Here is a 57,671-nt window from a genome sequence, read left to right as displayed (position 1 = left end):
TTACCAGACCAACCAGATGCTAGAGCTTCGCCATTAATTACATGTAATTGTGTTGTTTTCTTTAAACCCTCAGCAATTGCGATCGCAGTTTTTCCCGTTTCGTCGGTACTATTGTCATCCACCAGAAAAATCTCGAATTTGCCAGGATAATCCTGTGATAACAATGAAGTCAATGTGGCAGGTAATAAATCAGCTTCGTTTCTTGCGGGAATTATGGCGATTATTTTGGGGAGGTAAGGTAAGTCTGTTTTTTCTTCCTCTGTTTCCAATACGGGTTCTATTTGCCAAAATCCACCTCTGGCTACTAGCAATATTACCCAAATAATGATGGAAAGGGATGTTAAAACCAATTCAATAAGTGTCATAGATATGTGGTCATCCGGTACGGTAACATAGGAAAATACTTTTTCTCTTTAACTAAGAAATAAGAGTAATCAACCGCCAAGACGCGGAGAACGCCAAGAAGAGAGAAGAAGGGAAGTTGAGGAGTATTTTATGCAAACTCAAGACAGGGTAATTTCATCAAAAGTTGAATGCGCGATCGCAGCTAGTCAGAACTATCTTCTTTCAATTCAATATCCTGATGGTTATTGGTGGGCTGAATTGGAATCAAATGTAACGATAACTGCGGAAACTGTTCTCCTCCATAAAATTTGGGGAACTGATGCCACTCGTTCTCTCCACAAAGCCGAAAAGTATTTGCGCTCTCAACAACGTGAACATGGTGGTTGGGAGCTTTTTTATGGTGATGGTGGAGAATTGAGTACTTCTGTTGAAGCTTATATGGCTTTGAAGTTACTTGGTGTCTCAGAATCCGATCCGGCGATGGTAAAAGGGCGAGATTTCATTTTAAAACATGGCGGTATCAGCAAAACCCGGATTTTTACCAAGTTTCACCTTGCTTTAATTGGCTGTTATGGCTGGCAAGGTATTCCTTCCTTACCTCCTTGGGTAATGCTGCTGCCGGAAAATTTCTTTTTTAATATCTATGAATTATCGAGTTGGGCGCGTTCTAGTACTGTACCGTTACTGGTTGTGTTTGACAAAAAACCTGTTTATGTCACCAATCCCGACATTTCTCTAAATGAACTGTATGCAGAAGAAGTGGAAAATGTCAAGTATGAATTACCACGGAATCACGATTGGACTGATATTTTCCTGACATTAGATGAAGCTTTTAAATTTGCGGAAACTTTCAACTTAATTCCCTTCCGCTCTGAGGGAATCCAAGCTGCCCAAAAGTGGATTTTGGAACGACAGGAAGCAAGTGGAGATTGGGGGGGAATTATTCCAGCAATGCTCAATTCCATGTTAGCTTTGCGATCGCTCGACTATGACGTGAATGACCCTATAGTAATACGGGGACTCCAAGCAATCGATAATTTTGCCATTGAAACAGAGGATACATACTGCGTTCAACCTTGTGTTTCCCCGGTTTGGGATACCGCTTGGGTAATGCGATCGCTGATTGAATCGGGGATTGCACCAAACCATCCAGCTATTGTACAGGGTGGTGAATGGTTACTACAAAAGCAAATTCTCGATTATGGTGACTGGAATGTCAAAAATAAACGCGGCAAACCTGGTGCTTGGGCTTTTGAATTTGAGAATCGCTTTTATCCTGATGTTGACGATACTGCTGTGGTGGTGATGACTCTGGCACTTACGAAGCTCCCCAACGAAGAACTCAAACAAGCGGCAATGACAAGGGCAATCGATTGGGTTGCCACAATGCAATGTCAAGGTGGTGGTTGGGCAGCTTTTGACCTAGATAATGACCAAGATTGGCTGAATCTGCTTCCCTATAGTGACCTGAAAGCGATGATTGACCCAAATACGGCAGATGTAACATCCCGTGTTCTGGAAATGTTGGGTTGTTGTCATACCTCCATCAATCAAGATGATTTTGACCGTGCTTTGGATTATCTCCTCCAGGAACAAGAACCCACAGGTTGCTGGTTTGGACGTTGGGGTGTCAATTATATTTATGGTACTAGTGGTGCTTTATCTGCCCTAGCTTTAATGGCTCCACAACAACGGCAAAGCATAGCATCTGGTGCAAATTGGTTAATATCTTGTCAAAATGCCGATGGTGGTTGGGGTGAAACCTGTCAAAGTTACAAAGAACCTAGTTTAAAGGGTAAAGGTGTCAGTACTGCATCGCAAACAGCTTGGGCATTAATTGGTTTACTCGCTACGGGGGAAGCGACGGAAGATTTTGCTTCAGACGCAATCGAACGGGGGATTAATTACTTAGTCGCAACCCAACGAACAGATGGAACCTGGAACGAAGACGAATTTACCGGAACTGGTTTCCCCTGCCACTTCTACTTGAAATACCACCTCTACCAACAATACTTTCCTCTGCTGGCAATTGGTCGCTATCAAAAACTATTTACCTAATCTTTGTATTAATTGCTGCTAGTATTTTGTCTAAATATTTGTGGAAACAGATTTGAACATTGCGATCGCAATCACAAGCAATATACCTGTTCTAGTTAGTTATAAGTTTACAGCTTGTCAAAAATATCCATTTCCACAAAATTACTCAACCTAATTGCGATGTAACAAAAGTTACTATTTAGTTGGAAAATGAAATAAATAATGTAAATATTTGATGAAGTAAAAATAGTAGTTTCACCAGTTTATTCATAGGATAAACCTACGGTTAGCTAGCGCGATTATGCTTAAATAAAATATCAAAATTGACACACTAAAATCATCCGAAAGTATGATATGCTCTGGGAAACTTTTGTAAAAATATGGCGGTCTATGCAGGGAGTGAATTTGATTATTTGAGTTGAAATTTGGATCGAAATTTGGATCGACATTTAAATATACAGAAGCCGTAATCGCTTGCGAATTGAGAGCATAACTCTAAATCACTATACAATCTTCGCTCTTTCACAAATGAACCCCCAGAACTCCATTGTTCCTGCTTTAATTACGATTTCAGCCATCAACACAACTTTTTAACTTATTCTTAAAGTCATGGCAATATTTAATAAGTGGGAATCAATAAACGTTAAAAATACTTTCGTTCCGACTCGACACAAATGGTAAATTCATATATTCAGTTTCGAGGAAATTTTACATTATCTGAAAATTTAGCTTTTAGTTGCATTTAGTGACTTTAATATCGCTTTCACAGGATAGAGATAATCATCCCAATATTCATCACTCATGTACTTAATAATACCGAATAAAACTGTAAGTAAAAAACAATGTTTAACTTTTATTTAGATATATGTAGAGAATAGCTAGAAAGTTAGAAACTGCAATTGGGGGAACATAACCAGAGGAGTGTAATAAATGGATTTACGCAGAGATGCTTTAGAATTATTAAAAGAAACTAGCCGGACTTTTTATATCCCGATAGTACGTTTGCCGAGAGGATTGCAAGAGGCAGTTGCGTCAGCGTATTTGTGTATGCGTGCAATTGACGAAATCGAAGACCACCCAGAACTAGATAACCTGACCAAAGCGAAATTGTTGGAATCCGTCAGCCTAACCTTACAAGCAGGAGTAGACGGTTTCGTTGCCGATGCCTTTACAGATGGGTTTCTGGGATACGAAAATATATTACCAGAAGTGACATTAAGGATTCGTGAATGGTCCATCCTCGCACCAGAAACCATTGCACCTCGGATTTGGGATGCGACTGCGGCAATGTCCGACAGAATGGCATATTGGGCAAAAAGAAACTGGAAAATCGATGGTGAGTTAGACTTAGACCGCTATACATTTGGGGTAGCAGGTGCAGTTGGTTTATTGCTTTCCGACCTTTGGGGTTGGTATGATGGAACCCAGACAAATCGCACCCATGCAATTGGATTTGGACGTGGTTTGCAAGCAGTGAACATACTTCGTAATCACAGCGAAGATGGGACACGTGGAGTCAGTTTTTTTCCTCCAGATTGGACTACAGAGGACATGCAAACTTACGCAAGGCGAAATTTAGCCCTTGCAGATGCTTATAATGATTCCTTAAAGAATAGTCCTGCCTTAGACTTTTGCCAGATTCCCTTGACTTTAGCTTACGGGACATTGGATGCGATCGCACATGGTAAAGAAAAACTTAGTCGTAGCGATGTCGTTGCACTTTTGGAAGGGGTAATCGGTTTTAATCCAGGTTAAAGAAATCGGGTTTCAAGAGAAACCCGGTTTCTAGCCAATGCCAAATCCACGCAAAAACTCCAAATAATCGAAAATTTATTAACTGCGATCGCAACTTTGCTCCCGGTTAAATTTATACTGCCCACGGGTAAAAACTGAACTTTTGTCATGCTGACTTATGTTGCATCTTTAAGGTTTTTATGCAATCTAAAAGTATAGTTGTAACCCGTTTTTAGTATATGTAGGTAGCAGTAACCAAGACAATACAATTTTTAGTTATTACAATTAAGGTTTTATATAAATGTATAAATTATGCTAGCTAGGGTTTGGAGTGCTTCGATAGTTGGGATTGATGCGGTAAAAGTGGGTGTGGAAGTCGATGTATCTGGTGGTTTGCCGGGAATCGTCATTTTGGGTTTACCGGATGCGGCAATTCAAGAATCAAAAGAACGGGTGAGGGCAACTTTGAAAAATGCCGGGTTTGCCTTCCCGATGAAAAAAATTGTAATTAATCTCACTCCTGCTGATTTGCGGAAGGAGGGACCCTGTTTTGATTTACCCATCAGTATTGGCATTTTGGCAGCAACAGAACAGGTTAATGCCGATTTATTAGGTGATTATTTATTCTTGGGTGAAGTTAGTTTAGATGGTAGTTTGCGTCCAGTTGCGGGGGTATTACCCATTGCCGCTTCTGCTCAACAAATGGGAATTACTGGTTTGGTTGTGCCGATTGATAATGCTCAGGAAGCTGCGGTGGTGGAAGGGTTGGAGGTTTATGGTTTCAATAATTTGTTGGAAGTGACCGATTTTCTCAGTAATCCGGTGCGCTATAAGCCTGTGGAATTGAGTCAGGAAAGTCCTGATGTCCAAAATCATCTATTGACCAATGGCATGGATTTAAAGGAGGTAAAAGGACAAGTTCATGCCCGTAGAGCCTTGGAAATTGCTGCTGCGGGGGGACATAACTTGATTTTTGTTGGTCCTCCTGGAAGTGGAAAAACCATGCTGGCTAGACGTTTACCGGGGATTTTACCACCCCTTGCCTTTGCTGAAGCTTTGGAGGTGACACGGATTCATTCGGTGGCTGGTTTGTTGAAAAATCGGGGTACATTGGTGCGCGATCGCCCTTATCGAAGTCCCCATCATTCGGCTTCTGGTCCATCTTTGGTTGGTGGTGGTAGTATACCTCGTCCTGGTGAAATTTCCTTATCACATCATGGGATTCTTTTTTTGGATGAACTGACTGAGTTTAAGCGGGATGTTTTGGAATTTTTGCGACAACCTTTGGAAGATGGGTATGTGACGATATCTCGTACTAAGCAGTCTGTGACGTTTCCGGCACAGTTTACTTTGGTTGCCAGTACAAATCCTTGTCCTTGTGGTTATTATGGTGATACGATTCAGGCTTGCAGTTGTTCACCTAGACAAAGGGAACAATATTGGGCGAAGCTTTCGGGTCCGTTGATGGATAGAATTGATTTACAAGTGGCTGTAAATAGGTTGAAACCGGAGGAAATTACCCAGCAAGCAAAGGGAGAAACTTCGGAAAATGTGCGGGAAAGGGTAATTAAAGCGCGGGGAATGGCTACAAAGAGATTTGAACGAGAAAAAAATGTCGGTTGTAATGCTCAAATGCAAAGTCGTCATTTAAGTACGTGGTGCAAGTTAGATGATACCAGCAAGAAGTTATTAGAAACTGCCATTAATAAATTAGGTTTATCAGCAAGAGCGAGCGATCGCATTCTCAAGGTAGCCAGAACAATTGCTGATTTGGCTGGAGATGACGACTTAAAACCCCATCATGTCGCAGAAGCAATTCAATACCGTACTATCGATAGAATGCAATAAATTTGAGGTTTTGAAAGGATTCATGAAATCATTTTTTGCAATGTCCCATGTAAATCTTCCGTCAGGTTATTTACTGCCTGTCTTGCTGATTTTTTGTCTTTTTCATATTCACACCAACGTTTGGTTACAGAAATTGGTTCCCCGACTGTAACTGTGGATTGCCGTAAACCCAGACGAGGACGACCAGGAAGGGTGTTATTCTGAAGTCGTGCGGTAACATCGAAGATTAATAATGCGGTTTCAGCCAAGCGTTCGACAACGGGTTTATCTGTGATATAGTTTGCCGTGACTGCAACAAAACTCTCCACCAAACGCATGTGTTGCATTCGTAAGTCAGCTTCCGATGCGACCCAATCGGCAAGTCCGCGTTTTAAAGGTGGTAAACTATCTAAATCTAAATCTTCGCGATAAATGTAACTCCAACCAGCTTCTTCCAAACGACGACATCGATCGATAAATGTCCCTTGGGATTCAACCCCAAAGTATTGTTCGGCAACCTGTAATCCGATATCTTGCAAGCGGTGCAAACGAGCAAGTATGATTTGACTCGGACTGGCAGATACATCAACGCTAATTTCCGCCAATTTTTGATGGTAAAAGCGTTGATAAAATTCTTCCATCTGTGAAAGTAAATTTTCGGCAATACAAAGTAAGCGACTATAGTATATTTCTACATTTTCTTCCAAATTTAAGTCTTTAATTACATTTGACTTTACAGGTAAACCGCTATCCGCTTCCAACTTACCCAATAACCAATCAATTTTCTGCCAAGGTGGTTTGAGGTAACTGTACTGAATCGTTATAGGTATAATAAATACCTCCTCTCCACGGTTAGCTTTGTGTAAATCTTCCACACACCAAAAAGCCAACTGAGCCACACCAGGTTCCAATGGACTAACTGTACCACTATGACCATTAGTTGCACCTTCAGGTGCGATCGCAACGGGCATTTTCCCATTCAAAAGCATTTCCCTGGCAGTTTGTAAACCCCGTCTATCGATTCTTTTACCACGACGAATCGGGAATCCACCCAAACGGGAAAACAACCATCCTACCCAATCACCTGCCCAAATTGTCATTCCGCGATCGTAAACAAAATAACTGTGAATCGGCTTTTTAAGGTCAATTCCGGTTTTAGGTACGGCGCGAGAAAGCAGGTAAAATACCGATAATGGGTCATCTACTTCTGGATGACGAAATGCGATTAAGAAACGAATTTTACCAGATTGGAATTGCTGGTACATTTTCCCTAGGGTTTCGACATTTTTTGTTTCCACACGAGCAATACCTGCTGGCAACCAAGGTCTGAGTCGAAAGCGCAGTAAAATAGGTAAACACCACTGCGCTAACCTTAGAAAGACGGGATTGAAGTGGGGGGGGATAAATTTAAGCGGTGGTTGAGCGTGACGAATTTTTTCAGGCAATGTGATTCTCCATGCTTGTTCAAAAGCAAGTTATAGGTTTGAGATGCCACTACATCCACCAACGAAAAAGCGAATCAGACTTAGCGACTCTAACAAATTAAAATGTTGTGGGGCTAGGTTGAATACTTACAATTTTAAAATTTTGCCTGAATCTGTCGAGAAATTGTGGAAAAAGCAACATTTTGCAAAATAAACCTGTAAATGCGGTGAATATTGCGATCGCGTATAACGAATATTTATTAGTAGATACAGAATTAGTGAAACTTGTTTATTTGCAAGGAAGTTTTGATCTGATTTCACAACGTCTTTCGCAACGAGAAAATCATTTTATGTCTGGAAAACTTCTGCAAAGTCAATTTGATGCACTTGAAGAACCTGTTGATGCAATTAAAGTAGATATTTCGGGTTTAACAGCAGAAATTGTCGCAGAAATATTGCAGCAATTAAGAAAAGATAAAAAACCGCAGATAGACGCAGATAAACGCGGATAAATGCGGATAGAAACTGTAATTTACAATTGATGTTTATGGAGAAATAATTCGACTTCTGCTGGAGTGGGTTGAGATGCGATCGCACCTGGTTGTAATGTGGTTAAAGCTCCCACAGCACTAGCATAAGCGACAATTTGTTTTGCAGTTTCGCGATTGCTTAAACTCTGAGTTCCATGTATCAAAACTTGAGTAATAAACCCTGCTAAAAAACTATCTCCCGCACCAGTTGTATCCACCACAGGAACAGAAAAAGCTGGTAACTTACCCTCATTCTCATCGAAACAATAGGCACAACCATTCTCCCCATCAGTAACTAAAACACCCTCAACCGAGTCAAGACGGTACTTAATTGCCCCGGCATCGCTGGTATCAAATAACCACTCAGCCTCTTCCTTGGCAAGCTTGATAAAATCAACTTGCTTGCAGATTTCCTTAATGATTCCCGGTGCAATATCGGGATTTTGCCAAAAAACTGGTCTCCAGTTGACATCAAGAATAATCTTCATATCGAACTTTTCAGCCAAATTTAAAGCCTGACGAACAGCCTCAGCACTCTCCGAATAGGCTAATTCTAGAGTTCCCAAAACCAAAAAATCTGCCGATGCAAATAAAGATTGCGGTAGCTTTTTCCCATTCAGATAGGTATCGGCAAACTCACTAGTATCGTATTTACCAAAACCAGCAAAACTGCGATCGCCATCCAAACTTCTGACCACATAAACCTGTCGGGTTGGTGCAGTCGAATGACGCTGCACTCCAGTAGTATTAACTCCAACATCATTTAAAAGCTTTATCAGTGAATTTCCGGGTTCATCTTCACCGACACAACCAACAAAACCCGCAGGTATTCCCAACTTTACCAAACCACAGGCAACATTGGCAGGGGCACCACCAGGATAAGGAGTCCACGACTCAACCTCTTCGAGTTTTAACCCCAATTGGTCAGCTAGACAGTCAAACAAAACTTCACCTAAACACAAAACACGAGGATTATTCATCTCATTTTTTAATTTCCGATTTTGGAGAAAATTCTTCTAACTTAAAATCTACAATAATTTATTTTCCTTTGTCGGCATTTGTTCACACAAATCTGTAGCATCTTTTGCTACCAAAAAACCATATTTCAGCTAAATTTAACATCAAGATATTTCAATAATAACTAGATGATATTTGCCAAAATCAGTATTAATAAAAATATTAATGGTCAAAATTGTGACAGAGGGAAGTGAAGTTATAAAAAAATATCGAGAATCGTATTACCGCTAACACTTGAAACACCTACCAGCCAAAGAATCTTCTAAAATGAGAAAGAGCATATAAGTACATATACCAAGAGAGGAAGGTAGTCATGGCTGGTGGCGAGTCACAGACCCCTGTTAATCTGTCAGACAGAGAAGTGCAAATCATCGACTTAGTAGCTGCTGGCTTAACCAACCAAGAGATTGCAGGTAAGTTGGAAATCAGCAAACGTACAGTCGATAACCATATCAGCAACATTCTCACCAAAACGGGAACCGATAATCGAGTCGCTCTTGTCCGTTGGGCATTGCGATGGGGCAAAGTTTGCTTAAATGATGTCAACTGCTGTACTTTGCCAACAAAACAAGATGATTAAACATTCGGGGAATAATAACGCTGATTTGACTGGTTGATGTTTCTTCTCCTCACGCCGTAGTTTGAATCCCAACCAGTCAGGTAACACAGGCAAAATCTCTTCTTATTTATGGGTATTTGATTCTGTCTCCGCAAGAAAAGTTGAACTAGTCCAGGAAAGCAACTTCTTGCTACTATCTGGTAGATGCCCTAGCATCAAGCTGCTCCAGAAAGAAAGCACAAACCAAAATCCTGAAGGTTAAACCCATCTACTAGCTTTCGGTTTTCAGTGGGAATCTTGCCAGGGGGATTATCCAATCAGGCAAAGTTGCCTCCGTTACCCGTTGCTTAAAATTTCGTCAAATATTCTCTCGTAGACTGGAGTTTTACAACTTCGGTCTAATTTTATCTAAGTTTGTGTCGGGAGTAATCCTAATTCGTAATAATCCATAAAAATTAGTATTAATTTTTTGGTACAAGCGTTACATTAAAAAAATAAAAAATCCATATTTCTCTGTTTGATTGAGCGGCGTAATTATGAATACCTCTGCTTTGAATAACGGTAGTTCTAACCCCCTGGGTATATTTAATTTTGATTTTGTTGCCCCCCAACCAACTCAAGATACAGAACTGCTTCGACAATTGGCTTTTATACCTGGGTTGAAAGAAATTCTGACACTACGGCAGGTTCACGCATTGGAACATGCTACAGTTTGGGTTCTCAGTGAAGCACGAAATCCCCATCTTCCTAGAGGGGTTGCGGGTAATTTTCAGGTGGATAATGAATTGCTTGGAGGTTTGTCTACAGACCTTGGTTTTTATCTTTATGGTGAAGTTAATATCAGCGATTTAAGAAGGGCTGTTACAGTTGCTCTCCAACGTCTTACCAGTGGAGAATGGGATTTGGCTGTTCATCCCCGTTGTGGCACTAATATGTCAGTGGCGATGCTATTAACGGCAGGATTGGCTGTCGGAATACATTTAGTCTTACCACGGGGACCGATTGAACAGTTATTTGGGTTAGGTTTTGCTGCTACCACTGCTGCGGAACTTGCTCCCAATGTTGGTGCTTTAGCCCAGCGTTATTTGACTACATCCATACCTTTTAATTTGGGGATTGAGAATATCACCATGACTCGCGATGTTTGGGGACGGGAAGCTCATTTTGTTAAAGTTAATTGGAAAGAGTGAGGAATCGGCAGATAGAAGGCGATTAGAGATGCTTTGATGGAGTGTCTCTAATCGGGTTTGGATGGCTAAATTATGATTTTTCTATGAGATATCGTTTGGCGTTATTAATTAGTATTATTTTTATTGTTCCTTTTGGTTATGTGGTCAGGTTTTCCCCAGGGTTTAGTTTGCCTTGGTTGCAGGATTTATTGGGTAGTGTTGCTTATGAAATTTTTTGGATTTTGTTGGTTGGGTTTCTGTATCCAAAAGCTGCTGCATCAAAGGTGGCGATCGCAATATTCATAGCTACTTGCGGGGTGGAATTTTTGCAACTTTGGCAACCTCCATTTTTACAAGCTGCCCGATCGACTTTGGTTGGTAGGTTAGTTTTGGGGAATACTTTTGCTTGGTCGGATTTTATTGCTTATTTTGTTGGTAGTTTTGCCGGATGGTTGTGGTTGCGAGGTTTAATTCACTTCAACCGTAAATTTAGTTAAATGTTTGTTTTCCACATCACCCCGATTTTCCTGGTTGGGTTGTACAATCTGTCGAAATCTAAAAATCCAAAATCCAAAATGTAAAGACACGATATATCGCGTCTCTACAAATCCAAAATCCAAAATCCAAAATTTTATATGCGATCGCTTTATTTTTTGCTTCCTGGTACTGATGCGAAGTTTGCCTGTGGTGGTTTGTTTGCTGAACTGAAAACCATGAATATTGCCCAGCAGATTTGTGATGCTGAGGTTGTCACTTATCGTCAGCGTGAGGATGGCAAGTTATTTTTAGATGATATTCTCAAACAACCTGATGTAGATTTAACTCAGATTATTTTTGTGATGAGTTGGGGTTTTGATGTGGCGAAGTTAGCAGCAAAACTCAAGGCATATAATACTGTTTATCATGCCCATAGTGCTGGTTATGGATTTAAGTTACCGAATAGTGTTCCCATTATTACAGTTAGTCGTAATACAATGGGGTATTGGGGACAATTATCACCGCATTCTTTAATTTATTATTTGCCCAATGAAATAAGTAATCAATTTGTTAATTTGAACTCGCAAAACTTTACTGGAGGATGCATCTCCTCGCAGGATTTTGCCGCTTATCGTGATATTGATGTTTTGGTTCATACTCGCAAATCTTCCCAATATTTAATGGAAGAATTAATTCCTACGCTACAACAAAAATGTAATGTATTTGTCATAGATTCATTTATTGATGATTTAACAGCTTTATTTAACCGTGCAAAAGTTTATTTATATGATTCGGCTGAGTATTGGACTTTGCAAGGGGTTACTGAAGGTTTTGGATTGCAACCAATGGAAGCATTAGCTTGTGGTTGTCAGGTTTTTTCGAGTGTTAATCATGGTCTTTCTGATTATTTGGACCCAGGTTTTAATTGTTATAAAATTGCTGGATATGCAAAGGAATATGATATTCAACGTATTTTGAAAGTAGTTTCATCTTTTGAGAGTGTGGGTTTAAGTGAGGATGTTTTGGCTAATCATCGCATTCCGAATATTACGAAGAGATTGGCAGTAATTTTAAATGAGTTGAATGAGTTTTTTGATTATAAGCAACAGCATCAAGGAGATATTCAAGATTTAGATACAGTTCATCTGCTGAAGTTAAATATACATATGATTGTTGGGAAAGTTAAGCAAAAATATTTTAAGTAAATATACATATGATTGTTGGGAAAGTTAAGCAAAAATATTTTAAGTAAATATACATATATAGATATACTACCGCCAAGTACGCCAAGTACGCCAAGGGAAGAGGGAAGAGAAGAAGTTCATGAATTGTTTATGATTGCTATATCATAATTAATAAAAATTAATTTTGAACATTTTTCTACCATCTTCTGTATATTCTCGCTAACATAGGATTATTGTCACTCTCTGCGTACAATCGTCAGCCGTCAGCAAGGGTAAGATGCTGGAAATAGAACAGATTTTACAAAATCGCTACCAATTAGAGCGTTTACTTGGTAACAATGGGATTCGTCAAACTTGGTTAGCTCAAGATTTACAAGCACCATCGGATATGGATGATTCACGAGTTGTTGTGAAACTACTTGCATTTGGTGGTTCTGTCCAGTGGGACGATTTGAAGCTATTTGAACGGGAAGCACAAATACTCAAACAGCTAGAACATCCTCGCATTCCCCAGTACATCGATTATTTTTGCATTGACGATCGCAGTTTATGGTTTGCACTAGTTGAGGAATATATCCCTGGAGAATCTCTTAAGGAAAAGTTAGCTGATAATCGACGTTTCACGGAGAAGCAAACGCGAAAAATTGCCAGTGATGTTTTAAAAATATTAATTTATCTACACGAATTAAACCCTTTAGTACTGCATCGTGACGTAAAACCTAGCAATTTAATGTTAGGTGATGATAATCGCATCCATTTAATTGATTTTGGTGCAGTTCAAGATAAAGCAGTCAAAGAAGGTGTGACTTTTACCGTAGTTGGAACCTATGGTTACGCACCAATGGAACAATTTGGAGGCAAAGCTGTTCCCGCATCGGATTTATATGCATTAGGTGCGACTTTAATTCACTTGTTGACTGGTATTTCTCCTGCCGAATTACCACAGCGTGATTTAAGGATTCAATTCGCTAACTTGGTAAATCTAAGTCCACATTTTGTCGCTTGGTTAGAGAAATTAACCGAACCTGCACCGGAAAACCGTTTTGCAACTGCACATGCAGCTTTAGAATCGCTGAAATCTGGTTCAGGGTTGCAGTTGGTCAAAGCAAATCAATCATCTCCACACAAAGAAGTCTTTAATAATTCCGGATGTGGGATTCAAAATACTAACGAAACCGTACCCGAAGAGATATTAGGGTGGAATTGGGGTGCTTTTCTCATGCCTTGGGGTTGGTTATGGACAAATCAAGTTTGGATTGGTTTATTGTGTTTCTTCCCCTCAATTGGACTTTTGATGTCGATCGCACTTGGTGCAAAAGGTAATGAATGGGCTTGGAAAAGTAGACGTTGGCGAAATATCGAACACTTCAAACAACATCAACGGGGTTGGGCGATCGCAGGTCTTTTTATCGGCGCACCTGCTAGTCTGATGTTATGGGCTGCCGCAATTGCGATCGTTAAGGCTTTTTAGCTGATTGTTCAAATCGAGAATCCCGTAGGGGCAAACGGTTGTTTGCCCTGATTTATTTACCCTGATTTATCTTACTTAAATCACGACTACTTCTTGATCAATCCCACAGGACAAGCAACATTTGTCCCACCTAAACCACAGTAACCACCGGGATTTTTCGCTAAATACTGCTGGTGATAGTCTTCAGCATAATAAAATGTCGGCGCAACCAAAATTTCTGTGGTGATTTTACCGTAACTCGACTTACTCAAGGCTTCTTGGTACATATCTCGTGAAGCCTTTGCTAGTAGGTGTTGCTCATCAGAATATGTATAAATCCCCGAACGATATTGTGTACCCGCATCATTCCCTTGACGCATCCCTTGAGTAGGGTTGTGACTTTCCCAAAATGTCTTGAGAATATCCCCGTAACTAATCACCTTTGGGTCAAACACCACCAATACGACTTCATTGTGACCAGTCATTCCCGAACATACTTCTTTATATGTGGGGTTGGGAGTATAACCAGCAGCATAACCAACTGCCGTACTAAAAACCCCCTTCAATTCCCAAAATTTACGTTCTGCACCCCAAAAACATCCCATACCAAACATGGCAGTTTCCATCCCTTCCGGAAAAGGAGGTTTGAGAGGGTTTTTATTCACAAAGTGATTTGCGGGTACTGGCATTGTTTGAGTACGTCCTGGTAATGCTTCCTCTGGTTTCGGCAAGCCGTTTTTTTTCCCAAATCCAAACATCTTAACTCCCTGGTAATTTGAGTATCTTGAATTTTCTGTTGTTTACGTTACTTAATATTATTGTAGAGATTTTTTAGAGATGAATGTGAGGTTGGATTAATAGCTGGCTAAGAATATGCTGAGAACTTTAATTATGGGAAAAATATTGGAAAAACTGCCAATTTGGCATTACAAATGGAAAAAACCTGTTCTAAATTAACTGTTAGTAGGTCGCAACAGTTTTTTTATGTATCATAGTGTCACAGAATTAGCTGAAAAATTGGGTGTTTCCACAAGTCGAATTCGATTCTTAATTAACACGGGAAGAATTAAGGGTGCCTTTAAAGTCGGAGAAATATGGGTTATTCCTGTCGTTGATAGCAAACCCCAAGTGACAAAAGGTAGTCGGGGACCAGAATTGAGTTGGAAGAAGTGTCGTCCCGATTTTATTTCCAGGATTCACGTTAATCAGCAAGAAATTCAAAGAAATAAGGAAACAGGAGCTAGAGAGCCGGTAATTTCGGTAAAAAACTACAAAGGCAACAATTACGGGCACGAAGTCATAATCCACGGTTGTTGTCGAGTTGTTTATCAACCCGATAATCCTTTGGATTGTGGAGCAAAGGTCTGGATTGAAACCTATTCCAGGGTGGACCATATCAATAGGAATGAGAATTCCCAAAAAGCTGTTGTTTGAAATGCCGTGCTTTTAGAGATACTTAAACTTAATTAAGTATTATTCTTAACTTTGTACAGGTTCAGTAACAACAGAAATACAAGCGTGAACCAAAGGTAGTAACGGTCCCAATTGTTCTTGTCCGTTTACTGCTAATTCGCTGTGACATAAATATAATCTTTCCGAAACTCGACCTAATAAATCGGCTAAAATTCGCTTCACCCGTTGATGTTCAGCCAGGGTTTCATCTTCTGCTGTCCAAGGTTGACCCATGCGATCGCGTAAAAAGATATTCGCACCAAATAAGGTTGCTGCACCACCTTTAGACCACAATGGGGAACCAGTATCTAGCCAAAAGTGCCATTTGTGGGATTTTCGGCTGGAACGGTATTGGAAGATGGTTGCCAAGGTGACTGCGTTTGCTGCTGGACCAACTGGACGTACTGGGTAAGGGTTGGCGGAAACTGTTCCCCGTCGTAGTAATTGGATAAATTCGGCGATGGTTGAGTGGGGATTGGGGAAAATATTCCCTATTTTCTGGTTTCCAAGTCTGGTGTCAATTTCCCAATAGTGTTGTGCTGTTTCCAGGAATTCCCGTAATACCGCTAATTGGTCGTAGGGAAGAATAGTACCATTGAGGAAAAACTTTTCAATCGCTGCATATAACAGAGAAATGGGGCTAGGAATAAAGCGCTGTTCTAAACGACTGCGCTCTGTTTCCATCCATTGCAATATGTCTTGGTAAGCGGTGGTTGCTGCAAAACCTAACCTATCCCAACGGTCGAATGCGGTTTCTGGTAGTAAATTCGGGTGTTCGGGATGGGGTACAAAGCAGTAATCGGCTATTAAACCAGCACGTACAGGGTCGATGTGAGAATAGTTGTTGGAATGGTTATTGAAGATTGTTTGTGTCACTTCATGATTTATTCCCCCCCTCTCACCTTCTCCCCTACTCAAGACAACCAACATTTCTGCGACAGTATCCCGTTCTACTAAGCGTCCTAAACCGGGATAAATTAGTGCTATCAGGGTTAATAAAGCGCGAACAATTGGAGATGCTATTAATGGTCTTTGGTCATTGAGTGAATGGAGGGAGATATTTTGCTTGCCGAGGATTTCCACAAGACTATATCGTGCGATCGCATCTAAACCGGGGGCAATAATGACGATATCTTTGGGTTCTATTTGTTTTTCTCTAACTGAAGAAATGATTATCTCGGCTGTTTGACGCAATAATAATGCCCGTGACATTGTTTGAATTGATTGTACTGTGGAGGGCAAACTCAATAATGATATCTGTTCGTTGACAAGTTCCACCATCGGAGCCACTAAAATCTCTGCCAGGCTATTTAAAGGTGGTGTCAACATCTCAACATCGCACTTTGCCGCTAATCCAGCTAAATAACTAGGGTCAGCACCCAATCCCAACCGTACTATCCCATCAGGATTGTAACTAAATGCAGAACAAGCACCTTTATTTAGTAATACCTCGAACAAATCCCGTGCGATCGCAGGATAATCACCAACATCATCTGCTAATATCGCCTGATATCGCTGTGCTAATCGCTTTTGGTAACTTGGATTCGGTAATAAATGCTGGCTGTAAAGTTCTGTAATAATTCCGTAGCTTAAAAATCCCCGTTCTAAGCACCAATTACGCCATTCTAAAAGCAATTCCTCAAAAAATTCTGGTTCGAGATGGGAGGAACTTTCTTGCTGCAATGCTGTTGCTAGGACATTCCCAATTTCCCCACAGCTTTTCCCACTCAAAGCTGCTAACTGCAACAAGTCAAGAATTCGACGCACCAAACGATACTCATTTAACCCTGCACGTTTTAATATTTCTTCGGTAAGATGATTTTTCCACAACTTTGTCGCTAATTCTTGCTCGGTTTCGGGACGCAAACGCACCGGAAATTGCGCTTTTAAGTTTAATAATTCGACTAATAGGGGAAAATATAAAATTATTTCATCTTGAAAAAAACCTAAGGGAGTTTTAACTCTGACTGGGTATTTACCCTGAGTTGCTGTAATTATTTTATCGGCTAAATCCCGTTGATTATCACTATTAGCAGCAAAGACCAAAACCCCTGGGTCATGGGGATGGAGAAACACACGACGCGGTATAAACTGACTACTGTTCCCCCGGTAGTTATTAGTATAAAATAAATCCTGGCTGAGATTTCTTCCTTGTACCCAGATACAAAACTGTTCTACCAAGCGAGTCGTTTTTCCACAGCGACTTGGACCAACAATCCAAAGCGAATCTAAAATCACACACGGTCTCCTTGCCAATTTGTTAGTATAACTCTTACATTCTCTTTAGGTTATTAGATAACCAAAATAATGCTGGATGATTGCCTGCGATGAATAATCTTAGTCTCACTCAAAAAATCTACTTGTATTTAGTATCACTTTATAAGTGGTATTTAAAAACACCACAACGTTCTTTAGATGAAGCCTACGCAGCAGCATTACACATTAAACAAATCGAAGATGAACATTTTAATGGTAATAAAATCAGCTTTGATTTGACAACATCTAGTGGTGTGAATATTTTTTTTGAATCTGATTTAAGAAAACAATTAAAAGTTGTCAGAATGCGGTTGACGGAATTTAATTCGAGTCGTTTATTTTTGAATGAGGCAAATCAAAAAGGTGCTATAAAGTACGGAGTAGAGTTAATTGAACCTACAGAAGTCTTAGAAAAATTAAAAATAATTGATGAAATTACAGTTAAATATCAGGAATCTGATTTTGATGGGGTAGAAAATTTTTCACAATCAAATTTCCCATTGCTATCAGGGAATAATTCAGTTATTAAGCCATCTAGTAATTCAAATAATAATTCACAAATTATACAATCTAATGGTGCAGTTCCACCACAAGAATATAGTAAGGTAAATAATGGACAGCGTAGTAAGGCAAATACAACAGGAGTATTGCCTCGTTCCATTTTGAGTACAATTAGCCGCTTGCAAGTTGAATTAGACCCAAATGCAGAGCAAGATGTTGTCCAAAAGTTCCGCAAAGCTCAACGTCGAACCATCATTTCCGTTCGATTTATCCTCTTACTCATAATTGTCCCAATTCTCACCCATCAACTTGCAAAAGCATTTGTAGTTGGACCAATAGTTGACCATGTTCGCAATCAAGAAACGGTAAAGATTTTTATCAACTATGAGATGGAAGAAGAAGCATTAGTTGAGTTACAAAGATTTGAGGAACGAATCAAATTTCAAAACTTAATTGGTTTAAGTTCTCCCCTCTCTGCGGAAGCAATGGAAGTACAACTAAAGGATAAAGCAAGGGAGATTGCCCAAGAGTATCGAGGTGAAAGTGCGAGTGCAATTAAAAATGTTTTTGCTGATATTATTTCTGTAATAGCATTTAGTATTTTATTAATGGTTAGTAAACGTGAAATAGCAGTTCTCAAAGATTTCTTCGACCATGTTGTTTATGGTTTGAGTGACAGTGCTAAAGCATTTATTATCATTTTGTTCACTGATATTTTTGTTGGGTTTCACTCACCTCACGGTTGGGAGGTAATTCTGGAAGGAATATCTCGACATTGGGGATTACCAGGAAATCATAGTTTTATTTTCTTATTTATTGCAACTTTTCCAGTGATTTTGGACACGATTTTTAAATATTGGATATTCCGTTATTTAAATCGTGTTTCCCCTTCCGCAGTGGCAACTTACCATAATATGAATGAATAGGGGATTAGGCATAGGGCATAGGGCTGTTTCATTTTACAGAGATAATTAAGTTTACCAACGATATTATCAGGATGGGGAGACCCCTACGACTAACCCAAATTGAAACGAAAAAATAAGACTTTCAGATTTTTCTATAAAGAATGAAACAGCCCTGGAATTGGCATTGGATATTTGTAGGACATAGGGCTGTTTTATTTTACAGAGATAATTAAGTTTACCAACGATATTATCAGGGTGGGGAGACTCTACCCCTACGACTAACCTAAATTGAAACGAAAAAATAAGACTTTCAGATTTTTCTATAAAGAATGAAACAGCCCTGGAATTGGCATTGGATATTTGTAGGACATAGGGCTGTTTTATTTTACAGAGATAATTAAGTTTACCAACGATATTATCAGGGTGGGGAGACTCTACCCCTACGACTAACCTAAATTGAAACGAAAAAATAAGACTTTCAGATTTTTCTATAAAGAATGAAACAGCCCTGGAATTGGCATTGGATATTTGTAGGACATAACTCATAACCCCTTCCCCGTTTGCCCATTTCCCCATACATTAATTAGATAGTCTTTAATAAATGGCTAATTCAGGCTTGATTTTGTAAAACAAAGGTTTGGAAGATGTTTACTGCGTCAGAGACTCCTGTAGTTGCGATCGTCGTGATTATCGCTGTTGGTATTTTGGGTTGGGGCTTTTACCGCGCCAGACCTTTTGGTAAACTAGGAATCTTAGCCTGGTTGCAGTCCCTTGTATTAATGGCTCCCTGGCTGTTATTCTTTGGCTTGTTCGCAGCTGGGATTTATGTAAATATTGTTGCTATTCTCTTTTTCTTAGTTGCTTCCACAGGACTTTATGTTTATTTAGGAAGACGACTGCGTGCGGCTGGTATTGATAATATTTTACGCCAAAAAGCTGCTGAAAGGTTGTCACAGAAGGATATATCGACAAATACGACAAACAATGGCGGGGAAAATAGTGATTCATCTGCGTTAGCACCAAATGCAGTTGAATTTATTCCCATTCCCGATGAAGATTTGAGCGTAATCAAGGGTATTTTCGGTATTGATAGCTTTTTCGCAACAGAAACTATTCCCTACCAGGAAGGTGCTATTTTCAAAGGTAATCTCAGGGGGGAAGGGGAAGCTGTCCATAACCGTTTAACTGAGGGTTTACAAAAACGCTTGGGTGATAAATATCGTTTGTTTTTGGTTGAGGGTAGTGAGGAAAAACCCGTAGTTGTCGTTCTACCGAGTCGGAATGACCCTTTGACGACAACCCTACTACAAAAGGTATTTGCTCTGATTTTGCTAATTGCGACAATTGCCACATCTCTGGAAACTGGGGGTTTGTTACTAGGTTTTGATTTTTTTGCAGAACCTTCACGCTACCAACAAGCTTTACCGATCGCATCTGGTTTACTTGCTGTGTTAATTGCCCATGAAATCGGTCATTGGTTAACTGCTCGTCGTTACCAAGTTCGCTTGAGTTTTCCTTTTTTACTTCCTGCTGTCCAAATTGGTTCGTTCGGTGCAATTACTAGGTTTGAGTCGTTAGTACCTAGCCGTAGGGTTCTATTTGATATTGCTGCTTCTGGACCAGCAGCAGGTGGAATTCTCTCTTTAGTTATGTTGGTGGTGGGGTTACTACTGTCCCAACCAAATTCGTTGTTTCAGTTACCTAGTCAATTTTTCCAAGGTTCGATTTTAGTTGGAAGTTTGGCAAAGGTTATTCTGGGTTCGGCTATCCAAGCACCTGTGGTGGGAATTCATCCTCTGGTGGCAATTGGATGGTTGGGTTTAGTGGTGACTGCGCTCAATTTGATGCCAGCTGGACAATTGGATGGGGGTCGCATCGTTCAAGCTATTTATGGACGTAAAATTGCCAATAGAACCACGTTTGCGACTTTATTGGTGTTGGTGATAGTGTCTTTGGGTAATCCCCTAGCTATGTATTGGGCGATCGCAATTTTCTTTTTACAACGGGATTTGGAGCGTCCTAGTTTGAATGAAATCACTGAACCTGATGATGCCCGTGCTGCTTTGGGTTTGCTGGCTTTATTTCTGATGGTGGCAACGCTTATTCCTTTGACTCCTGCTTTGGCTGGGAGGTTGGGGATAGGTTAGGAATTTGGAATTGAGAATTGGGGATTGGGAATTGGGGAGAAATTTTGCGATTTCCCATCCCCTAGTGGTTACTTTTGGGTTATGACTGGGTGGTCGAAATGTTCGTATACCATTCGTGAGACTCGACGCACAAATTCTCTCCCACGTTCGTCGTCATGGGGTCTACGAACGAAGAATCCTGCTAGGTAACGGTGTCCGTTGGGCATTTCGATAATACCAGCATCTCCGACTACAAAACCAATATCTCCGGTTTTGTGAGCTATTTTTCCTCCTTTACCTACTCCTGCTGCTAGGAGTTTGGCATTGTGACAATTACGCATAATTTCTATTACTTGGAGGTGACTGGTGTCGGAAATTAATTTATGATTTTCAATTAATGCTGATAAGCGGACTAAATCTTTGGCACTGGTTGTATTTGTGCCTTTAAAATCCCCTAGTCGGTTACGAATTACTGTGCTTTGCAATCCCCAATTCTGAAATCTTTGGTTTAATTTTTCTTTGCCTCCCAAGCGGTCGATAATCATGTTGGTTGCTGTATTATCGCTGATGGAAATCATTTTGTTTACAGTCTCGGCAACGCTTAAATGGATTCCCGATGCTTGATACTGTAATGTTCCTGAACCTGCGGCTTTTTGGCTACTCCGTAGTACTAGGGTTTCGTCAAGTTTAATTTTTCCTGCGTCTACTTGTTCAAATAATGCAATTAAGACTGGATATTTAATTGTACTAGCTGCGGGGAAAACTTTATCACCATTAATATCTAAGTAGTCACCGCTTTCTAAATCTAGAAAGAACATTCCCGGTGCTAAAAATTTGTAATTCTTTGCCATTAATGTCTGAACTTGAGTTTTTAGCTGTGACATTTCTTTCCCAAGGGGAACTACTCCCGCAAATAGGGATTTGTTTTTATCGACACTATTATTTATAGTACTACTATTCGGTTTACTTTCTGGAATTGGTATAATAAATTTAATTCCGGGTATCGCTAGATTTTGTGGTTGTGGGGTTAAATCAGCGATGTAGTTTTGTTTGGATGTCTGTTGTACTTTTGGATGAACCTGGGGATTGGTGGCAGTTGCAGGTAGGGATAAGGAGATGAGAGTGATAAAACTTGGTAAAAGCCAGTGGAATTTCATTATGGAGTGTATAGATTGAGGTTTATGGGTTGAACTAGCAAACTGTTTCTGTGATTTGTTGATTAGTCCGGATGGTTTGGAAAAGGAGAAGAATTAGACAAGTTCTGTTGAAATCTCTCTAAGAGGGTGTTTATAAAATAATTATTAAGCGCCAAAAACTGTGATTTGTCATGCTGTTGGCGAAGCCTTCCCGTAGGGTACGGAGCGCTAGCGCAGTGAAGCATCCCTAGACTACGGCACAAACCCTAGATTCTACCCTGCGGGAACGCTAAAAGCGTAGCTTGCTTCTCCGTTTTGGAGTACGTTCCGTAAAACTCCACTCAGAATGACAAATTATACCTTCCCAAACTTTTCAAACATGCTCTAAGACCTTAACTTCACAAAGTACTATAAGAGTGAGATTCCTAATTCTTTAATCTCCGCTTCTAAAAATCTAGGTAAACCTAGTAAAGTCCACGGTGTAACTTTAAGCAATCTTTTCTAGTGTCTTGCGACTTCCTCTGTCGAGAGGTTGGCTAGAAAACTCCAGTTAGAAATGGCATAATAATCGTGTCTGCGATTAATACCAGATTGCTTGATCTTTTTATTTAATTGGTTCCACTGACTCCATACGTGCTTTTCTGAGTTCACCTCAAAATAGGCGGTTATGGAGTCAGGAATCGATTCTAGAAGCTTCATTCCACGTCTGGCAATCGCTATTGCGGCTGCGGTGTCCGAGGATAAGCCATACATTCTCATGTATTTGACGAGTCCGATAATGCTTGTGTAAGCAGCATTTACCGTCTTTAATTCGATACCTCTATTGGAAGTGATAGAAGACAACTGCTTGAAAAACTCACTGTAAGCCCAACTTGACAGCATTCTTGAGTATTTTCTGCCATGCTCCCCTAGTTTTTCTTTCTTTGCCGTAAAATCTAGCTCTTCACAAACGATGGGACACTCGAACGTAACAGCAAGGGTAACTAATTGAAGACAAGCTTCTACGATTTGGGACTGTTGCGCTCCAGCAGGTAATCCCATTTGTAAGGGAATTTTACCATGATACTTTAGGTTGCCTTCAGGATCTACATAGCTCCATCCAATAGAGCCGGGGTTCATGTCAATCCCTAAACAACCGTATTCAATAGGTCTAGACTGTTGAAAAACTGCTGAAGGGGTAAATTGAACCGCTGCTACCCATTTTTCATCCTTGCGATAAAAGTGCCAAGTTTTTGCGCCGTCTAATGGCAGTCGATTGATTTTACGATCAAAATTCCCTAACTCAGTGCTTACTTTTTGCCCAAATTCTAATTCTAAACATTTGGGAACTCGAAAAGTAATGGTTTGTCCATTCCACTGACAAACTTGATTTCCATAAGTCTCATCTTTTGAGCCAACAACAAAAACATTACTATCAGGTACGCTAACTCGAATGGGTTTGGCTTTAAGATGCTCTAATTTAGTTTGAAAACAATGAAGTTTGCGCTTTTTGCTGTGAAGCTGAAACTTTAAGTTTTGCCAATTACTGCCCCTAAATTTGAGACTACAAGACAAAGGGAAATTACAACCTGTTTTAGAATGTTGCCAGTTCTTTTTAGTATAGAATTTTTTAGCTAAACTAAGTTTTCTTTCAGTCTTCTTGATCCATAATTTCAGGCTATTGATTTTACCTTCTAAAGTTTTTAAGTGGAGAGAACGATGCTCATTAGCTCCGTCCAGTCTGCCTTTAGCCGAACTAATAACCCCGCTAGCGTGACGTTTGTTGATTTGAAAAATTGTCTGTAAATGTGTATTCCATTGAGACTTATTGAAGCTTGACTCAGACTGAAGATGATCAATAGTTAGAATTTCAGCTTGTTTAAACACTTTTGAATAAGCATTCAAAAACATCTCAAACTCGGTGAACCCTAGTGAATTCATCTCAACTTTGGGAGTTGGCAATCCTTTGCAATAGGTGATAGTAGTCATTATATCCAATCCTCGTGGACACACTCAATAAAATCATATTCAGGGAATACGATCTTGTTTGTTTTCAACTTCCTTTGTAAGCGTTTGTTCTCACTCCATAAACTATCTTCAATAGTTCCCTAACTTGTAATTATCCAAACGAAAGCACCATCAATCCAAAATCTAAAATTAAGGTGTTGGTGTTGGTGTAGCTGTCGCAGTAGGAACTGGAGTTGGTGTTTCGATTGCAGCTTTATTAATTTCGTCCCTGTAGCGTGCAGGAGCAAGTACAGCAGCATTAGCAAATAAGGGTTTAGCCTCGTCAATTTTGCCTTGTTCTTTGAGAACTAGAGCTTTTGCCAAAATCGGACGGAAATCTTTCGGGTCGGTCTTGCTGGCTTTCTCATACATCTCAAAAGCCTTTCCATAACGTTTTTGATTAGCATGGATATTGCCCAATAAAACTTGAACATCAATAGTATCAACGCTATTGGGTTCGATTTTATTTGCCTGGGGAGCTTTAGCCAAGGTTTCTTCAAGCAAACCGATCGCAGCTTCCGGACGCTTTTGATTCATCAGCAACGATACCATTGCTTGGATGGCTTTTGTGTCCCCAGGTCGAGTTTCTAAAACAGCGCGTAAATTTTGTGCTGCCCCTTCGCGATCGCCAATCGATTCTTTTAGCTGCGCGAGTAAAACAGTTTGTTCCGTATCTTGGGGATTGAGCTTAACAAGACGCTCAAGTGGCTCAATCACAGGTTTAAAATCATCAGATACAAGTGTTCCCTGACCTTTTTTCAAAGCAAGTAAATTCAACCTTGCCTTAACTAAGCCTTTGAGTATAGTTTGATTATCGGAGTCTTTCTGCAAAACCTGTTCGTAACCCCGTACTTCGTCTTCCAGTTTCGCCTTGATATCATCGGGATTCGACGAATTGCGTCCACTAGGGCTGTTGGGGTTATTGGTTTGAGAACGAGCGTCCTTATTATTTAATGCCTCGATAATCATAGGAGCGACAGAGACTCCCGCAAGCAAAAGAGCAGCCAGCACTAATACGACTCTTACAATCCAGCGATTTCCCGATTCAGACACAAGACCTTCCTTTAGTATTAATGAAACTATGTTGACAAAAAATCGAAAAAATTAAAAATTTAGAAAACTTTGCGGAATGCTACAAAATACCCGTGAACTTTATAACAAATAGGAATATGTTATGTAAAAACGAGTGACAACTTTAGGAGGAACCGTCAGAATTGTAACTGTGGTATGCTTCCGAAACTAGTATAAAGGCGCTAAATTACACAGAAGAGTGTAAGTGCGCGAAATTTAAGCCAGTATCCCACATGGGTCAACCCAATTTAAGATACTTATATCGCGTCTTCAGTATCACATGGGGTACGCTGGAACGGTAGTTGGGAAAGAAATATACTTTCACCAGCCACACAAACGCTCTTTCCAGTTTCCTTTTTTATTTAAGTCCCACAATGGGATATGTCTCCGCCGCAAGGAGTTGTTATGAATTCCGACCTGATGCCGTCGCCTGAACCATCTAAACCAAGTAAAACAAACAAAGACCAAACTAGTATCGAAACTCCCAAGGAAGAAGTTCTTACCCAAGAACAAACTCCCCAGGAGGAAAATTCGCTTGTAATCAACAGTGACAACGCTGAAGATGACAAATTCGCGAATCGACACCAGCCGATTCCCCCGCCAAGCGAACCGATGCAGTACCGAGCCATAGGCTTGGTTCGAGGTCGTTATGTAGCCAGTGAAGAACAATTTACCCAAGGTTCCTTGATTTCCGTAGATGGTATCGAACTCAGTTCCGTTCTCCTTGGAAGGATTATGAGTTTGGTTAAAAATCATCTCGATTTGGAACAAGACCATTTGTGGGTCGTTTATCCGCGTACTCGCCAAGAGGACGACGAATTACACCTGCAAATTGTTGGCGTTTGGGAACCAGAAAAACTCGCCAAAGACCCAATTTCTGAAGAGGAAGGGGAAAAGGAAGAGAAGGAGGAAGAAAAACCAACAGAATCAGAAACTTCACCTTCAGAAGCCCTGACACCTTCGTCCGATATCCCAGATGGAGGCTTCTCTATCCGTGGTGAGGTTGTTTATCAAACCCCAGATTGCAACAGCTTAGTTATAAAAATTAAACAAGCTCCTCGCAAAAAAGACGATAAACCCAAATATTTCAAGCTCAAAATAAAAGGCAAGCTGGATGCACGGGCTGTTGGCAAGTTTTGGGATTTGCAAGTCAAACGCGAAGGGGATTCGCTGATGATTGAAAAGGGCGAAGCTATTGCCGATCTACCCAAAAAACGCCGACCTCCGTTTAAAGCGGGTGCTGGTGGAGGGGGTAGAAGACCCTTCAATAGAGCCGGTGGTGGTGGTGGTATTGGGGTTGGCAGTAAAAAGCCATTCCGCAGACCTCCTGGGGGTGAAACTCCGCGTCCTGTCAAAAAAGATAGCGCTGACCCCAGTACGGTTTCAAGTGTGATTCCCAAACCAATGCCAAATCCTAGTCGTCCAACACCTAAACCTGTTAAACGAGCGAAACCGGAAGATGAGTAGGAGTTAGGCACAAACGACCCGGCGGGTCGTCTGTACAATAATTAGGAATAATTATTTTATTTCCCATGCCCCACACTCTAAAACTCCGTCCAACGGTCTTGTGGTAAAAACGATCGCTCCATTGGAATTGGGGAAACTGGTTCAGTTAGGGTAAATGTACCTGCCTCAATCCATTGTTTCAATTCTAAGGCTACTTGTCTGGAAAGGAACATACTCGCTAGTGGAGCGGTTCGTACGGTTTTTCCTTCGATGGCAATGCGTCCCGATTTTAATTGGGCATAACTGACTAAGCCAAATGTGGGACGCACGCGCCGGGGAATAGAAAAATCTACGATTGGTGCCACTAGTTCTTTATCTAGAACTGCACAACGGGCTATTACTTCTTCATTTAATACCGGGAAAGGTACGCCAACACCGAGCATCATTGATGGACCGTAGTTTTTAAAGTAACAACCACGTACCCAACGTGAGTCCATTTGTTTTGCATCTCCAATTAAGGCTAATGTAGCAGCAGGACCGATTGGGGTTCGATTAGGTAAACGTTTCTGGATAGGAAAATGCTGAGTTCCTTCCCAAGCGACGTAACCAATAGCACCACCCAAAAAGATGCGCGTACCGATGCCAACTAATTGTAAATCTGGGTCATTCAGAAGTGGGGAAATTGCGCCGGGATTTGAGTAGACGGCGTTTGCTAAACGAGGTTGTAGGGGACCAAGATAGGTAAATAGAGTTCTGTCACCCCCATTTACGCCTACTATAAAATTTTGATAAAGATTTCTGGGATTAAATAAATAAAACTGATTGATTGTCTCACGGGAAATTGTCGTTTCAAATGTGGCTCGTGGGTAACAATCGGTAACTTGTCCTTCTGCACGGAGATGTACTGCTTTCCCGGCAATTAAGTCTTCGATGACATGACCTCCACCACGTAAGATTTTGGGTGCTGCTTTACGAGAACGTGGTTCTTCACCATCTTTGGTTTCCACCGTACTGCTAGCGCCCAAGTATAAATCGACAGCGCCAAAGCCTGAATATACGGGTACACCATCTAGCCAAGCGCGGCGAATTTTGATTGGTGGATCGGTATGTCCTAAGTTAATCATTGCCCCGCTTGATTCCATTGGCTCAAAAGTGCCTGTGGTAATGACATCGACTTTTTTGGCAACTTCGGCAATGCCAAGTTCGGCAACTTGGGCTTTGACTTCATCAACTGTGAAGACAGTTGCTTTTTTTTGGAGAATTTTTTCATTGATTTCAGCAAGCGATCGCATAACTTTTTCTTTATCCGTAACCCTAATTTTATTAACGCACGAACTTTATGGAGACGAGATATGTTACAGCAAGTCTTATCCTGGGAAACCTAAATATATGATTCGTAACAGGAATTAACGAATCCTACGGGTTCAGTTATCAGGAAAGGTAGTAAAGCAGCTAGTTGTAAACCAATGAATATCTCTAATTCACAACAGGATTTATTGTCTTTAGTTTCTAGAATGGAACAAATGGAGCGTCAGCAAGCTGTTATAAAGAAACATTTATTAGGAATTAAACGGGAGTTAGATAATTTAGTTGATAAATTTGATAACCGCTCTGAAGTACAAATGGTTGAATCTTTGCAGTGGGAGATTGCAGATTTACAAAAGCTTTTTTTTAGTGCTAATGAATCTGTTGATTCAAGTATTTATCAATCTGGGGAAAATACAACTTTACTTTTACTCGAAACACTAGATATAATCGCAAATCCCAAAAAGGTAAAACAGAAAAAGTTTACTGATGAGGATTTTAATCATGCGAATCTCGAAAATGCTGACTTACATCAAACTAATTTATATAGTACAAATTTAGAAAAGGCTAATCTTAAAAAAGCAAATCTTAGTGGAGCAAAATTAACTCGAACAAAGCTAGATGGGGTAAATCTCAACAGTTCTGATTTGAGTGAGGCAAATCTGACGAATGCGAATTTCAAAGATGCAAAGATAAGCGGTGCTATTTTGGAAAAGGCTAATTTGAGTGGGGCAATTATGCCTGATGGGAAGATTTTTGAAAGTTCAGAATGCCCCACACCTTAAGGTTGACATTATTACGATAATAGGAAGTCTCAATCCATCAAGCATTACCAATTAACTAATATCAATTAACCATTCACAAGTTTCTACAATCGCACATTATTTAAACTGCTGCGGGGGTTATAGGAACGAATACCGCGAAGTTTTTCGTATAACTCCCGCTCTTGGGTTGTAATGTCCTTGGGAGTTGCGATCGCAATTTTCACGAGCAAATCTCCACGTCCACTATTCGCTAATACCCAACCTTTTCCCCGCAGTCGCAATGTTTGCCCAGAACGAATCCCTGGTGGAATATTCACTTTAGCTGTCGTATTCTCTGGTGTGGGTACATCTACCGCAGTACCCAATACCGCTTCGTCGGGACTAATTGGGATTTCACAAACCAAGTTATCCCCTTCTAATTGAAAAAATGGATGGGGTTTTAATTCTACTTTTAAATATAAATCGCCACGTTGCTGATTTTGGGAAATGGGTCCTTTTCCCCGTACCCGCAATCTACTACCTGTTTTTGCACCAGCAGGAATGCGAACTTTAATGATTTCATTCCCCAAACTTAGTTGCTTTTCGATTCCATGAAATGCTTCGGCAAAACCTAAGGAAATTATCGCTTCGCTATCTTGGGTTGCTGTTCCCCCAGCTGGATTTTGGAAACCATAATCGTTAAAGCCACTAGAAGCACCTGAAGAAGTTGATGTACGGTAGGAATAGTTTTGTGAACTACCACGGTTTCCACCAGCAGTAGCACCAGCATTACCACCAAACCGACCTAATAATTCATTGATAAAATCATCGAAACTGCCATATTGACCGAAATCAAACCCTCCCATATCAACACCAGTACCCCCACTTGCAGGATTGGGGAAACCTTGTCCGGCTTGTTTCCAATATTGACCGAATTGATCGTATTTTTGACGTTTTTCAGGGTCAGATAAAACTTCGTAAGCTTCGCTAACTTCTTTAAATTTTGCCTCAGCTTGCTTATTGTTGGGGTTGACATCGGGGTGAAATTTACGCGCTAGTTTACGAAATGCTTGTTTAATTTCGTCTTGAGTGGCAGTTTTGCTGACTCCTAAGACGGAATAATAATCTTTAAAATCAGTTCCAGCCATAACAAGTCTCCTATAAATATCACTAATATAGTTTTTGCGATTTATACAATTAATCTATTTACTATTTATTACTGGTTAAATTCCAGTCGCACAGTCTAATTTCCTGGCAGTTATCAAAAATACGACTCCCAGGAATAAGTACTCTGATTTTAAAATTAACAAAATTTAAATAAAGTTGAGTGTGGTTCTCGCTCAATGTCAAAGTGAAATTCCCGAACATTTCATAGATTATGGGCAAGAAACTATTCCCTATTCTTGTACAGACGACCCGGTGGGTCGTCTCTAAATTTTGATTTTGATTTTAATTTTGATTTAATATTAATTTAATATTAATTTAATTTTAATATTAATTTTAATATAGACGACCCATCGGGTCGTCTCTACCTAAATTATCATTCCATCCGGGATTACCGCATTCTTTAGGACAACTACGATACCACTACGAATGAAAAAACCCTGACTCTCGCGGTTTGCTTCTTGTACGTTGTCTTTGTTAATGATTTTCACATCGTGACCAATACGGGCGTTTTTATCGATAATGGCACGACGAATAATTGTGTCTGTACCAATACCAACGGGGGCACTATTGTGTTCTAAACTACATTGCCGTTCTGCAAAGGCTTCGTAATAATCAGCACCCATCAGCATCGTATCTTCAATAATACAACCCGATTCCACACGCGATCGCACTCCTAAAACCGAGTGTTCGATTCGACAATTTTTGAGAATACAACCTTCCCCAATTATCGATTGTGTAATCTGACAATCTAGTAATTTACTCGGAGGTAAATAACGAGGACGTGTATAAATTGGTGCTGCTTCATCGTAAAAGCTAAATGGAGGTAAAGGCTGTTGCGTTAGCGCCAAGTTAGCATTATAGAACGCTTCAATCGTCCCAATGTCTTCCCAGTAACCATCAAACAAGTAAGCTTGAACGTTGTAATCTTTAGCTGCATCTGGAATAATTTCTTTTCCAAAATCTGTTCTTTCTAAAGATTCATTCAACAACTGAATCAAAACTTCTTTTTTAAATACGTAAATCCCCATCGAGGCAATGTAAGGATTGATTTTAGCTTGCTCTGGGGTTAAACCAAGTACAGTTGTATCAACCTGCATTTGCCTTAAGACATCACCTTTCGGCTTCTCACTGAAATCAATCACCCTACCGGAATCATCAATTTTCATCAAACCGAAGTCGGAAGCACGTCTTTCATCCATTGGAACTACTGACAAAGTAATATCAGCGCCAGTTTGACGGTGACGTTCTACAAACAAACGATAGTCCATCCGATAAAGATGGTCTCCCGAAAGGATAACCAATTCATCAACCTTCCATTCTTCCAGCAACCACAGATATTTTCGGACTGCATCTGCCGTTCCTTGGAACCAACTCGGATTTTCCGGGGTTTGCTGTGCTGCCAAAACTTCAACAAATCCGTCGCTAAAGCCAGTAAAAGTGTATGTACGGGCAATATGGCGGTTTAAAGAGGCTGAGTTGAATTGCGTCAGGACGTAAATTTTAAAAATTTCCGAATTTATACAATTACTAACAGGAATATCTATTAAGCGGTATTTTCCTGCTACTGGTACGGCAGGTTTTGCGCGTAATTTTGTTAATGGGTAGAGCCGGGTTCCCGCTCCGCCGCCGAGAATGATTGCTAATACATTTTTCACTCTTATTTCTCCCGACTGCCGTTCTACTGTTCAACTCCTCCTTCAGTTTAGGATGGTCTGTAGCGCCTGGTAAGGGGTATTGATAATTGGATTAAGTTAAGTTTTCACTCTTTTTTATGTGATAAATACAACGTAGATACGATAACAAATTTATTTTTGTGTATTAAATATTTTTGACGTATCCGTGTTTTTACTTTTGAACTCCATGATTTTTTTTATCAAAAATGTAGATAATACAAGCGATTGCTAATAAAGAATGGGTTTAATTGCGGTAAAAATTGTGATTAAAAAAAATGGACACAATAAATATAACTACAATTACATCAGTATTATTACTAGCTAAAAATAAATCGAATTCTAAAAAAATGACCTTTAGAATTTTACCTTTTGATTAGTAGAAGTGGTTAAAATGCGGTGTTAAGATGCAAAAAAGCCATAGCTTTACAAAATGGGAAAACCCATATTTTAGTCAGCTATCGGTTAATGAGACGTAGTTTCTGTGAAAGTTTGAGATATTGCACCCAAGCTTGCTGAGATAATTCAGAAATTGCATTGACTGAAAGGGTTGCGGTGAAAATATCCTTTCCTTCTGTAACACCAGTAATGCCGGAAGATTCGAGAAATGCAATTTTGTCTGCATCAAGAGGAGAATTAGTGTGAACAAACACCACCAAACTAGGTTCGTTGGGATTTTCCACCTCATTGAGTGCGATCGCTAATGCAGAATCGAGCTTTTGATAGTTCATACAGTTATCCTCAATACAACCAAGCTAAGTTAAGTTGTTTACCTTTTACCAACCTACCAAATTTGTCGAGACTCCGTATCTCTCGAAAGCTTTAGAACCGCCATAATTTTCCAAAAGTTGGGTTTTGTTGCCAAAAAACAAAGATAAATGTGGTGAATATGGGCAAATAAGCTGAAAATCATGCGATCGCATAGTTTACGTGCTACTTATAATTGAGTAATATTTTTATCTCCACCAACTCTGAGAATGATGAAAAAAATTATCCTAACTACCATATTAACTAGCCTAGTTTCGCTCTCGTTTACAGCTAGCCCAAACCCAATTTTAGCCCAGCCTTCAGCAACAACAGAAGCTCAAAGCAATATAGTACCTCTTGCGAAAGTTGGACTTGGAAAAATTCGTCCTGGGATGACGGAACAACAAGTACGTAGTATTTTGGGAAGCCCCACCAGTACTAAAACCGAATTTAGTCGAGGAGTTGGTGAGAATATCCGAACTCTTAAATACCCAAGTATATCTTTATCTCTAGTTCCCCATTCAGATAAGCCAAAAAGCTTCTTTGTTTACCAATTTATCACTCGCAGCCGAAAATTTACAACTCCCACGGGTATTAAAGTTGGTTCTGCACAATCTGAAGTAATCAAGACTTACGGCAAACCCCCGATTTTTCTCAAAAGTTGGGGTTTTGTTGCGATCGCGAATCCTGCATCAAGTTTTTGATAATTCATGTGGCTATCCCCAATACAACAAAGCAAGTTAAGCTACCTCCCTTGTACCAACCTACCCAATTTATTACTGCTGTGTCCCTACCCTAATACAGAATTATCATTCAACAATAGGAGCTACTTTGATTTGAATTGATATAACCTAATAATTAGTCGGTAAAGGTATAACACCATGTTCCAAACAGACCCTCCTCTTCCCGCTAAAAAAACGTTACCCACAATGTATGATCTAAAAAGTGAAGACCCGGAGGAACCAGGTTTGCCCGATCAATTTCATAGCTGGCAACCCCGTATACTGGAAGATACTTTTCAACCACCAGATTTTCCCAAAGACGAGGTATTTATTGCCGCAGACCTAAATGTTTACTATGACACGCACCATCCCCTATGGTATAAACGTCCCGATTGGTTTGCGGTTTTGGGGGTTCCACGTTTGTATGAAGGTAAAGATTTACGCTTGAGTTATGTGATTTGGCAAGAAGGTGTAGACCCAACTGTCATGGTCGAATTGATTTCTCCCGGTACGGAAAAAGAAGACTTGGGGCAAACTTTACGAGAGGTGAATCAACCACCAACGAAATGGGAAGTATACGAACGCATTTTGCGAATTCCCTACTATATCATTTTTGACCGCTACAGCGACGAACTAAAAGTATTTCAAAATATTGCTGGACGCTATCAACCAATGGAAATAGCAGATAATCGGGTTTGGTTGCCAGAATTAGGATTAGGTATTGGGTTATGGCAGGGTAATTATCAGGATGTTGAGCGGTTGTGGTTGCGTTGGTACGATGCTGCGGGTAATTGGATATCTACACCTAGTGAAAAGGCAGAACGTTTAGCAGCAAAGTTGAAAGAATTGGGTATTAATCCAGAAGATTTGTAATGATGTTTTTACCAAGTAACCTAAAAATTATGTCTAAAATTATTCAAGCTCAAGATATAACTCTTGCCGATTTAAAGGAAAGATTTGACCATCGCGTTTCTGTTTTTTGTCAGGTTTGCATCGCGTGGAGCGTATCAGCTTGGTATACTTATTGTCTATGCACAAAAATAAAATCCCGACTTTTTCTCCATATAAATACGTAATTTAAATTATTTGAGTAAAAATAATTGCAGTGTAAGTGTTTCTTGTCAAATCTATGATTTATAAACATCACTTCTATTCTTGACTTTGACCACCGTAATTAATAACAGACCGTCTTGTATTTCGTAAATGATTCGATATTTACCCAATCTTACCCGATATAAATCATCAGAACCTGCTAATTTTTTCACCCCATCAGGACGAGGTTCAAAAGCAAGCTCTTCCAATTGCTCAACTACTTGCTTTTGGATATCATTTGGTAATTTCTTTATTTGTCTTCTAGCTGCTGGTGTAATTTCTACTTCGTAACTCACAAACCTAATTCCCTTTTGAGTTCACCCAAGGAAATCGTACCAACCTCTCGTGCTTCTTTTAATGCAGCTTGTGCATCTTCCAAATCTTCTTTATCTTCTTTGGCTTTCAAAAATAACAAAAAATCCAGAACCTCGCAGATGATTTCTTCTGGTACGTTCTCTATTTCTTCAATTATTTTTTGTTTGGCATTCATAGATTTTAACTTATATAGGCTAACTATAATATGATTTTGGGTTACGGCGGAATCGATTTTTTTGATTTGTACCAAATATTAATCATCCGTCTAACCAAACTTTGTATTTTAAGCGACAAGTATTTGGGTTATTTAGGGTTTTCGCGTTGGTTCCAGATTCCCGACTTCTAACGATGCCTGTCGTCAGATTTTAGACGAATCACAGAAGTCGGGAATCTGTGCAGGTTTGAGTTTTTGCAAAAATAGCAAAAAAAATTTTAGATCGCTCCACTCCGTTACGCTTTGAAAGGGTAAAGAGAAAGAAGTGCAAAGGGCGAAAGGGTAAGAGAGTAAAGGGGAAGGAAGTCCTCACGCAGGAACTACAACTACACGAAAACCAATATTGAGGTTACGATTCTCGCGCGCATTTAAGGAGCGGAAGGCACTACGACAGTTCACTGGTTTGATGAACCAAAAACCACCACGCAGCAGCTGGTGTTGATTATTATCTTTATCTATCCATGCACTACCATTATTCGGTGCGTTGTTGTAATTCCCATGCCAATGATCAAGACACCATTCCCAGACATTGCCGTGCATATCGTGTAAACCAAAAGCATTGGCTGGAAATTGTCCAACAGGAGTAGTTTGTTGTCGATATACTCCTTTTGCTTCTTCTGCAAAGGTATAACTAGCATCGTAATTGGCTAACTTGCTAGTAATGGTTTCGCCAAAATGGAAAGGTGTTGTGGTTCCAGCACGACAAGCGTATTCCCATTCCGCTTCGCTAGGGAGACGATATTGTCTACCTGTTTTCTTAGATAACCTGGCACAAAATTCCGCCGCATCGTACCAAAATACTCGTTCTACAGGTCGATTATCCCCTTTGAAGTTGGATGGGTTTGGTTCGAGTTTGCGGTTAATTTGGGGTAAAAAAGCGGCAACAGCTTTCCATTGTGCTTGGGTAATTGGGTGTTTACCCATGCAGAAAGCGGAAACATTGACTTGTTGTTGAGGACGTTCTGAGTCTGACCCTTCTGGTGGTTTTGAACCCATTATGAAACTACCAGCAGGAATATACACCATATCCAGAGCTACACCATTACCCAAATCTTCTTTTATAAACTTGACTGTTTTTGCTTCACGCTTAACTTCTTCTCCTTTATTATTCACAGTCACTGCTTCAAATTGAACAGTCCATACAGGTAATTCCAATATCTTTGGTGCATTCTTTATAGGAGATGTAATTTTGGGAGAAGCCGGAAAAAACTTACTCGCTATTACAGTTGTCACCAAACCCCCAGCACCAAAACCAGTCCATTTTAAAAACTGTCTGCGGTTAACTAACAACTGTTGTAGATTTTGCCATTGTTGCTCTCGTTGCTGTCTTCTCGTTTCCACTTCTTGTTGCTTTCTGCATCTATCGAGTTCCTGTCGCTGTTTTCTTTCTGCTTCCTGTTGCTGTTTCCTAATTTCCGCTTTTTGTAGTTCTCGTTGTTTCTGTGCTTCCTGTTCTCGTTGTCGCTTTTCTTCTAATTCTTTTTGCTGTTGTTTCTTCTCAGCTTCCTGTTGTTTGCGTCTTTCCGCTTCTTCCTTATTCTCCCTAAACAAATTTGATATGGGTTCCAGAGAAAATGTAGACCTTTTACCTGTTGACGAATTCGCACCACGAGAACTTGAATTTGAAGAAAATTGTTGCGGTTTTCGAGCAATCCGTTCAATTGCTGCGATCGCATCTAAATCTACACGGGAAATAGCCAAAACCCTAATCCAAAGTTGTTTGGCTAGTTGTAAATCACCTTTATTTTCAGCCAAAGCGGCTTGATATCTCAATGGTTCTACATCTTTGAGTGTGGCAGATTGCTCTAGTAAAATCGAGTAGACTTTATAGGGTGGTTCAGCTTTCAAGTATGGATTTTGGATTGGTTTGCGATAATTTGTATTGACTTGTGGGACGCGACGATTCAAATATTGGTTAAGACGCTCAACTGTAGCGCAATTAGCTTCTCCCTGTAACCGCAATCCTTCCAACAAGCTATAAGTAAACGCACCATGCTGTAATTCGTCAATTTCAAAGGATTGTTGATTCACATTACAGGAATAAAAGGTAATTACCCCTTGATGCTTCTCCTCCCCAAACCAAGTAGCCATGACCTCAGCATCACGCTGGGCATATTTGAGAGGTTGTAAATTATCGTAATTGTTAATGCCGATCGCGATCGCCCAATTTTTCCCCATCTCCTAAATACCCATAGCAAAATACTGATTATTTAGACATTTCCGAAAATTAATTATGCCTTACCTAGAACCTTTGTAGAGAAGTAGCATTGCTACGTCTCTACATCTTGTCTATTGACATTTTTATTTACGTTTAAACTTAAAAGTCATTGCACCTTTGCCCCCTGCTTTCCCACCACCAAATCCCAAAAGGCTAATTTGCCCTTCTCCATTGATTTCCACCAATAACTCAACCTCATTTAATTGCATTTTAGAATCAGGTTGTTCAGCTTCATCAAGAACTTCGCGCATCGCTTGTAAAAATCCCGACATTTCGTCTTTGAGTTTCGCAACCTCAAGCATCTTTCTTCTGGTAACAACAACTTCAGTCACTTCTGTAATTTCCGCACCAATTTTTCCTCCAATATCACGACTACTTCTGGAACCACTCGTAGTAGTGGATGTTTCGGCTGTTTCCTCGGTAATAATCCAAATTTTGTCATTCATATCATTGTAAAATTAGCAACCATTATGATTTAGATTACCGCAAATAACTCGAAAATTATCCACCGTTACCACATCAAAGATTGCGATCGCTCTTTAGGGGTTTAGCATCGCTAAACCCCTACGAAATATACGCTTTCTTAGACTTCATATTTTGTTTTTCCTGTCAATGCGTAAGTCCTAAGATGGTTGGGTTTAAATGCGAATGCGTTGCAAAAGTTTCCTTCACAACGCACTAGCTCACCCAATCTAAAAATACTTACTTAATTAATACCGAAATTATAAATTCTCGGCGTTAACCAAGCCAAAACCCCATTTTGGATCGAAAGTACCCTGAGGTTGTCCAGGAATCGTACTATTCTTCTTCAACAATTCCTTAACTTTATCAGGTGTCAAACTAGCGTCACGCTGCAATAAAAGTGCCACCAAACCAGTCACAAACGGACAAGCCATACTTGTACCAGCCATGACGACAAACTTAGAATTTTGTAGCATCGAGCGATCGAAACCAGCAGCCGATGACATCGCTGAAACAATCATCGCCCCAGGTGCGGCAACATCAGGCTTTTGCTCGCCATTTCGTAGGGGTCCTTCGCTGCTAAAGTCGGAAATATCATCCAACTTCAACCCGACTTCCCGCTCTTTACCATCGATATCTGTATATTTGGTTCTAGTTGTATAAGCTGCGACTGTCACCGCACTCTTCGACGCACCCGGAGAACCAATTTTCATTGAATCTTGGACGCTTGTACCAGTAAAGAACACCGAACCAGTATTATCAATAGTCCAAACATTAACGCAGGTTTCCTTCGCAGAGTTGTTCCGCAGACGTAACTGCCAAACACCACCTGTCACAGGAGATGGTCCGATTCCGCGAATTTGAACAAAGAAATTATAGTCACCGTTTGCACCATCTTTTCCTGGGGTGGCAATTTCAATCCTTGCATCGGATAGCGTGTAATTTTTGGAAGGGTTGCCATCGGTAATAACTTTTTGCCAAGGTGTGACAAAACCGCTTGGACTCCGCAACTGTACTTCTAATTCTGCACTGTTGGAATACCAGCCATTCAGCCAAACAATCCCAACTTGGGAGAGGGGAACACGGAACCGCATTGAGTGCATTGAACTAGCTGCGACTAAACCTTGTCCGTGGATATTATCGTTACCTTCATTCCCAGCAGCACAGCAAACAATTTTTCCTGGTCCTGTTTCCGCGTCGATAATTTTGGATAGGGAGTCGCTACCGTCGTGCGCGTCAGCATGTCCACCTAAACTCAAGTTAACGACTGCGGGTTTACCCAACTCACGGGCAATTCGGAAAACATAACGAATTCCATCGGCAATGTGAGCATCCTGTAAATCGCTTCTAACCACAACTAATTCCGCTTCGGGTGCGACACCTCCGTATGTAGCATCTGCACCCGAAGCGATACCAGATACGTGGGTACCATGCCCGTCTTCATCTTGGGAAATGGTTAATTGTTCCCCTTTAAATTCTGCACCGTATTTCCCTTCGGCGACACCTGGACCAGACATGGTTTGATCCCAAATGCTTAAAATTCGTCCCGCAAAGGCTGGGTGTTTGGCATCGATACCGCTATCTACAACCCCGATAACTACGCCTTTTCCAGTTAATCCGGTTTTGTTTTTGAACTCTGGTAATTTAACCTTTCCAGGCGCGACATCCATCGACAGTTTCATTTTCCGCGATGGTTTGATACGGACTACAGCACTTTCTTCGGAGAGTGCATCTAACCCCTCGATGGGTAAAAATGCGGTTCGTACACTGCCCGTATTTTGGTTCACTTGAATACCAGACACTTCTAAGTGGCTGAGGTCAGCTTGTTCGTCACAATAGATAAATACAACACTTTTGGTTGGTTTGACGTTACTTTTTGCTGAGACGATACCCAAAGAGCGTTTGTGGGGTATTAAAGCTTCTTCTCCTTCACGTTGGTAGTCTTCGTATGCCAGTAACAAACCAGCAGAAAGTTTTTCGTGTCTCATTTTTACCTCAAGTTAATTTTGTTTGCTGCAAGACATTAGCAGTATAATTCCTCTGCGCTCGAACTAGTGCTAAGTATTTTTTATTGCATTAATTACTAAGCGGCTTTATGGCTATATGTTGTTAGGGAAGGATTTGATAGAGATGCGATCGCATTGCGTCTTTACTTCTTCAATAGTGATTTTTCGTTGAATTGACTTTTAAAAATCGATACTTTAATAATTTAGAAAAGCTTGTATATTAAGCATTTCAAGTCAATTAACGTTTTTTAACCACTCAATCCCAATTGATTAATACATCTTTGTTTTCAGGATTTACAGAAAAATTATAGTATTCTTCAATGATAATCAGTATTACGTCATCCAAAAATTAATTTGTGTATAAATAATACAAGAGAGACGTTCCACCGGAACGTCTCTACGAATGGGGTTGAATTGGGGATGGGATTTTTGGGAATAAAAAAGGCAAAAGGATAAACGCTCTTTCTTTTGCCTTTCAAGCCATTTGCAATTAAAGATGACACTTTACAAACAAAGTGAATTCTCCAATTACACCTGATGCCTACTTCATATTAGCCTTAGCATCACGTACTGCGGCAAAAAAAGATAATACAGTCAGGGGAATACTCAAAGCCAGGATAATATAAGTAGTTTGCATCCCGAAATTGGGTTCACCAGAAGTAATTTCAAAAACAGAACCAACAACTGCGATCGCAGTGATGCAAGATATAGCCAGAAACAATCCGCTCTTTGGGGTTAAATACACTTTTACTAATCCATCCTTATACAACTGGTTTAACAGCTTGCTGAGAGAATCCATTTTTGGATAGTTCCTCCCCCAGAGCAAGGGAATTTTCCACACGGTCTACAAATACCACACCATTGAGGTGATCCATTTCGTGTAAAATACAACGTGCGAGTAAATCGTTCGCTTTGAGTGTTTTCGGACGACCAAATTCGTCTTTGTAAGAAATTTCCACCGACTCTGGACGTTTTACATCAAGGGAAACACCGGGAATGCTCAAACAACCTTCTTGAGCAACGCTGGTTTGTTTACTAGTTTGTTTGATGATGGGATTAATCAGAATTAGGGGTGGATTTTTGGGATCGTCGGGTTCCAAATCGATCACAACTAATTGCTTATGAATACCAACTTGGGGTGCAGCTAAACCAATACCATCACTACTGTACATCGTTTGCAGCATTTTTTTCGCTAAATCGCGAATTTCATCATCAACCTTATTCACACGCTTCGCTGGTTGACGCAAAACGCGATCGCCTAAATAATGCAACTGCAAAGGTGGATTTTTTAACTTTTTTTTCTCGACTGCAATTTCAGATGGCATGGGAAATACTACTCGCTCTCTTCGGCTAGGTTTTATACGGTACTAGTTCTCTAATCTTAACAAAAGCTGTAGTCAGTAAGGGGAATTAGGGATTGGGTATTGGTTATTTTCCTCTATCTCTCCGTAAATTTTCACAAGATGATATATTCCTGTGCTACTTCTGACTGTTTTAGACTATTTTTTCCAATTTTTGCGGCTTAATCTGGAATTGGTTTAATCAAGGTTGTATCCACAAACATCAAACCAATTAATGGATACTACACAATATGTTTAACCTTAAAAAAACCATTATCAGCCTTGTTTTACTCCCAGTTGCTAGCATTTCCCTCTTTGCTGGTGTTGCTAATGCCGAAACTTTAAAAACCAGAAATTACAAAGTTACAATTACTAGAAATTGCCCAGAAGGTTATGTAACTTGCAATAATGTTACTTATGTTGGTAAGAATTTAAAGACAGGTCAATCGATTCGTCTCAAAGGAAAAACCATCCATACAATCGGTGCTGATGGTGTAACTCCTAGTCGTTTTCTTGGTTATGAATTCCGCAATAATAAATATCTTTATCGTGTAACAGCAGATGGTGTATTAACTGTTTTTAATGGCAAAAAACTTGTACTTCAAGAGAAAGGAGCTTTGACTTATTAAATATTCTCCTGTTTTTACAACTATTTTTTAATAGATATAAATCAGCTATTAAAATATATTTATATCAAAAGCCCAGTTATCATGACTGGGTTTTTCATGTTGGTAGAAATATTTGTGATATTCTCAAAGGAAATTGCTAAACGAAAACAATAAAAAACCTCGGTGAAACCAACCGAGGCAGATAGGAGATATTGACGATGAGGTTGAAACTGTAAAATTCTGGATTAAAATTCTGGATTAAAATTCTGGATTAAATAAAAATATTAACTAACTGCAAACCCAACCAGAACTAAAGTGCTGATAAGTAAAGTTGCAAATGCAGCTTGTAATGCATATTGACGCTGTTCGTATTGGTTCGGGTATTGAGCGTAGTAAACCTTAGGTTCGGTTGCGTAGTTGTTCAATATACCTTGTTCGTTAACGGTAGTGTACATATTTTTTCCTGTTTTCTTCGGTTTGTTACCTTATGTAAATAAATATAACAAATTTGTTACAAAGAGTCAATACAACTTGACAATTAAAGTTTTATGTGGGTAATAAGGGGTACTTATGTTAGTTCTTCCCCTTTGCTAGGAAGGGAAGTTATAACGGTAACTTGGTGTTCTTATAAGAATTATCAGGTTGGGTTAGTTATTTATGAAGATATTCACGAAGCTAGATTACCTACTTAAAGAGACGTTTTTGGGATTAAAACGTGGTGGTTGGATGAATTGGGCAGCAATTAGCACTGTCACTGTATTGTTATTCTTGTTTGGGATGAGTTTGCAAACATCTTGGCAATTAGAAAAGCTTCTAAACCAGTTTGGGAGTCAATTAGAGGTATCTGTTTATTTAGATGGGAATGTGGGAATAGATGCTGTAGCACCATTAGTATCCCAATTACCCGAAGTTGCGAACATTGAAAAAATCACTAAAAATCAAGCATGGGAAAAACTAGTAAAAGAATTAGGGATATCCGATATTGAAAATGCGACACAGCAGCTTGGTAGTAATCCTTTAGTGGATGAATTGAAAGTTAAAGCACGAAGTTCCGATGTAGTACCAAATTTAGCGACAAAGTTAGCGAAGATAAAAGGAGTAGAAACAGTCCAATATGTAGATGAAGCGGTTGTACGTATTGCCCAGTTGCATCGTGGTTTGAATTGGATGAGCTTTGCGATCGCGATTATTTTGACTTTAACTGCGATCGCGGTTACGAGCATTACGATTCGTCTGATTGTATTAGCACGTCGTCGTGAAATTGAAGTTATGCAGCTTGTTGGTGCGACTTCTGCGTGGATATACTTACCGTTTATTTTCCAAGGTATCGCATTTGGTTTATTTGGTGGTGGTATTGCTTGGAGTTTGATTAACCTGACGCAGCAGTTTATTGGTAAACTCCTTTTAAACCAACCAGATTTTATCAAGTTGCTCGCAACAGGTTTAAAATTAACTACAACACAAACTTTAATTTTGCCCCTAATTCTTTTAGGTTTTGGTGCAACAGTAGGATTAATGGGAAGCTTATTTGCAGTCAGACGTTTTGCGAAAGGATAGGTTGGAGTGATGAATTAATCTGTAAAAGCACAGTTATCAATATAATAAAATACCAAAAAATAATTTGTAGGGGTGGGGTCTTCCCACCCTCACTCATATAATAATACAATTGATAAATCTATAAATTTGGATATTTTATTGTCTAGAATAATCAGGATTTAATTATGCTTTCTCAATGGGAATATTTTCTTCAAAACCTTGGTATTTGGGTTGGTTCATTTACCCAATTCTCACCTACTGGAGAAGAACTCGAAAACATCCCCAGTCGTCTTAGTATCGAAACATTAAATAATAATAATCAAGCAGCAAAACTTACACTTCAGCGTCAGAATTCACAGGATTTAGTATTAGAATTTGATAATTTCTCACGAAGTCTCCTATTCTTTGAAAATGGCTCATTTTGCCAAGGTTCAATGCAATTTTCTCCAGTTTCAGAATTTGGTGCAGAATTTTGTTTTGTACATCAAAATCGTCGTTTGCGTCTAGTGCAGTTGTTCAACACAAATAATAACTTACAAAAGTTAACTTTGATTCGAGAATATCGTGAAGGAACTGAACTTAATGAAAGTCCAAAGTTAACAGTCGATGCATTGCTGGGAAAATGGGAAGGAGAAGCTGTGACAATGTATCCAGATTTGCGAGAACCGAGTATTTATCCTACCAAAATGCAATTAGAAATTGATTTATCTGGAAAACTTGTGCAAAATTATAGCTTTGCAAATAATCCCCCATTTACATCGAGTGCGACTATTAATGGTTCGATTATCAACTTCGATAATAATCCCCAAAATCCAATTCAAGTATTAATGCTACCTGATGGTGCTTCCGCAACATTTCCAGTCAAAGTACAATTAAATCAACCTTTATTTTTAGAAACTGGTTGGTTAATTAAATCAGATTTGCGTCAAAGAATGATTCGCAGTTATAGCAATAAAGGTGAATGGGTAAGTTTAACTTTGGTGACTGAAAGGAAAGTAGATTGAAATGGCAGAACTGACACTTCCCAATTTAAAAGTAGCTGCATCTCAATTTGTCAGGAGAATAAGCGGTATACCTATCCCCGATTTATTTGGTTCTACAGATGGTAAAGCTGTCGGTACTTATGTTGAACAAGCTTTCAACCATTATCTCAGAGCTACATATAATTACATACCTGGCAATGCAGCACTTGGCATTGACTTTCCTGATTTAAAAGTCGATTTAAAAGTAACTTCAATACGTCAACCTCAATCTTCTTGTCCCTTTCGGGATGCTAGTCAGAAAGTTTATGGTCTTGGTTATAATTTACTTGTATTAACTTATGAAAAGATTGACGATGGCACTACAAGAAGCGCACGTTTAGATTTTCGAGATGCAATCTTTGTATCACAAGAAAAAACTGGTGATTATCAGACGACTTACGGTTTAGCGGGAATTTTGAATCGTAATGGTAATAAAGATGATATAGTAGCTTTTTTAGAAGAACGTAATCTTCCACTGGACGAAATCGGACGTGATTTACTTGCAGAAAGAATTGTACAAAATCCACCTCAAATTGGTTATCTGACAATATCTAATGCTTTACAATGGCGATTACAATACAGTCGAATAATAGATATAGCAAACCAAAGAATTGATTTAGGAGTGGAAAACCTGCTTGGCTAAAGAACTGGGTGATTTTCAAACCCCTCCCGCACTTGTATTAGATATTTTGCAGTGCTTAAATATTAATGGAAAAAATTGGAAACGAGTGTTTGAACCAACTTGTGGTGCTGGAAATTTTATTTCTGGTTTGCTCCAACTTCAAGTACCTCCATGTGAAATTCAAGCCATAGAATTTGATTCAGAATATTTTCAGAAAGCTAAGGAACAAGTAAAGTTAATCGCTCAAAAGTCTTGTTCTACTCGCGTTATTATTCAGCAAGCAAAGATTTTTGATTTTGATTTACGTAATCAACTCAATTGGAGTGAATCTGGCAGTTTATTAGTCATTGGGAATCCTCCTTGGATAACAAACTCACAGCTAGGTGCTTTAGAAAGCGATAATTTGCCGGAAAAAAGAAACTTAAAAGGATTAAAAGGTATTGAAGCTTTAACAGGACATTCAAACTTTGATATTGCTGAGTATATTTGGATAAAATTACTGCAAGAACTTGCAGATGAAAAGCCAACTATAGCTTTGCTTTGTAAAACCTCTGTAGCTCGTAATATTCTGCAATTTGCTTTTGATAATCGATTAAATATTAATAATGCTTCAATACGTATGATAGATGCTCAAAAATGGTTTAGAGCATCTGTCAGTGCTTGTTTGTTCTCCATTGATGTTGGTGCTGAAAAAGTTTGTTATGACGCGAATGTTTACCAAGATTTATACAGTAATGAAGTCAAATCAGTAATTGGTATTATTGGAGGAAAATTAGTTGCCGATATTCAAGCTTATAAAAATTCTATGTTTATTGAAGGAAAATGTAGTTTAACTTGGAGACAAGGGGTTAAACATGATGCTATATCTGTAATGGAATTAGATAATATTGGGAATGAAAAGTTCAAAAATAAATTAGGACAAATATTTAAAGTTGAACTTGATTATGTCTATCCGTTATTAAAAAGTACAGATTTATTTCATGGAAGAATAGATGCAAAACGTGGTGTTATTATTACCCAAAAAAAAGTTGGTGAGGATACATCTAAGCTACAAATCATAGCACCACTGCTGTGGAATTATCTTGATAATAATCTTGATTTTTTTAATAAGCGCAAATCATCTATATATAAAGGTAAACCGCTATTTTCTATTTTTGGAATAGGAGATTATTCATTCAGTCTATATAAAGTGGCTATATCTGGATTACATAAAGAGCAAAGATTTAGAGTGCTTTCTCCTATCAATAATCGTCCTGTGATGCTTGATGATACTTGCTATTTTGTACCTTGTGAATCTTTAGAACAAGCTAATTATATTGCAAATTTACTAAATAGTTCAGTTTGCTTAGATTTTATTAAAGCAAGAACTTTTAAGGATGCAAAAAGACCAATTACAAAAAAGTTACTTCAATGTATTAATATCGAGGCATTACATGATTTTTGTCATGAAAAAAATTGATATTTTAAATAAAATAATTGCGTGATAAACCAAAAGTTAACCTATTTACTACATTTGTTAGCGCAAGTAAGTCTTATGGTGACTATTTCTAATATAGATTTTAGGAAGGTTATCGATTGATAAATTAATTTAACTTAAATTCATCAAATTTAATAACTTCTGCATTAACTTTACGAGTATCAAACCGATAACTACTAACTGTTCCCGTACCCGTATCAAAAATACTAAAAACGGTAATTTGATTACTGGAAATAAACGGCATTGCTTGACCATCTTCAGCTAAAATAGGGGCAATTGTTGGTATTACTGGTTCCAATCCATTTGGGTCTGCGATCGCAACATAATTCATACTACAATTATCATTACTGATTACGGGAATATTTTCGCGTTTCCGATTACCATATGCTGCACCATAGGAATTTCCCACATTGGAAGTTTCCAGAAAATGCATCCTCGAATCACTAACGAATCGATTCCACAAATGGGAATGTCCAAAGAATACTAATTGTACTTTTGCTGCTTCTAATAACGGCATCACATCACGAATTAAATAATCTTTATCTTTGGGATATTCGTAACGAACTGCTTTAATTTTACCTGTGTTATCCTGCTCAATGATTTGCACGGGTTCGGTATATGCAGGAACAATATTATCACCTAAAGTATGGGGTGGATGGTGTAACATTACTACTTTATATTTTGCCTTTTGAAATTCATCGCTATTTAATTCTTTCTCTAACCAATTATATTGGGTACTACCTTGATGAATTGGTTCGTAAATAATCTGTCCATAACCCCAATTTTCTGGATTTTCTAAATCAGTTTCGACTTCACTATATTTACCTTTGCGTCCATTCTCAGAACTCGAAAATCGCCACATATTAGTCGCGTAAAGTACTACTAAACGCACATCTCCAAAGCTGACAGCATAATAGGTTTTCCCTCCTTCTTTACTTTCTGGAAGTGTGAAAATTTCTTCGTATGTATTTGTATTAAATGAGTTATCTTTTAATTTATCTTTTCCTAAATTATTACCATATAATTCTTTCGCTATATGCTGAGGAACAGTATCATCAAATTCACCGTTTAAACTATCTTCTCGTGCATATCTTCCCATTAGTTCATGATTGCCAATACAGGTAAATATTGGTGCATTTTGGATGATTTTTCCACCTGTATAAACTATTTTTACTTCATCCCCATCGATTGGATAATTCGCTTTTCCTTGTAAACAGGGAAAAAACCCATTCCCCCGATTATCATCAAACCACTCACTAGCGCGATCGCAATTATTCACCAAATCACCTGCGAACCAGACTGCATCGACTTGTCCTAATGTTTCTACGACTTTTTGCAGGTTTGCGGCAACCATCGGTTTGATTTGATGATCGGATGTGAGCAGGATTTTTAATGGTTGATTGGGGGTTGGTAGGGGTGCAAGGGTAAATATGTTGCTATTGATACTGCGGTTATCTTCTGTGATACTGGTGACATAATAGTTGACTTTTATACCTGGTGTTAAGCCTGTTACTTCTGCTTCGTGTCTCCAAATATGACGGATGGTTGGTTTTTGGTATATTTGTCCATCTTCTGTTTGGTTTCCGACTCGCGATTTTTGATCTTCACGGGTACGGGTTAGTTTGGTGGTGGTTGCGTAAACCCGAAGGGGTTTGTCGCCAGACATCGAGGTTTGGTTGAGGTTTTCTCCGTATTTAATCAGATGTTGAGAACCAGCAAATTCGGTGAACCACACTACTTTGATGGTGGTTGCTGTGGGGTTTTGGAGGAAGGGATCGGTTAGTAGTTTGGTCATGTGAATAAAATATGGATTTGTGTCGCGCAGAGACGCGGAGGCGCGGAGAAGAGGAGAATAAAGTTACCACATAGTTATGATTTTACGGTAGGGGAGAACGGTTGTTTGCCCGATCGGTTAGTAGTTTGGTCATGTGAATAAAATATGGATTTGTATCGCGCAGAGACGCAGAGAAGAGGAGAATAAAGTTACCACATAATGTATGATTTTACGGTAGGGGAGAACGGTTGTTCGCCCTCTTGAGGTTGTTTGCCTTTTATAGCGGTGAAATTATTTCGAGAAATCGCCTTAGTTTATCTTTTGCAATTGTGCTACTCTGGGGTCTATAATTTTGGTTCCTAGGTTGGTGAATTTGATGGCTACGGAGGTTTTACTTCCTGCATCAAATACGTGCGTAATTTCACCTTCTCCAAATGTTTTATGTATTACTGCGTCTCCTACTTGCCAGTTTTGGATGACATCGCTCTGGGTATTGCTAGTGAAGGCATTACGATCGCTACGTTTGGGAAGACTACCAGTTGAGATTTTAACGTATCCTTGCCTGGTTTGGTGATGGTTTGCGACTAAATCTTCTGGTAATTCGTCGAGAAATTGCGATCGCATGGCGGGTTCTCTGCTACCATACAGTCGTCTTTCTCTGGCATGGCTGATAAATAACCGTTCCTGCGCTCGTGTTATCCCTACGTAGCATAGTCTACGCTCTTCTTCTAGGGCTGCGGGGTCTTGCATGGAGCGATAATTGGGAAATAATCCCTGTTCTAATCCAACTAGGAAGACGACGGGAAATTCTAATCCTTTGGATGCGTGTAATGTCATTAATGATACTGCGGCATCTCCTTCTTTTAGTTTGTCTAAGTCGGAACTGAGGGAGGTTTTTTCGAGAAATTTTTGTAATGTGACGCTTTCTTCGTTTTCTTGGTTCTCTTCTTGGAATTCGGAAACTGCGTTGTATAAAGCTTGGATGTTTTGAATTCGATCTTCTGCTTCGTCGGTTCCTTGGGTATGCAAATCTTGGACGTAACCGGAATCTTCAATTATTCCCGCTACAAGTTCGGTGACGGGCATGGTTTCGATTTCAGCTTGCCATTTTTTAATAATACCAGCAAAGTTATTTACTGATTTGGCGGCACGTCCGGCTAAGGTATTAACTGATGTCTCGTCGTTCAGTATTTCCCACAGGTTTGTACCGAGTTCTTGGGAAGCACGAACTAAGGTATCAATGGTTGATTTGCCAATACCTCGACGGGGAGTATTAATAATGCGTTGGATGTTTACAGCGTCTGATGGATTTTGGATGGCTTTGAGGTAAGCTAGAATGTCTTTGATTTCCTTGCGATCGTAGAATCTAAATCCACCAACGACGTTGTAAGGAACTTGATATTTAACTAGTAAATCTTCAAATGGTCTTGATTGAGCATTGGTACGATATAGAATTGAGAAACTACCCCAGTCTAAGTCGGGGTTTTCTTCTTCTAATTTGCGAATTTGATTAATTACAAAGTCAGCTTCGACAACTTCATCATCTGCTTTAAATAGACAAATTTCTTCCCCCGCAGCACGAGTCGGTTTGAGGATTTTGTCGATGCGTTGGGTATTATTTTCGATGAGTTGGTTGGCGACTTCGAGAATATTTTCACATGAACGATAATTCTCTTCTAACTTCACCATTGTTCGGGTATTATCGTCTTCCAAACCATCCCCAAATTCATCTTGAAAGCCGAGTAGAATTGTAAAATCTGCCTGTCGAAAGCTATATATAGACTGGTCTGCATCTCCCACTACAAAAGTCGAACGATTATCCCAATTCCAACTTTTTTTACCTTCATCATTTGTCGATAATAAGCGAATTATTTCATATTGAGTTCTATTAGTATCTTGATATTCATCAACTAAAATATGGTGAAACTTACGATGCCAATAATCTAATACTTTTTCGTTTTGTTGAAATAATCTCGTTGGAATTAAAATTAAATCATCAAAATCAAGGGCATTATTCCCTGCTAACTTATCCTGATAAGCACTATATACTTCAGCAATTATCTTCCCGCGATAATTCGGCTGCTCAATGGCAAACTCTTTCGGTGAAAAGCCTTGGTTTTTGGCATTACCAATGGCATAACGTACCGATTTTGGGTCAAACTTCTTATCATCAAGATTCATCTGCTTTGTCACAATCTCCTTCACCAGAGATTGGGCATCCGAATCATCAAAAATAGAAAAATTCTTCTCCCATTTGCGACCATTCTCATCCACATACTTGTCAATATCTAGACGCAAAATCCGCGAAAACAAACTGTGGAAAGTACCACACCACATATCCTTAATCACAGTTCGATAGACACGCGATCGCAATTTTCCTTGGTCAAACTCAGGTAACAAATCATACTTTTCACCATATTCCTGCATTGCCATCTGCTCGGCAAACAGTTTCTGGATACGTTCCTTCATTTCCCGTGCAGCTTTATTGGTAAAAGTCACCGCAAGAATATTTTCTGGGTCAACCTTATGTTGGAGAATGAGATTAGCAATCCGATATGTCAATGCTCTCGTTTTGCCAGAACCTGCCCCCGCAACCACGAGCAAGGGACCGCAAAAATGTTCGACAGCACGACGTTGACTAGGGTTAAGATGACTAAGGAAGTTGGAAGTAGGTTTCATGGAATCAAGCTGTGTGTGTGGAGCGAAGATTGCCTCACATCAAAATAGATGTAACCATAACGATTGGTTAGGCTACCTTATAGTACCGAATTTAGACCCATAAATATTGCGTTGCCCAGGAAGATGGGGGAATTGTTGAGGCAGTTGACTCCTGGCAAACTCATAAATTTATTAGCATCAAATTAAATGTAAAATTAATTCTATGTTAAACATCAGTCGAGATATTCATTCACTTTTAAGCTTTAAACGCAATACTTTGGAGTTTATCGAACAAATGAAGCATACGGGTAAACCTGTAGTGTTGACAGTTAACGGCAAAGCAGAACTTGTGGTTCAGGATGCAGAGTCTTACCAAAAGTTGCTGGATGCGTTAGAAAGATTGGAAACCATAGCTGGAATTAAACAGGGATTGGAAGATGTAGAAGCTGGTAGAAGTAGCAGATTCCACCATTGAAACCGACAGAAATATCAAAATTCCTCTTTATGCTGAAACTGGGATTATTGAGGTTTGGTTGGTGGATTTAAACGCAGAATGTATCGAAGTGTATCGACAATCGACAGCAAACGGCTATGAAAGAGTTCAGAAATTGCTGCGATCGCACTATTTGTCAATTCAAGTTTTCCCGCATACTACAATTGGTGTAAATGAAGTTTTGGGTATGTAACAAGCTAACGCTTAAATAGAAAGGTTTTAATACTTGCTTCAAAAATTGGCAATTCTTGTTCAAATTCATCTTTACGAGCAGAAAAAAATACAGTCCAAATAGTGCCACCATCTTTAATTACATATTGTATTTGTTTACTATTCTTACCTAATTGTATTATTCTTCCTACATAGTAATCTTCGACTTTGTACGTCTTCATATCTAATAAAATAAACCCATTTGGAATAGATTTATTCAAATAATTCTTAAAATTAGTATCAGAGTGAATTTTTTCATTTATTATCATAACAATATTACCAATAGAAATGGAATTAGCAGTCTTAGTCTTAGTGTCAAAAGCCAAAATAGTAAAAAAAGAAGGATTTTGTTTGACTATTTGAGTCAAGTTCTCAAGGTCAGGATTCCGACTTCCTGAATTTGTCTTTAATTTGTCTAATATCTTCCTAAAATCTCCACTCTCCCAACTTGGAGGCAACCACAATTCTGCACCACTACCTTCAAACTTTTTCCAGCCAAATGGAATATTTTGGGAAGTATTTTCCTCGGAAATAGAAGGTTGTTGACTAGTAGAATCAGTATTGGCTTGCTCAGGATTATTTGCCGATTCATCTGAATTACTTGTTTGTAGCTCAGTTGGTGCTGAAGTCACAACTGGCTGACTTGGATGAGAATTAAATAACTGATAAATGTTCCGACTACCGAATTTAATTAAAAAAAAGATAGCAAAAGCAATTACTCCACCTATGAATTCGGCAGTCTTACTAGAGAATATATTGGTTTCAGTTTTTGATGATTGAAATTGAGTAGTTGCAGACGTTTTAATTTGACTTTTTCGTGTAGGCTTTTCGATTTCTCTAGGGGGTAATTGTGATGCCGAGAAAGAAGGCGAATATGGCTGTACAGTTGAATTCATTTCTGATAAACACTTTAAAATCATCTGTGTATTTTGAGGACGCTTGCCAGGAAATGCTTCCATCAGATAATCAATCAAACCAGCTACCTGCTTAGATATTTGTAAAGCACTATCACGCCACATTAATTTACCAGTTCGCGGGTCTTCAGAAAATTGATTTGGAGATTTGCCAGTAAGTAAATAAACAAATGTGCGACCAAGGGCAAAAAAATCTGATTGTGGTACTGCTTTACCATTGGCTTGTTCCAGTGGTGTATAGCCTAGTGAAATAATCCCTGTTACATTCTGCCCTGCTGCTTTTTGATGATAGGTTTGTGTAACTTCTCTTGCTGTGCCAAAGTCGATCAATGCCAGATTTCCGTCGGCTTTGAGCATAATATTTGGTGGCTTGATATCTCTATGAAAAAAGTTCTGCTGATGCACTTCATGCAAAATATTTGCCAGCTGGGTTAGCCATAAAAGTGCTAACTTTTCATCAATGGGGCGATTACCCCGTTGTTCTATGTATTGGCATAAATCCAACCCCTCGATTTTCTCCATTACCAAGCAATGCAGTGGTATTTGACTATTTTTAGGAGAGAAGGTAAAGTACCCATCTCCCTTTGGAATCCCTGGATGATTCAGATAGCTTAATACTTGTGCCTCTTGCTGAAATAATGATACCGCCTTGGCATCATCCAGCATTAAAATTTTCAAGACTTTGAGATTGTTATTATGGTTGACTTCAAATGTCTTGCCAAAACCACCAATCCCTAATTGGCGAGTCACTCGATACCGTCCTTCCAAGAGCAATTCTGAGCCACAGGCTTGACAAAAAAGTATATTTTCAGAATTTTGGGGTCTTGGGCAGTGGGGATTGATGCAGAGGGTCATGGTGTTTTTTACAACACAGTTTGCCCTGATAGTCTAGCCTTGTTGAGATATTCGCGTCACCAGTAAAAATTACGAAAATGAGCGATACATACGGTGGACTATGCCTACACACTCATTCGGTGAAAACGGTTTACCCATCATACTTAATTGCGATAAGCGAAGCTTGATGCCGGAGGCATATCGCAATTATTATGTAGAAGAAAGTCGAGCCTAAAAAATAGCGGTTAAACAAAAATGACCTTAACAGAACTCCTTCCCGCAATTCAACAACTTTCTCCAAAAGAAAAAATGAAATTAATCCGTATCCTAGCCGAAGAACTGGATACCAAAGAAGATATCTCCCCTTTAGAACCATACAAAACTTACCACTTACCTACTCCGTATGATAATTTTGGTGTTGGAGAACTCCTAATGCAAACAATGGAGTCAGCAGATAAGAGCGATTAAATACTAAAAATGCGATTTAAATACTCAACTAGCAACCCATCTCAAAACGAATTTGATAGCTTACCAAGGATTCCGTTGATTCTCCACAGTAACGAACGCTCGGTTGAGGTGGTTGGATTGGTAGATAGTGGTGCAACAATCAACGTTTTGCCCTATGAAATTGGTATCCAGCTTAACGGAGTTTGGGACAATCGTAAAGCAGTTCTTCAATTGGCAGGAAATCTTAGTAACCAACCAGCAATACCTTTCTTTGCGATTAGCCAAGTAGTTGATTTTACACCCGTAAGATTAGCATTTGCTTGGGTAAAAAGTGCCAATACTCCATTAATTCTGGGACAAACAAACTTTTTTCTGGAATTTGACGTTTGTTTTTATCGCTCCAAGTTGGAATTTGAGGTAAAACCCAAACAGGAATAAATGCTTTATGCGATCGCGCTTGATGATAAACTCAGTAAATTTGTTAGTAACTAAAAAAGGTAGAAGCTAAAACTCCTACCTCCATAATCAACTTTAAATTAAAAATTAAAACCTAACTATCAGTAACCCCATCAACTGGTTTCTCCACAGGTTTTTGAGGTTCGGCAGGTTCTTTAAATGCTACCCTTAACAACGGTGGAGCGATAAAAGTTGTCAAAATCACCATCATAATAATTGCCGCTTGCAACGGTTTATCCAAAACACCACTAGCAGCACCAATCCCCGCAAACACCAAACCAACCTCACCTCGTGGAATCATCCCCACACCAATCGCAATTCGATTGATTCCCGGTTGCCCAAATACAGCCCAACCAGTGACAAATTTACCGATAATTGCGATCGCAATCAAGAAGATGGCAATAAATAATCCTTCTCGGTTGCTAGGAATTGCTGGATTTAATACACTGAGGTCAACTCTTGCGCCGACGGTAACAAAAAATATCGGTACTAAAATATCTGCAATAGGTTTAACTTGCTCGTCTAATTCTTTGCGTTTATCGGTTTCATCCAGTACCAAACCCGCAGCAAACGCACCCAAAATGGCTTCTAAATGAATTGCATTACCAATAAAAGCCATAAAGAAGGCAAATATAAGCGCCGGAATAATGATGTTTCCTCGCGTTTGCAACTTATCTGCAATCCCTACAAAGGATTTATTAAAGAATTTTCCGAGTAATATTGAACCAATCAAAAATGTCGTTGCACTAACAATCAAGTAGATAACATTAACTATGTCAACTTCACCTGTTTTTGCCAAACTCGCAACCACTGCTAAAACAATGATACCCAGGATATCGTCAATTACCGCAGCCCCAACAATGATTTGACCTTCGCGGGATTTGAGTTGACCAATTTCTGAAAGCACTTTGGAGGTAATCCCGATACTGGTAGCTGTGAGTGCTGCACCTGCAAAAATTGCCGGAATTACCGGAAAATGAAAGAAGTAGACTAACCCAACTGTACCTGCAATAAAGGGAACTGCCACACCCACGCAAGCGACAACTGTTGCTTGGTATCCAACTTTTTGTAATTCTTTTAAATCCGATTCTAAACCGATTTCAAATAGGAGAATGATAACTCCTATTTCTGCTAACACTGAAACAACTTCGCTTTGAGCTTCAAAAATTGAAGTTGCAGCATCGGGAGTCAAGTTGTTGATGAACTGTAAAAGTCCTATAACTACGGAGTTAGAAGCTTCTGCACCACCTTCGGGAAACACTAAAAGATGTAAAGCGGAAGCACCAACGATAACACCAGCGACTAGTTCACCTAAAACTGGTGGTAAGTCAATTTTTCGGGAAATTTCCCCACCCAACTTACTTGCAATATAAACAACAATTAGGCTCAGTAATACTCCGGTGAGAACTATGGGACTATATTCTGATGGGGTGGCTGTTCCCAGGAAAGGGTGAGAAATCAGCTTTGATAGTGGATTTATAAAATTCATATTTATTGCCGTTACATGAACTGTTGTACAGACACGATATATCGCGTCTGTACATTACATTATTGATTTGGGATTAGATGCTTCCTGGCTGGGTAGAATAGCCGAAGGAATCATCTTGAGAACCGTATTCTGAGGATGTGGGAATGTTTGCGTAATTGGGATTCACTATTGTTAATGTTTTTTTCAAAGCATCAGCACGTTCTGTAAACAGGTTCTCTTGGGGTACAATTTGGAAAATTCCTAATTTCTCGAAACGCTTCTTGACTTTAGCCGCAGTCATAATTATTAAGACTTGACAACCATTTTCTGCTGTTTCCTTGATGACTTCTTAACCTTGCAATAGTGATAATGTTTCAATTGTCAAGATATTAGCAATGAATACACCCACACCAACTAGTTCTGCGTCGTCTCGATTCAACAGCCGTCTGGTCCACAGAAATGTCTCCCGTACAGTACCTCTGCTTCACAGAGATAGATAATGCCCGCAAAATCGGTGAAAAACGTGATTGCGACCTTATCCGCAATCTTCTCTGCCATCTCCCGATTTTCCGTGAGTACCTCGAACTTTACATTTGAATCGGTGTCGGCACTGCTGGGTTTACCCGTAGAGCGCACGTTGCGACTACCTTTACCGCCAGTATCCACCACCGTATAACCAGTCGCCCCACATTCATCGATGATCTTGGCAACCTTTTTCAGCAGAACCTTTTCCGTGACGATGACGAGTTTATTGGCACGCTTGGACATGTTGCTTACCTCCTTAAATTATGTATATTTATCTACTTGCTCTGCTGGCTCAAGGGAGCGCTGAAAGACCTCGATCGGTTTGGAATTACTTACCGGCTTGCTGGGTGATCGCCTGGGCTAGCCCGATGAAGAACGGTATACATATACCAATCGCAACCGGCGTACCGACAGCTGTGGATGCACCTATGTAGGCGGAGGGATTGGCTGAGGGGATACCTGCTCGCAACGTGGGTGGACCTGAGATGTCTGAACTAGAGGAGGCAATGACAGCCAGGATGACAACGCCACCCATGCTGAATCCCGCAACTTGGTGGGCAATCATGCCGAGACCGAAGGCAATTAACCCATGCACAAATGGTGCCACCACACTATACACGACGTACCATTGGGCTACCTTACGCAGTTCGCCAATTCTTGACCAAGCTTCTATACCCATGACCAGCATCAAGATCGAAAGCAAGCCGCGAAAGGCTGGATCGTAGAAGCTTTTATAGACACTTTCCGGTCTGGTGAAAAGTCCAAGAGCCAGACCTAACAACATTGCGGATAGGGCAGAACCCTGGAGGCTTTCCTTGATAATTGGCCATATCTTGACCCGATTATCCCCATCCCCCTTCTCCTTCTGTTCGCTGAGATACTCCTGCCGGCTGCTGGGATAATCTTTTTGATCGGGATAATCACCAGCCGCAACAGTCTGCTCAGTAGAGTAAGCTGCTTCTTTACGCTTCTTCTTGTTGAGGTAAATGTTAGCCACCACAATCGCAGTTACGAGCGCTGGGATATCCATGAAGGGATAGAGTGCGCCAGCCCATGCCTCGTATGGAATTTTTTGTTCTTCCAGTACTGTCAAGCCTGCCGCCATAGTAGAACCACTCACGGCTCCAAACAAACCCCCAGTCGCGATCGCATCGACGACTTTGACCTTTGGCAGCTTGGCTAACGTATAGCGAGCGATGAAGACAACAATAATCCCTACCATGATGGCAAAGATCATGGGTAACACCATCTGCGTCAGGTTGGAATTGCGGATCGCAATTCCACCGGTCAGACCGATTTTGGTGAGCAGCATGAAGACGATGATCGTACAAATCGACTCTGGAATGACCAATTCGCTACCTAGAGCTGCAATGATCATCCCACCAATCAAAAAGGCGAGTGTTGGGGACTGCAATTGGGCAACGAAGTCCTTCAAGAAAATGGATAAGAAATCCATGTAGTAATTTTCCTTAATTTCAGATAACTTAATCAGATAACCAACGAATCGTAGATTAGCATCAGATTGAATCTATCTATCTGGTTTTAGATAGACCACTTGAGAAACCATTAGATGCCTCCTTTCAGCCAAGCTTTAAAGCACAACTTTTAGTCACGCTTTTGCGATTGGCTTAAGAGGATGAAATTATTGGTAGAGAGACAATTGCAGCAGTTACATCACCGAAAATATCACCACGCAAATTGCGGAAGTTTATTTTGTTAGTTATTCCCATTGTTCAGAATAATTAATAAGGTTGGATGCTAGATTTAGATACTTGACAATGTACTTTGCAACAAATCTCTGACTTTCATACTTAGGCAAAAGCTATTGAGTTAATATTTGCTTTGAATTTCGTAAAATAAAGTACCACATGACTATTTTGTTACAGTCAAGATACCATGTATTAATTCAACGCAAGTATTTATTTTTGTTGTCAAACTAGTACATTAAACTCTATTGCATCCATAGAAAAACCAATGTTTACACAAATTTAGAC

53 protein-coding genes (1 of these 53 running past the window's edge) are annotated in these 57,671 nt (G+C 39.6%); 25 read left to right on the top strand and 28 right to left on the bottom strand.

Going from position 1 to position 57,671, the window contains the following annotated elements:
* Positions 1–365 carry the start of a glycosyltransferase gene (locus CK510_RS00535; protein ID WP_095719812.1) on the bottom strand. The gene continues 829 nt to the left of window position 1, outside the view, so only the first 365 of its 1,194 coding nucleotides appear in the window; its start codon is at positions 363–365; its stop codon lies beyond the left edge, outside the window.
* 130 nt (positions 366–495) lie between these two features.
* Here CK510_RS00535 and shc point away from each other — a divergent pair, with 130 nt between their 5' ends.
* Positions 496–2,403, top strand: a complete 1,908-nt coding sequence (gene shc / locus CK510_RS00530; RefSeq protein ID WP_095719811.1) for a squalene--hopene cyclase — start codon at positions 496–498, stop codon at positions 2,401–2,403.
* A gap of 909 nt (positions 2,404–3,312) precedes the next feature.
* The gene (locus CK510_RS00525) at positions 3,313–4,137 is read left to right on the top strand and encodes a squalene/phytoene synthase family protein (RefSeq protein ID WP_095719810.1); all 825 of its coding nucleotides are present in this window, start codon (positions 3,313–3,315) and stop codon (positions 4,135–4,137) included.
* Here CK510_RS00525 and CK510_RS31360 read toward each other — a convergent pair.
* A complete protein-coding gene (locus CK510_RS31360; protein ID WP_158224815.1) occupies positions 4,134–4,286 on the bottom strand; it encodes a hypothetical protein in 153 nt (50 codons plus the stop codon). The genes CK510_RS00525 and CK510_RS31360 overlap by 4 nt on opposite strands.
* A 142-nt stretch (positions 4,287–4,428) precedes the next feature.
* Here CK510_RS31360 and CK510_RS00520 point away from each other — a divergent pair, with 142 nt between their 5' ends.
* Positions 4,429–5,964 carry a YifB family Mg chelatase-like AAA ATPase gene (locus tag CK510_RS00520; protein WP_095719809.1) on the top strand — a complete coding sequence of 512 codons (1,536 nt, stop codon included), beginning with the start codon at positions 4,429–4,431 and terminating at the stop codon, positions 5,962–5,964.
* A 20-nt stretch (positions 5,965–5,984) separates the two neighbouring features.
* On the opposite strand, the gene CK510_RS00515 is transcribed toward CK510_RS00520, so the two are convergent.
* Positions 5,985–7,388 carry a lysophospholipid acyltransferase family protein gene (locus CK510_RS00515; protein WP_095719808.1) on the bottom strand — a complete coding sequence of 468 codons (1,404 nt, stop codon included), beginning with the start codon at positions 7,386–7,388 and terminating at the stop codon, positions 5,985–5,987.
* Between the two features lie 182 nt (positions 7,389–7,570).
* Between CK510_RS00515 and CK510_RS33190 the strand changes: the two genes are divergently transcribed.
* The gene (locus tag CK510_RS33190; RefSeq protein ID WP_342745914.1) at positions 7,571–7,879 is read left to right on the top strand and encodes a hypothetical protein; all 309 of its coding nucleotides are present in this window, start codon (positions 7,571–7,573) and stop codon (positions 7,877–7,879) included.
* A gap of 20 nt (positions 7,880–7,899) precedes the next feature.
* On the opposite strand, the gene CK510_RS00505 is transcribed toward CK510_RS33190, so the two are convergent.
* A complete protein-coding gene (locus tag CK510_RS00505) occupies positions 7,900–8,877 on the bottom strand; it encodes a carbohydrate kinase family protein (protein ID WP_095719807.1) in 978 nt (325 codons plus the stop codon).
* 350 nt (positions 8,878–9,227) lie between these two features.
* On the opposite strand from CK510_RS00505, the gene pedR reads away from it, so the two are divergent.
* The 5 genes from pedR to CK510_RS00480 all read left to right on the top strand — a co-directional run bounded on the left by pedR (position 9,228) and on the right by CK510_RS00480 (position 13,774).
* Entirely contained in the window at positions 9,228–9,494 is a 267-nt protein-coding gene (pedR, locus tag CK510_RS00500) for a photosynthetic electron transport-dependent transcriptional regulator PedR (protein WP_095719806.1), read from the top strand.
* 515 nt (positions 9,495–10,009) lie between these two features.
* Positions 10,010–10,663 carry a DUF6391 domain-containing protein gene (locus CK510_RS00495; RefSeq protein WP_095719805.1) on the top strand — a complete coding sequence of 218 codons (654 nt, stop codon included), beginning with the start codon at positions 10,010–10,012 and terminating at the stop codon, positions 10,661–10,663.
* Positions 10,664–10,746: 83 nt separating this feature from the next.
* Positions 10,747–11,139, top strand: coding sequence for a ribosomal maturation YjgA family protein (locus CK510_RS00490; protein ID WP_095719804.1), 393 nt, complete (start codon positions 10,747–10,749; stop codon positions 11,137–11,139).
* A gap of 138 nt (positions 11,140–11,277) precedes the next feature.
* On the top strand, positions 11,278–12,324 hold the full coding sequence (locus tag CK510_RS00485) for a glycosyltransferase (RefSeq protein ID WP_095719803.1): 1,047 nt from the start codon (positions 11,278–11,280) through the stop codon (positions 12,322–12,324).
* Positions 12,325–12,580: 256 nt separating this feature from the next.
* The gene (locus tag CK510_RS00480; RefSeq protein WP_095719802.1) at positions 12,581–13,774 is read left to right on the top strand and encodes a serine/threonine protein kinase; all 1,194 of its coding nucleotides are present in this window, start codon (positions 12,581–12,583) and stop codon (positions 13,772–13,774) included.
* Positions 13,775–13,860: 86 nt separating this feature from the next.
* On the opposite strand, the gene msrA is transcribed toward CK510_RS00480, so the two are convergent.
* Positions 13,861–14,511, bottom strand: a complete 651-nt coding sequence (msrA, locus tag CK510_RS00475) for a peptide-methionine (S)-S-oxide reductase MsrA (RefSeq protein ID WP_095719801.1) — start codon at positions 14,509–14,511, stop codon at positions 13,861–13,863.
* Between the two features lie 226 nt (positions 14,512–14,737).
* Here msrA and CK510_RS00470 point away from each other — a divergent pair, with 226 nt between their 5' ends.
* Positions 14,738–15,187, top strand: a complete 450-nt coding sequence (locus CK510_RS00470; protein ID WP_095719800.1) for a helix-turn-helix domain-containing protein — start codon at positions 14,738–14,740, stop codon at positions 15,185–15,187.
* A gap of 45 nt (positions 15,188–15,232) precedes the next feature.
* Here CK510_RS00470 and CK510_RS00465 read toward each other — a convergent pair whose 3' ends face one another.
* Positions 15,233–17,443 (bottom strand): PD-(D/E)XK nuclease family protein, encoded by a 2,211-nt coding sequence (locus CK510_RS00465; protein WP_095719799.1) that lies wholly within the window; start codon positions 17,441–17,443, stop codon positions 15,233–15,235.
* An 89-nt stretch (positions 17,444–17,532) separates the two neighbouring features.
* On the opposite strand from CK510_RS00465, the gene CK510_RS00460 reads away from it, so the two are divergent.
* Together CK510_RS00460 and CK510_RS00450 are read left to right on the top strand one after the other, a co-directional pair.
* Complete coding sequence (locus CK510_RS00460) at positions 17,533–18,888, top strand: proton extrusion protein PcxA (RefSeq protein WP_095719798.1); 1,356 nt, start codon at positions 17,533–17,535, stop codon at positions 18,886–18,888.
* Between the two features lie 623 nt (positions 18,889–19,511).
* Complete coding sequence (locus CK510_RS00450; protein ID WP_095719796.1) at positions 19,512–21,014, top strand: site-2 protease family protein; 1,503 nt, start codon at positions 19,512–19,514, stop codon at positions 21,012–21,014.
* Between the two features lie 68 nt (positions 21,015–21,082).
* Here CK510_RS00450 and CK510_RS00445 read toward each other — a convergent pair whose 3' ends face one another.
* From CK510_RS00445 to CK510_RS00435, 3 genes are all read right to left on the bottom strand, one after another.
* Positions 21,083–22,150, bottom strand: a complete 1,068-nt coding sequence (locus tag CK510_RS00445; RefSeq protein ID WP_095719795.1) for a serine hydrolase — start codon at positions 22,148–22,150, stop codon at positions 21,083–21,085.
* 480 nt (positions 22,151–22,630) lie between these two features.
* Positions 22,631–24,097, bottom strand: coding sequence for an IS200/IS605 family element transposase accessory protein TnpB (locus tag CK510_RS00440; RefSeq protein ID WP_095719794.1), 1,467 nt, complete (start codon positions 24,095–24,097; stop codon positions 22,631–22,633).
* A gap of 168 nt (positions 24,098–24,265) precedes the next feature.
* On the bottom strand, positions 24,266–25,168 hold the full coding sequence (locus CK510_RS00435; protein WP_095719793.1) for a tetratricopeptide repeat protein: 903 nt from the start codon (positions 25,166–25,168) through the stop codon (positions 24,266–24,268).
* A 423-nt stretch (positions 25,169–25,591) separates the two neighbouring features.
* On the opposite strand from CK510_RS00435, the gene patR reads away from it, so the two are divergent.
* Positions 25,592–26,653 (top strand): heterocyst master regulator PatR, encoded by a 1,062-nt coding sequence (patR, locus tag CK510_RS00430; protein WP_095719792.1) that lies wholly within the window; start codon positions 25,592–25,594, stop codon positions 26,651–26,653.
* 77 nt (positions 26,654–26,730) lie between these two features.
* Here patR and CK510_RS00425 read toward each other — a convergent pair whose 3' ends face one another.
* Positions 26,731–27,924 carry a homocysteine biosynthesis protein gene (locus CK510_RS00425; RefSeq protein ID WP_095719791.1) on the bottom strand — a complete coding sequence of 398 codons (1,194 nt, stop codon included), beginning with the start codon at positions 27,922–27,924 and terminating at the stop codon, positions 26,731–26,733.
* A gap of 174 nt (positions 27,925–28,098) precedes the next feature.
* Between CK510_RS00425 and CK510_RS00420 the strand changes: the two genes are divergently transcribed.
* The gene (locus CK510_RS00420; protein ID WP_095719790.1) at positions 28,099–28,722 is read left to right on the top strand and encodes a pentapeptide repeat-containing protein; all 624 of its coding nucleotides are present in this window, start codon (positions 28,099–28,101) and stop codon (positions 28,720–28,722) included.
* Between the two features lie 83 nt (positions 28,723–28,805).
* On the opposite strand, the gene CK510_RS00415 is transcribed toward CK510_RS00420, so the two are convergent.
* The 3 genes from CK510_RS00415 to CK510_RS00405 form a co-directional block, all read right to left on the bottom strand.
* Positions 28,806–29,828, bottom strand: coding sequence for a DnaJ C-terminal domain-containing protein (locus CK510_RS00415; RefSeq protein WP_095719789.1), 1,023 nt, complete (start codon positions 29,826–29,828; stop codon positions 28,806–28,808).
* 384 nt (positions 29,829–30,212) lie between these two features.
* Positions 30,213–31,502, bottom strand: coding sequence for a glucose-1-phosphate adenylyltransferase (locus CK510_RS00410; RefSeq protein WP_095719788.1), 1,290 nt, complete (start codon positions 31,500–31,502; stop codon positions 30,213–30,215).
* A 473-nt stretch (positions 31,503–31,975) separates the two neighbouring features.
* Entirely contained in the window at positions 31,976–32,248 is a 273-nt protein-coding gene (locus CK510_RS00405) for a hypothetical protein (protein WP_095719787.1), read from the bottom strand.
* A 246-nt stretch (positions 32,249–32,494) separates the two neighbouring features.
* On the opposite strand from CK510_RS00405, the gene bamE reads away from it, so the two are divergent.
* Both bamE and CK510_RS00395 read left to right on the top strand, forming a co-directional pair.
* Entirely contained in the window at positions 32,495–32,968 is a 474-nt protein-coding gene (gene bamE / locus CK510_RS00400; protein WP_095719786.1) for an outer membrane protein assembly factor BamE domain-containing protein, read from the top strand.
* Between the two features lie 177 nt (positions 32,969–33,145).
* Complete coding sequence (locus CK510_RS00395; RefSeq protein ID WP_095719785.1) at positions 33,146–33,859, top strand: Uma2 family endonuclease; 714 nt, start codon at positions 33,146–33,148, stop codon at positions 33,857–33,859.
* A 254-nt stretch (positions 33,860–34,113) separates the two neighbouring features.
* On the opposite strand, the gene CK510_RS00390 is transcribed toward CK510_RS00395, so the two are convergent.
* From CK510_RS00390 to def, 7 genes are all read right to left on the bottom strand, one after another.
* Complete coding sequence (locus CK510_RS00390) at positions 34,114–34,374, bottom strand: type II toxin-antitoxin system RelE family toxin (RefSeq protein ID WP_095719784.1); 261 nt, start codon at positions 34,372–34,374, stop codon at positions 34,114–34,116.
* Positions 34,371–34,568 carry a DUF2281 domain-containing protein gene (locus CK510_RS00385; protein WP_095719783.1) on the bottom strand — a complete coding sequence of 66 codons (198 nt, stop codon included), beginning with the start codon at positions 34,566–34,568 and terminating at the stop codon, positions 34,371–34,373. The genes CK510_RS00390 and CK510_RS00385 overlap by 4 nt, the downstream gene beginning before the upstream one ends.
* Positions 34,569–34,916: 348 nt before the next feature.
* Positions 34,917–36,785 carry an SUMF1/EgtB/PvdO family nonheme iron enzyme gene (locus CK510_RS00380; protein WP_095719782.1) on the bottom strand — a complete coding sequence of 623 codons (1,869 nt, stop codon included), beginning with the start codon at positions 36,783–36,785 and terminating at the stop codon, positions 34,917–34,919.
* Positions 36,786–36,908: 123 nt separating this feature from the next.
* On the bottom strand, positions 36,909–37,271 hold the full coding sequence (locus CK510_RS00375; protein WP_095719781.1) for a Pepco domain-containing protein: 363 nt from the start codon (positions 37,269–37,271) through the stop codon (positions 36,909–36,911).
* Positions 37,272–37,547: 276 nt separating this feature from the next.
* Positions 37,548–39,275 (bottom strand): S8 family peptidase, encoded by a 1,728-nt coding sequence (locus CK510_RS00370; protein ID WP_095719780.1) that lies wholly within the window; start codon positions 39,273–39,275, stop codon positions 37,548–37,550.
* 559 nt (positions 39,276–39,834) lie between these two features.
* Positions 39,835–40,038 carry a hypothetical protein gene (locus CK510_RS00365; protein WP_095719813.1) on the bottom strand — a complete coding sequence of 68 codons (204 nt, stop codon included), beginning with the start codon at positions 40,036–40,038 and terminating at the stop codon, positions 39,835–39,837.
* Positions 40,039–40,054: 16 nt separating this feature from the next.
* Positions 40,055–40,618, bottom strand: a complete 564-nt coding sequence (gene def, locus CK510_RS00360; protein ID WP_095719779.1) for a peptide deformylase — start codon at positions 40,616–40,618, stop codon at positions 40,055–40,057.
* A 266-nt stretch (positions 40,619–40,884) separates the two neighbouring features.
* Here def and CK510_RS00355 point away from each other — a divergent pair, with 266 nt between their 5' ends.
* Complete coding sequence (locus CK510_RS00355; RefSeq protein WP_095719778.1) at positions 40,885–41,262, top strand: hypothetical protein; 378 nt, start codon at positions 40,885–40,887, stop codon at positions 41,260–41,262.
* A gap of 263 nt (positions 41,263–41,525) precedes the next feature.
* Here the strand turns inward: CK510_RS00355 and psb34 are convergent, their stop codons facing one another.
* Positions 41,526–41,696 carry a photosystem II assembly protein Psb34 gene (psb34, locus tag CK510_RS30770; RefSeq protein ID WP_143289180.1) on the bottom strand — a complete coding sequence of 57 codons (171 nt, stop codon included), beginning with the start codon at positions 41,694–41,696 and terminating at the stop codon, positions 41,526–41,528.
* Positions 41,697–41,898: 202 nt separating this feature from the next.
* Here psb34 and CK510_RS00350 point away from each other — a divergent pair, with 202 nt between their 5' ends.
* The 4 genes from CK510_RS00350 to CK510_RS00335 all read left to right on the top strand — a co-directional run bounded on the left by CK510_RS00350 (position 41,899) and on the right by CK510_RS00335 (position 45,880).
* Complete coding sequence (locus CK510_RS00350) at positions 41,899–42,798, top strand: cell division protein FtsX (RefSeq protein ID WP_095719777.1); 900 nt, start codon at positions 41,899–41,901, stop codon at positions 42,796–42,798.
* Between the two features lie 164 nt (positions 42,799–42,962).
* Positions 42,963–43,781, top strand: coding sequence for a DUF3598 family protein (locus tag CK510_RS00345; RefSeq protein WP_095719776.1), 819 nt, complete (start codon positions 42,963–42,965; stop codon positions 43,779–43,781).
* A gap of 1 nt (position 43,782) precedes the next feature.
* Entirely contained in the window at positions 43,783–44,442 is a 660-nt protein-coding gene (locus tag CK510_RS00340) for a type II restriction-modification system restriction endonuclease (protein WP_095719775.1), read from the top strand.
* The gene (locus CK510_RS00335; protein WP_095719774.1) at positions 44,435–45,880 is read left to right on the top strand and encodes an SAM-dependent methyltransferase; all 1,446 of its coding nucleotides are present in this window, start codon (positions 44,435–44,437) and stop codon (positions 45,878–45,880) included. The genes CK510_RS00340 and CK510_RS00335 overlap by 8 nt, the downstream gene beginning before the upstream one ends.
* A 124-nt stretch (positions 45,881–46,004) precedes the next feature.
* On the opposite strand, the gene CK510_RS00330 is transcribed toward CK510_RS00335, so the two are convergent.
* The gene (locus CK510_RS00330) at positions 46,005–47,693 is read right to left on the bottom strand and encodes a metallophosphoesterase family protein (RefSeq protein ID WP_095719773.1); all 1,689 of its coding nucleotides are present in this window, start codon (positions 47,691–47,693) and stop codon (positions 46,005–46,007) included.
* Positions 47,694–47,981: 288 nt separating this feature from the next.
* Complete coding sequence (pcrA, locus tag CK510_RS00325; RefSeq protein WP_095719772.1) at positions 47,982–50,351, bottom strand: DNA helicase PcrA; 2,370 nt, start codon at positions 50,349–50,351, stop codon at positions 47,982–47,984.
* Positions 50,352–50,553: 202 nt separating this feature from the next.
* On the opposite strand from pcrA, the gene CK510_RS00320 reads away from it, so the two are divergent.
* Both CK510_RS00320 and CK510_RS00315 read left to right on the top strand, forming a co-directional pair.
* The gene (locus tag CK510_RS00320; protein WP_095719771.1) at positions 50,554–50,805 is read left to right on the top strand and encodes a type II toxin-antitoxin system Phd/YefM family antitoxin; all 252 of its coding nucleotides are present in this window, start codon (positions 50,554–50,556) and stop codon (positions 50,803–50,805) included.
* Positions 50,777–51,016 (top strand): Uma2 family endonuclease, encoded by a 240-nt coding sequence (locus tag CK510_RS00315; RefSeq protein ID WP_095719770.1) that lies wholly within the window; start codon positions 50,777–50,779, stop codon positions 51,014–51,016. The genes CK510_RS00320 and CK510_RS00315 overlap by 29 nt, the downstream gene beginning before the upstream one ends.
* A gap of 4 nt (positions 51,017–51,020) precedes the next feature.
* On the opposite strand, the gene CK510_RS00310 is transcribed toward CK510_RS00315, so the two are convergent.
* Positions 51,021–52,802 carry a serine/threonine-protein kinase gene (locus tag CK510_RS00310; RefSeq protein ID WP_095719769.1) on the bottom strand — a complete coding sequence of 594 codons (1,782 nt, stop codon included), beginning with the start codon at positions 52,800–52,802 and terminating at the stop codon, positions 51,021–51,023.
* A gap of 234 nt (positions 52,803–53,036) precedes the next feature.
* Between CK510_RS00310 and CK510_RS00305 the strand changes: the two genes are divergently transcribed.
* Together CK510_RS00305 and CK510_RS00300 are read left to right on the top strand one after the other, a co-directional pair.
* Entirely contained in the window at positions 53,037–53,249 is a 213-nt protein-coding gene (locus CK510_RS00305; protein ID WP_095719768.1) for a hypothetical protein, read from the top strand.
* Between the two features lie 9 nt (positions 53,250–53,258).
* On the top strand, positions 53,259–53,666 hold the full coding sequence (locus CK510_RS00300) for a hypothetical protein (protein WP_095719767.1): 408 nt from the start codon (positions 53,259–53,261) through the stop codon (positions 53,664–53,666).
* Between the two features lie 112 nt (positions 53,667–53,778).
* Here CK510_RS00300 and CK510_RS00295 read toward each other — a convergent pair whose 3' ends face one another.
* The 4 genes from CK510_RS00295 to CK510_RS00280 form a co-directional block, all read right to left on the bottom strand.
* Positions 53,779–55,173, bottom strand: coding sequence for a cation:proton antiporter (locus tag CK510_RS00295; protein ID WP_095719766.1), 1,395 nt, complete (start codon positions 55,171–55,173; stop codon positions 53,779–53,781).
* A 73-nt stretch (positions 55,174–55,246) separates the two neighbouring features.
* Entirely contained in the window at positions 55,247–55,453 is a 207-nt protein-coding gene (locus CK510_RS00290) for a hypothetical protein (protein WP_095719765.1), read from the bottom strand.
* A 134-nt stretch (positions 55,454–55,587) separates the two neighbouring features.
* On the bottom strand, positions 55,588–55,920 hold the full coding sequence (locus tag CK510_RS00285; RefSeq protein ID WP_095719764.1) for a P-II family nitrogen regulator: 333 nt from the start codon (positions 55,918–55,920) through the stop codon (positions 55,588–55,590).
* Between the two features lie 85 nt (positions 55,921–56,005).
* Entirely contained in the window at positions 56,006–57,133 is a 1,128-nt protein-coding gene (locus CK510_RS00280; protein WP_095719763.1) for a sodium-dependent bicarbonate transport family permease, read from the bottom strand.
* Positions 57,134–57,671 lie beyond the last annotated feature (538 nt).

The sequence above is a fragment of the Brunnivagina elsteri CCALA 953 genome, assembly GCF_002289455.1.
Classification (GTDB): domain Bacteria; phylum Cyanobacteriota; class Cyanobacteriia; order Cyanobacteriales; family Nostocaceae; genus Brunnivagina; species Brunnivagina elsteri.
This window is presented reverse-complemented; position numbering and strand designations above follow the sequence as displayed.

What these genes read in the sequence shown, in the direction of transcription:
- bamE (WP_095719786.1), top strand. Translation starts at nt 32,495, where the DNA reads ATGATGAAAAAAATTATCCTAACTACCATATTAACTAGCCTAGTTTCG.
- CK510_RS00420 (WP_095719790.1), top strand. Translation starts at nt 28,099, where the DNA reads ATGAATATCTCTAATTCACAACAGGATTTATTGTCTTTAGTTTCTAGA.
- shc (WP_095719811.1), top strand. Translation starts at nt 496, where the DNA reads ATGCAAACTCAAGACAGGGTAATTTCATCAAAAGTTGAATGCGCGATC.
- CK510_RS00290 (WP_095719765.1), bottom strand. Translation starts at nt 55,453, where the DNA reads ATGACTGCGGCTAAAGTCAAGAAGCGTTTCGAGAAATTAGGAATTTTC.
- CK510_RS00520 (WP_095719809.1), top strand. Translation starts at nt 4,429, where the DNA reads ATGCTAGCTAGGGTTTGGAGTGCTTCGATAGTTGGGATTGATGCGGTA.
- CK510_RS00485 (WP_095719803.1), top strand. Translation starts at nt 11,278, where the DNA reads ATGCGATCGCTTTATTTTTTGCTTCCTGGTACTGATGCGAAGTTTGCC.
- patR (WP_095719792.1), top strand. Translation starts at nt 25,592, where the DNA reads ATGAATTCCGACCTGATGCCGTCGCCTGAACCATCTAAACCAAGTAAA.
- CK510_RS00320 (WP_095719771.1), top strand. Translation starts at nt 50,554, where the DNA reads ATGTTAAACATCAGTCGAGATATTCATTCACTTTTAAGCTTTAAACGC.
- CK510_RS31360 (WP_158224815.1), bottom strand. Translation starts at nt 4,286, where the DNA reads ATGACAAAAGTTCAGTTTTTACCCGTGGGCAGTATAAATTTAACCGGG.
- CK510_RS00280 (WP_095719763.1), bottom strand. Translation starts at nt 57,133, where the DNA reads ATGGATTTCTTATCCATTTTCTTGAAGGACTTCGTTGCCCAATTGCAG.
- CK510_RS00370 (WP_095719780.1), bottom strand. Translation starts at nt 39,275, where the DNA reads ATGAGACACGAAAAACTTTCTGCTGGTTTGTTACTGGCATACGAAGAC.
- msrA (WP_095719801.1), bottom strand. Translation starts at nt 14,511, where the DNA reads ATGTTTGGATTTGGGAAAAAAAACGGCTTGCCGAAACCAGAGGAAGCA.
- CK510_RS00415 (WP_095719789.1), bottom strand. Translation starts at nt 29,828, where the DNA reads ATGGCTGGAACTGATTTTAAAGATTATTATTCCGTCTTAGGAGTCAGC.
- CK510_RS00525 (WP_095719810.1), top strand. Translation starts at nt 3,313, where the DNA reads ATGGATTTACGCAGAGATGCTTTAGAATTATTAAAAGAAACTAGCCGG.
- CK510_RS00440 (WP_095719794.1), bottom strand. Translation starts at nt 24,097, where the DNA reads ATGACTACTATCACCTATTGCAAAGGATTGCCAACTCCCAAAGTTGAG.
- CK510_RS00505 (WP_095719807.1), bottom strand. Translation starts at nt 8,877, where the DNA reads ATGAATAATCCTCGTGTTTTGTGTTTAGGTGAAGTTTTGTTTGACTGT.
- pcrA (WP_095719772.1), bottom strand. Translation starts at nt 50,351, where the DNA reads ATGAAACCTACTTCCAACTTCCTTAGTCATCTTAACCCTAGTCAACGT.
- CK510_RS00285 (WP_095719764.1), bottom strand. Translation starts at nt 55,920, where the DNA reads ATGTCCAAGCGTGCCAATAAACTCGTCATCGTCACGGAAAAGGTTCTG.
- CK510_RS00480 (WP_095719802.1), top strand. Translation starts at nt 12,581, where the DNA reads ATGCTGGAAATAGAACAGATTTTACAAAATCGCTACCAATTAGAGCGT.
- CK510_RS00495 (WP_095719805.1), top strand. Translation starts at nt 10,010, where the DNA reads ATGAATACCTCTGCTTTGAATAACGGTAGTTCTAACCCCCTGGGTATA.
- CK510_RS00470 (WP_095719800.1), top strand. Translation starts at nt 14,738, where the DNA reads ATGTATCATAGTGTCACAGAATTAGCTGAAAAATTGGGTGTTTCCACA.
- def (WP_095719779.1), bottom strand. Translation starts at nt 40,618, where the DNA reads ATGCCATCTGAAATTGCAGTCGAGAAAAAAAAGTTAAAAAATCCACCT.
- pedR (WP_095719806.1), top strand. Translation starts at nt 9,228, where the DNA reads ATGGCTGGTGGCGAGTCACAGACCCCTGTTAATCTGTCAGACAGAGAA.
- CK510_RS00425 (WP_095719791.1), bottom strand. Translation starts at nt 27,924, where the DNA reads ATGCGATCGCTTGCTGAAATCAATGAAAAAATTCTCCAAAAAAAAGCA.
- CK510_RS00305 (WP_095719768.1), top strand. Translation starts at nt 53,037, where the DNA reads ATGACCTTAACAGAACTCCTTCCCGCAATTCAACAACTTTCTCCAAAA.
- CK510_RS00380 (WP_095719782.1), bottom strand. Translation starts at nt 36,785, where the DNA reads ATGGGGAAAAATTGGGCGATCGCGATCGGCATTAACAATTACGATAAT.
- CK510_RS00460 (WP_095719798.1), top strand. Translation starts at nt 17,533, where the DNA reads ATGAATAATCTTAGTCTCACTCAAAAAATCTACTTGTATTTAGTATCA.
- CK510_RS00295 (WP_095719766.1), bottom strand. Translation starts at nt 55,173, where the DNA reads ATGAATTTTATAAATCCACTATCAAAGCTGATTTCTCACCCTTTCCTG.
- CK510_RS00300 (WP_095719767.1), top strand. Translation starts at nt 53,259, where the DNA reads ATGCGATTTAAATACTCAACTAGCAACCCATCTCAAAACGAATTTGAT.
- CK510_RS00310 (WP_095719769.1), bottom strand. Translation starts at nt 52,802, where the DNA reads ATGACCCTCTGCATCAATCCCCACTGCCCAAGACCCCAAAATTCTGAA.
- CK510_RS00350 (WP_095719777.1), top strand. Translation starts at nt 41,899, where the DNA reads ATGAAGATATTCACGAAGCTAGATTACCTACTTAAAGAGACGTTTTTG.
- CK510_RS00395 (WP_095719785.1), top strand. Translation starts at nt 33,146, where the DNA reads ATGTTCCAAACAGACCCTCCTCTTCCCGCTAAAAAAACGTTACCCACA.
- CK510_RS00450 (WP_095719796.1), top strand. Translation starts at nt 19,512, where the DNA reads ATGTTTACTGCGTCAGAGACTCCTGTAGTTGCGATCGTCGTGATTATC.
- CK510_RS00340 (WP_095719775.1), top strand. Translation starts at nt 43,783, where the DNA reads ATGGCAGAACTGACACTTCCCAATTTAAAAGTAGCTGCATCTCAATTT.
- CK510_RS00385 (WP_095719783.1), bottom strand. Translation starts at nt 34,568, where the DNA reads ATGAATGCCAAACAAAAAATAATTGAAGAAATAGAGAACGTACCAGAA.
- psb34 (WP_143289180.1), bottom strand. Translation starts at nt 41,696, where the DNA reads ATGTACACTACCGTTAACGAACAAGGTATATTGAACAACTACGCAACC.
- CK510_RS00445 (WP_095719795.1), bottom strand. Translation starts at nt 22,150, where the DNA reads ATGAAATTCCACTGGCTTTTACCAAGTTTTATCACTCTCATCTCCTTA.
- CK510_RS00345 (WP_095719776.1), top strand. Translation starts at nt 42,963, where the DNA reads ATGCTTTCTCAATGGGAATATTTTCTTCAAAACCTTGGTATTTGGGTT.
- CK510_RS00330 (WP_095719773.1), bottom strand. Translation starts at nt 47,693, where the DNA reads ATGACCAAACTACTAACCGATCCCTTCCTCCAAAACCCCACAGCAACC.
- CK510_RS00355 (WP_095719778.1), top strand. Translation starts at nt 40,885, where the DNA reads ATGTTTAACCTTAAAAAAACCATTATCAGCCTTGTTTTACTCCCAGTT.
- CK510_RS00405 (WP_095719787.1), bottom strand. Translation starts at nt 32,248, where the DNA reads ATGAACTATCAAAAGCTCGATTCTGCATTAGCGATCGCACTCAATGAG.
- CK510_RS00490 (WP_095719804.1), top strand. Translation starts at nt 10,747, where the DNA reads ATGAGATATCGTTTGGCGTTATTAATTAGTATTATTTTTATTGTTCCT.
- CK510_RS00375 (WP_095719781.1), bottom strand. Translation starts at nt 37,271, where the DNA reads ATGAATGACAAAATTTGGATTATTACCGAGGAAACAGCCGAAACATCC.